The following is a 57,671-nucleotide window of genomic DNA, read 5'->3' as shown; positions in this document are numbered from 1 at the left end:
TGAACCCGCAGGCCTGAACCCGCAGGACTGAACCCGCAGGCCGTGCGACGGCACCGGGATCCGGCGGTGTGGGAAATCAGCCGGCTTCGACGTCCTGAGCGCCGCGCGAGGGCGCCCCGGGCATGAACTCCACCAGCACGTCGTGGATCTGCCGCACGAGCGGTCGCAGCACCCGGAAGCGGGAGAGCGCGATCGCCCGGGCGGCGATGGGCGCGGTGCGCTCGACGAGACGGCGGCTGCGTTCCGTGCCCTCGGACCGGTCGTAGACCCAGAACAGCACCAGGCCCATCTGCATCAGCCACATCAACTGCGGGAGCAATCGGGCCAGTTCGGGGTCGGCCTTGGTCGAGGAGCCCGACAGGCAGCGTTCGTGCACCGAGATGACCGCCTCGCGGGCCGTGGCCGAATCCTGCGAGAAGGGGGAGAGCGGGCTGTCCGGGTCCGCGGCGTTCCTGAAGAACTGCGCGGCGAAGCGGTGGTACTGCCCGGCCACGTCCAGCCAGCTCAGCAGCACTCCCCGGATGCGCACGGCGAGGTCCTTGTCCCCGGCCAGTACGGGCTGCACAGCCACCCCGTGCTCGGCGGCGAGCCGGTCGTAGAAGCCCTGGACCAGGTGCTCCTTCGACGAGAAGTAGTAGTACGCGTTCCCGACGGAGACCCCTGCTTCCTGGGCGATGGCCCGCATCGTCGTCCGGTCGTAGCCGCGCTCCTCGAAGAGCCGGAGCGCGGTCTCCAGGATCAGGGTTCGGGTCTGCTCGCTCTTCGGCGCCTTCGCCGGCTTCTCTTCCTTGGCCACGCTCCCAGGCTAGCCGGGAGCCTCGCCCGCCGGATCCTTGGAGACCATGGCCTCGACGAAGCCCGCACGCAGCCCGTCAGGGGGCGGCCAGCGTCGCGTTCCACCACGCGGCCGCCTCAGGCGTGCGCGGTCGCAGAGCCACCCGGCCCGTGACATCGGCCGACGTCAGCCGCTGTTCCAAGGCGATTGCGGTCGAGCGGCGCCACTCCCGTATCCGTACGGTCGTCGTCACCGGCGGGGCGGGGTCGGAGGTGACCGTGTACCGAGCTCCGGCGCGCAGGTGACGGCCTCTCACCAGCTTCCCACCCGGCACCTTCTCCCCGGCCTCCGGCAGGGCACCCCCAAGTCCGTCCGGGTGGACTCGGCGACGTCCGGCATGAGCGCGGCGCACTTCTCGAATCAGGCGCGGTCCAGGGCCGTGACTGTGACGGTGTGGTGGAAGCGAGCCATGCGGCCCGGTCTCAGGCGCTCAGCGAACGCGCGGTGTTGACCTGGGACATGACCCACTGGAAGGTTTCGGGCCCCGTCGCCGGGATCATCGTCGCGTGGTGCCGTCCACCGCTGGTGACGGTGATCTGCACGAAGCCGGTCGTGCGCTTCTCCTTCATCAGGAGGAAGAGCAGGCCGATGAGGCAGAACAGCGCGAAGACGATCGCCAGCACGATACCCACGGTGGGGATCTTCTCCTCCGTGCGCGACATGTCGGTCGCCGTCCACACCGCGCCCTTGAGCGGCAGGGTGCCGGACGGTGTCACGACGCTGTCGTTCATCACCGTGATGTCACCGAGCGAGAGCATGGGCACTCCACCGCCGCTCTGCTGCGCCGGCAGATTGAAACCGGGCTCCGTCGGCTGCCCGGGACTCGGATAGCCGTAACCGGGGCCGGGCTGCGCCGCGGAATCGGGGAGCGGCTGCGGATAGCCGTACGCCGGAGTGGCGCCCTGAGCCGGGTATCCGTAGCCCTGGCCGTCCGGCATCGTGGGCGAGTGGCCCGGCGGCTGGGGCGGGCCCCACTTGTATGAGTCGTCCGCGTACGGATTCGGATCGCTCATGACGTTCCCCGTTCTCCATCAAGCCATCTGCTCCCGTGCGATGCTGCTCCGGGAGAGGTGAGCCGGTCACCGGCTCCGCACGACCGTACCGTCCCGGCCCGCACGATGCACCAAAAGGCCCCGCCTCCCGCACGGTCCGTGTGCGGAACGGGGCCTCTCGGAGCAACGCGTCGGTCAGAAGCGACGGGTGATGAGCGCGCGCTTCACTTCCTGGATCGCCTTGGTGACCTCGATGCCACGCGGGCAGGCGTCCGTGCAGTTGAACGTCGTGCGGCAACGCCACACACCGTCACGGTCGTTGAGGATCTCCAGCCGCTGCTCTCCGGCCTCGTCACGCGAGTCGAAGATGAAGCGGTGCGCGTTGACGATGGCCGCCGGGCCGAAGTACTGGCCGTCGTTCCAGAACACCGGGCATGAGGACGTGCACGCGGCGCACAGGATGCACTTGGTGGTGTCGTCGAAGCGCTCACGGTCCTCGGCGGACTGCAGGCGCTCACGGGTCGGCTCGTTCCCCTTGGTGACGAGGAAGGGCATGACGTCGCGGTAGGCCTGGAAGAACGGATCCATGTCGACCACGAGGTCCTTGAGGACCGTGAGGCCCTTGATGGCCTCGACCGTGATCGGCTTCTCCGGGTTGATGTCCTTGATCAGCGTCTTGCAGGCGAGCCTGTTCTTGCCGTTGATCCGCATCGCGTCGGAGCCGCAGATGCCGTGCGCGCAGGAACGGCGGAAGGTCAGGGTGCCGTCCTGCTCCCACTTGATCTTGTGAAGGGCGTCGAGCACACGCTCCTTCGGGTCGATCGAGATCTGGAAGTCCTGCCACTGGACCTCGTCGGAGACCTCCGGGTTGAAGCGGCGGATCCGGAACGTGGCCGTGATGTACGGGGTGTCGGCGAAGCCGGCCTCGGCCTTGTCGGTCTTTTCCAGGGTCGGGGTAGCCATCAGTACTTTCGCTCCATCGGCTGGTAGCGGGTCGTCACGACCGGCTTGTAGTCGAGCCGGATCGACTCGGTGCCGTCGTCCGCGACCTCGCGGTACGCCATGGTGTGGCGCATGAAGTTGACGTCGTCGCGGTTCGGGAAGTCCTCGCGGTAGTGACCGCCGCGGGACTCCTTGCGGGCAAGCGCGGAGGTCGCCATGACCTCGGCCAGGTCGAGCAGGTTGCCCAGCTCGACGGCCTCCAGCAGGTCGGTGTTGAACCGCTTGCCCTTGTCCTGGATGGACACGTCGAGGTAACGCGCCCGCAGTTCGGCGATCTTGTCGACGGCCGTCTTGATCGTCTGCTCGGTGCGGAACACCATCACGTTGGCGTCCATGCACTCCTGCAGCTCCAGGCGCAGCTCGGAGACGCGCTCGGTGCCGGTGGAGGTGCGCAGCCGCTCGACCTGGTCGACGACCAGCTGCGCCGGGTTCTCGGGAAGCTCGACGAAGTCGTTCTTCGCGGAGTACTCGGCGGCGGCGATGCCCGAGCGGCGTCCGAAGACGTTGATGTCGAGCAGCGAGTTGGTGCCCAGGCGGTTGGCGCCGTGCACGGAGACACAGGCGACCTCGCCGGCGGCGTACAGGCCCGGGACGACGGTGGTGTTGTCGGCCAGCACCTCGCCCTCGACGTTGGTCGGGATGCCGCCCATGGCGTAGTGCGCCGTCGGCTGGATCGGAATCGGGTCCGTGTAGGGCTCGATACCGAGGTACGTACGCGCGAACTCGGTGATGTCCGGGAGCTTCGCGTCCAGCTGCTCCGGCGGGAGGTGCGTGAGGTCGAGGTAGACGTGGTCGCCCTCGGGACCGCAGCCGCGGCCCTCACGGATCTCCGTGTAGATGGAGCGGGACACGACGTCACGGGACGCGAGGTCCTTCATGACCGGCGCGTACTTCTCCATGAAGCGCTCGCCGTCCTTGTTGCGGAGGATGCCGCCCTCACCACGGGCGCCCTCCGTCAGCAGGATGCCCATGCGCCAGATGCCCGTCGGGTGGAACTGGAAGAACTCCATGTCCTCCAGCGGAAGTCCGCGGCGGTACGCGGCGGCCTGGCCGTCACCGGTCAGGGTGTGGGCGTTGGACGTCACCTTGAAGAACTTGCCGGTGCCGCCGGAGGCGAAGATGACCGACTTCGCCTGGAAGACGTGGATCTCACCGGTCGCCAGCTCGTAGGCGACGACGCCCGCGGACTTCTTGACCCCGTCCACGTCCTGGAGCAGGAGGTCGAGGACGTAGAACTCGTTGAAGAACTCCACGCCCTCCTTGACGCAGTTCTGGTACAGCGTCTGGAGGATCATGTGGCCGGTGCGGTCCGACGCGTAGCAGGACCGGCGGACCGGGGCCTCGCCGTGGCTACGGGTGTGACCACCGAAGCGGCGCTGGTCGATGCGGCCCTCGGGCGTGCGGTTGAACGGCAGGCCCATCTTCTCCAGGTCGAGGACGGCGTCGATGGCCTCCTTCGCGAGGATCTCGGCGGCGTCCTGGTCGACCAGGTAGTCGCCGCCCTTGATCGTGTCGAAGGTGTGCCACTCCCAGTTGTCCTCCTCCACGTTGGCGAGCGCGGCGGCCATGCCGCCCTGCGCCGCGCCCGTGTGGGAGCGGGTGGGGTAGAGCTTCGTCAGCACGGCGGTGCGGCTGCGCTTGGTCGACTCGATGGCCGCGCGCATGCCGGCGCCGCCGGCGCCGACGATGACGGTGTCGTACTTGTGGATCTGCATGGTTTCCTCTGGTCCCTCTGTCCCGGCGCCTAGCGGATGTTCGGGTCGAAGGTGAAGATCACCAGCGTGCCCAGCAGGACGGTGAACACCGTGGCGGTGTACAGGAGCATCTTCAGCCAGAAGCGGGTGTTGTCCCGTTCGGCGTAGTCGTTGATGACCGTACGGAGGCCGTTGGCGCCGTGCAGCATGGCGAGCCACAGCATCGTCAGGTCCCAGGCCTGCCAGAACGGCGAGGCCCAGCGGCCGGCCACGAAGGCGAAGCCGATCTTGGACACGCCGCCGTCCAGCACCAGCTGGATCAGCAGGTGGCCGATGACGAGGACGACCAGCACGATGCCCGACAGGCGCATGAAGAGCCAGGCGTACATCTCGAAGTTGGTGCGCGAACCCTTGGGGGTCTTGCCCGTGCGCTTACGCGGGGGCTCGATCACCGGGGCCGGGTTGTCGACGTCGAACAGGCTTACGCCCTCGACGTCACCGATCGCGGAAGAAGGTGTCTCGGTGGACATCGGCCTCAGCTCCCGAAAACTTCACGTACGGCGTGTCCGAGGACGGGGTACAGGGCCCCGACCATCAGCACGATCCAGATACCCAGAACGGTCCAGAGCATCTGCTTCTGGTAGCGCGGGCCCTTGGCCCAGAAGTCCACGGCGACGATCCGGAGACCGTTCAGCGCGTGGAAGAGAATTGCGGCCACCAGGCCGTATTCGAGCAGCGCGACGAGCGGGGTCTTGTAGGTGGCCACGACGTCGTCGTACGCCTCGGGGGAGACACGCACGAGAGCGGTGTCCAGGACGTGTACGAACAGGAAGAAGAAAATGAGGACACCGGTGACTCGATGAGCCACCCAGGACCACATGCCTTCCCGGCCGCGGTACAGCGTTCCAGCCGGCACGGAAGAACCCTCCGGGAGCGGGGATTGGGGTCGGCCGGCTTGACTGTCGGTCTGACCCGGCCGGGTACGGTCCACCGGCCCTGGCCATCGTAGCGACGCTTTGTCGGTTCCATGGCGGCGGGGCCTCTGGTGTGATCAAAGCGGCAGGCAAACAGGCACGGACGGGCTACCGGGGGTCATATGCCGCCGGGGGGGACGAGGCGGGCGCCAGGCCCGCCTCCGTCACCAGCTCGATGATGCGGCCCCGGGCGAGTCGTCGCATCTCCTCCGCGGCCAGGGAGTCCTCCTCGTCCGGTTCGTGCGCCAGTCGGGTGCGGATGGCGGCCAGCACCTGGTCGACGTGCTGGGAGGGGTGCAGGCCGTCGAGGCAGATCACGAAGGCATGGCCGAACCGGCTCTCGTACGCGGCGTGCGCGGCGCGCAGCGCCAGATGGGCGGCGCGTGGTGCGTCGTGGTGCAGGCAGGGGGCGCTCTCCGAGGCGAGTGCCTCGGAGAGATCGGGGGGCGCCAGGTCGTACCCTGCCTCGTCGGAGGCGGCGAGCAGGGTGTTCAGGTCCGGATAGGGGCGGTGCGCGGCCATACGCTGCGCCCAGCGGCTGCTGCCGAAGCACTCCAGCAGGGCCGCTTCGGTCAGTTCCCGGGGCCAGTCGTTGAAGCGCGCGAGCCCACTCGAGTGGGCATGTGGGCGGGTACTCACGGACACTGGTTCCGGAACGGGGGCTTCCACCGGGGCCTCCCGAAGGGCCGGGGCAGGGCCCCGGTTCTGGACGGGAACGGCCGTCCGTCCGGCCTGCTGCGGTGGTTTCGGCAGGTCGGCGTGGGACTCGCTGGACCTGGACAGCGGGACTCCTCGGATGAAAGACATCTGTGACCCCGGAGAGGGGCCGGAGAGCGACGAGGTTGCACGGAATGGGAGTGAAGACTGGGGCCTGTGACCTGTCACGTTAACGAGACCGAGCGACACACGACCGACGGACGCGAGAAATTCACCTGGACGGGAGAGTTTCGAAACGCCTGATGGACGAAACAGCGGGGGAAATGCCCGACTTTCTCATCTTCTTTGCTTTGTTTATCCCCCGATCTGGAGGTTCCTGACCGATGTCGCCCTCACGTGCACCCCTGGTGGCCGGTGCCGCCGTCGCGGTGGCAGCCGCCGTCACCCTGACCGTCGTCGTCTGGCCGGAGGGCTCCGGGCCCGGCGCGTCGGCGTCGTCCCGCACCTCCGCCGCACCGTCGCCCACCCGGAGCTACCCGCTCTCCACGACCCCGCGGACGGTACCCGCGGTCCGGGAACACACCGCAGCGCGCGGGCCCGGCTGGAAACCGGCGAAGGACAGCACGGTCGTCGCGGCCGACCCCGAGCTCGCCGACGAGGCGAAGCTGCTCGCCGAGGAGCTGAAGATCGGCTACCGGGGCGAGAAGCCCGCCCGGTCCGGCGACGTCGAGCTGGCGCTCGCCTCCTCGGGCAAGGGCGACCCGGAGTCGTACACCCTGAAGACCGAGGACAACCGCGTCACGATCAGCGGTCCCGGCCAGGCGGGCGTCTTCTACGGGACCCGCACCCTCAAGCAGTCGCTGAACACCGACAGCACCGTGCCCGAGGGCGTGGTGCGCGACACCCCCGACCGGCCGCAGCGCGGGCTCAACCTCGACATCGCGCGCAAGCACTACACCGCGGACTGGATCGAGGAACGGCTGCGCGAGATGGCCGACCTCAAGCTCAACCAGCTCGGCCTCCACTTCTCCGACGACCAGGCCTTCCGGATCGAGTCCGATTCGCACCCCGAGGTGGTCTCCGAGGAGCACCTCACCAAGGCCGAGGTCCGCCGGATCCTGAAGCTGGCCCAGAGCCTCCACATCACGGTCGTCGGCGAGATCGACTCCCCGGGACACCTGGGTGCCGTCCTGCGCGCCCACCCCGACCTCCAGCTGCGCAGCACTCAGGGTGTCGCCCGGCAGGGTGCCATCGACATCTCCAAGTCCGGCTCGGCGGAGATCGTGGACGACCTGCTGAAGGAGTACGCCGAGCTCTTCCCCGGCGACTGGTTCCATGTCGGCGCGGACGAGTACCAGGCCCTCACCGTGAGCGACCCGGCCGTCTCCTATCCGCAGCTCGCCACGGCCGCGCGGGAGAAGTACGGCGCCGGTGCCACCGTCCAGGACTATGCGGAGGGCTGGCTGAACGACCGCGCGGAGGTCATCCGCGCAGCCGGGAAGATCCCCAAGGCGTGGAACGACGGCTTCTTCAGCGGCGGCACGGTCACCGCCCACAAGGGCATCGAGGTCGAGTACTGGACGGGCAAGGAGATCGGCGCCCGGCTCCCCCAGGACTATCTCGCCGAGGGCCGCGACGTGGTCAACCTCAACGACGAGTTCCTCTACTACGTGCTGGGCGAGCCCAACGACTTCACGTACCCGACGGGCGAGCGGATCTACGAGCAGTGGACCCCGTTGGTCCTGCGCGGTACGGAGCCGGTGCCCGAGCGCTACTCGAAGCAGATCCTGGGCGGCCGGTTCGCGGTCTGGGGCGACTTCCCGAACGCGCAGACGCAGGCGCAGGTGGCGGAAGGGATCCGGATGCCGCTGAACGCGGTGTCCCAGAAGCTGTGGGACCCGCGGAAGCCGAAGCTGACCTGGGCGCAGTTCGAAGAACTCGCGGACGAGACCCGCTGAGGTCCAGGACTCTCCGGGCTCCATGTGCCGCACGCCCTGGGGAGGGGCGTGCGGCACATGGAGCCCTGCCCGCACCGTCCGGCGCCCGAGAACCGAAATCCCGGGGGCTCACCATGCTCTGTGGGGCGGCGATCGCCCTGCTGGCCGCCTTGATCGTCCGGACTCCTGTCCGTGGCCGCCGGGCTCCAGCTCCGCGACGGCCGGCGTGGTCCCGGCGGCCGTCGCGTTCGACATCGTGCCGCCCTCGGCCTGACCCCGCGCTCCGACCCGCCGCCGGGCGGCCCGGCTTCCGGATGAGTTGACCCGTTTTCGCGCTTCCCCGTGGCGCCGGCCGGGAAGAATGACAGCCCGGACCGCGGGGGGAGCACGATGTGGGTTTCTGGGGCTGCTATCTGGTGGGCCGCAGCGGTGAGCCGCTCATCGGCCACCCGGCGCTGCGGGACGCGCGCGAGCGGCTGACGCTGCGGGAGTACCGCGCGGACGGCTGGCAGGTCTGGTCCCACCCCACGGAGCCCTCGCTGGGCAGCATGACCGCGCTGGCCGACGCCGCACGGGCACCGGTCCTCCTCGGTTTCGTCATGGACGGTGTCAGCGTGGCCGTCGAGGCGTCGGCGCCGCACAGCGGGTCCTGGTACGCCTGCCTCGGCAGGGCTCCGATGGCCGCGTTCCTGGGCCGGGACGGCACGACACTCGAGGACCTCTTCCTGCCACCCGAGGACGCGGCGGCCCGGGCCGTCGGGTGGGCGGCCGAATCCGGCCAGGGCGTCCTCGAAGGGCCCCTGCTCGAACTGCTGCGCATCGAGCGGCCCGAGCGGTCCGCAGAGGAACTCTTCTTCGCTTTTCTGGACCGTCTGGGCGTCGAGAGCCTGTCCGGCTGACGTCCTGCTGTGATCCCCCGTGTCCGGTCTCGTCCGGAAGGGGAAGCGGCGATCGCCGCGCGCACTCTGCCGGCCCTGGCCGTGCGACTCGTGGAGCGGAACCACCGGACAGTCGATCGGGCCGGTCATGCAGAAGCCGGCGCCCTGGGTATCGCCCGCCCGGAGCGGGGAGAGGAACGACGACCGGGGCCGCCACCCCCCACAGGAGAGGCCCCGGCCGTCTTCCACAGGGCCGCAGTGCGACCCCGTACTCATCTCAGCGCCACGCGTGCGTTTTCTGTCACACCGCACTGAGCCAGGAGACCGTTGCGAGTTGTACAAGTCATGGACGGGGAACCGTCCGACCACGTAGCGTGCTGAGTCGCGCCGGGTGGCGCAGTAGGGGTGACCAGCTACGATTCGGATCGGCAAGGCGGGTTGAGGGAGTGCTGGGGGACGACGCGGAGCTGACCGCCGCGGTGCTCGCGGCACAGGACGGGGACGAGGACGCCTTCCGGACTGTGTACCGCGCCGTGCACCCGAGGCTCTTGGGCTACATACGGACGCTGGTCGGTGAACCGGACGCCGAGGACGTGGCGTCCGAGACCTGGCTGCAGATAGCGCGTGACCTCGGCCGGTTCAGCGGAGACGCCGACCGGTTCCGCGGCTGGGCCGCGCGGATAGCACGCAACCGCTCGCTCGATCACATACGGATGCGGGGCAGGCGCCCCGCTGTCGGCGGCGACGAGAGCGAGCTGGCAGGCGAGGCCGCCGAGTCCGACACCGCGAACGAGGCGCTGGAGTCCCTGGCCACCGGACGTGCCATGTCCCTCATCGCACAGCTGCCTCAGGACCAGGCCGAGGCGGTCGTGCTCCGTGTGGTGATCGGTCTCGACGCGAAGAGCGCGGCCCGGACGCTGGGCAAGCGCCCCGGCGCGGTGCGCACCGCCGCGCACCGCGGACTGAAGCGGCTCGCGGAGCTGGTCGGCGCCGACCACGGCCCGGAGGACGACATTTCGGCAGCGGGTGCGGAACTCGGCGCCGTACCCGCACAACGCCCCGGTCGCCAGGGTGCGGTGGCGCCCGCCGGTGTGACGCATTCGCGTCCGTGGACGCAGAAGGACATGTGATGGCCGACGAGCAGCAGGAGTGGCTTGACGCGGACGCGGCGGAGATGTTGCTCCGCGGCGAGTCCGTCGAGCCCGTCGACGATCATGCGAGAACCGAGGCCCGGCAGCTGGAGGCCGCGCTGCTCGCTCTGCGGACCCCGGGCCCGGCCGGCGAGGAACTGCCCGGCGAGGCCGCCGTACTGGCCGCCTTCCGTGAGGCGTCCCGGGGCGGGAATCGGGCCGGCGCGGTGCGTCCCGCCGGATTCGGGGGGCAGCGGGACACGCCGCACACCGAACGGACCGGGAAGGCACCCGAGGCCACGCTCCGGCGCCCGCGCTGGACCCGTCCCGTGCGCTACGGCCTCGCCGTCTCGCTCGCCGGGTTCGCGCTCGGCGGTGTGGCGGTCGCCGGGGGTACGGGCATGCTTCCGGCACCGTTCGGCGGCCAGGGCTCGCCGCCGGTTCCGGCGACGTCCGTCTCGGCGGCCGCGTCCCCCGAGGAGCTGGGTGTGGAGGTGCCCGATGCCGCTGAACCCTCGCCCCTGCCCTCCGTCACGTCCGGTGCGTCCGATCCGGCGGCCTCGGACGAGCCGGACGCCGGGACGGACGGGAGCGACGGGCGAACCGGGCAGGACGGCGGCGCGACGGAACGCGGGGACGGCGACCGGGACAGCGCCACCGGCGACACCGGTGGTACCCAGGACGGTACGGGCGGGCGCGAGGAGCCAGGAGGCCCCCCGGCCGGGGTGTACGCGAAGTCGGTCAAGGCCTGCCGCGACTACCGGGCGGACGGCCTGAGCCATAAGGACGAGCAGCGGCTCCTCGAACTGGCAGACGGAGAAGCCGATCTGGAGAGCTTCTGCGACCGGCTCCTGGACAAGGACGACCGTGAGGGCGGGAGCGCGGAGGACGGCCAGGGCGAGGACGAGGGCAAGGGCAGCGGCGGGAACGGCGGCGGGAACGGCGGCGCGGACAAGGGCGGGGACGGCGAGAGCTCTCTTCCCTCGGCCTCCTTCCGCACGCCGTCCGTGCTCTCCCCGACACCGCGCTGACCTGCATGAACGTGTCAGCTGTAACGTTCTCCGACGATCCGACGCAGTAGTGAGTGCCGACTGGTCATCGGCAGCGCGAAAGAGCCGGGGTTCCCCCCGTACCTTCGGCTCAGCGCATCCGGCGCGGGCGGGACACGTTCCCCCGGTCCCGTCCGCGCCCCTGACCCGGTCGGACGTCCAGGACGTCTACCAGTAGATGACGACCTTGTCGCCGTTGCGTACCTGGCCGTAGAGCGACGCGATCTTCCCCTCGTCCCGCACGTTCACGCAGCCGTGCGAGGCGCCGCTGTAGCCGCGGGCCGCGAAGTCCGACGAGTAGTGCACCGCCTGGCCGCCGCTGAAGAACATGGCGTACGGCATGGGGGAGTCGTAGAGCGTCGAGACGTGGTGGCGGGATTTCCAGTACACCGAGAAGGTGCCTTCACGGGTGGGCGTGTACTCCGAGCCGAATCGCACATCCATCGACGAGACGACCTTGCCGTCGATCATCCAGGACAGCGTGCGGCTGTTCTTGCTGATGCACAGGACCCGGCCTGTCATGCAGCGGGTGTCGGGCTTCGCCACGGGCTCGGTGGTCGGCGGTTCGAGTTCCCTCGCCGTCGGCTTCCGCGTCATCGCGAGCAGTCGTTCCCAGGTCACCGTGTCGGTCCTCCCCGTGCGGGACAGGCCCCGCTTGCCCTGGAAGGACTGCACCGACGCGACGGTCGTGGTGCCGTAGTACCCGGTGGGGCTGCGGTCGAAGTGGCCGATCTGGCGCAGACGGGCCTGGAGCTCCCGTACCCGCTTGCTCCGGTCGCCGACGGACATCAGGGTGCTGGGCTGCGGAGAGGGCCGCACGCTCGGGGCCCGTGAGGGGGTGGCCGAGGGGCTCGCCGGGTCGCTGCCGTTGTTGGCGTCGTTCACGGGAGGCGGGGACGTGGGAGGCGGAGACGTGGGGGGTGGTGACGTGGGGGGTGGTGACGTGGGGACTGGAGACGCCTCCGGCGGGAGGGCGGTGGACTCCGCCGCCCCCACCTTCTCGACCTTGCAGCCCGCCGTCAGCGTGGCCAGCGCGAGCACGCCGACAGCTGCCGCCGCCCCCGTGCGCACGGTGCGCGTGTACCTGTTCGTCCGTACGCGTCTCATACTCTGCCCCCTGGCTCGCTCGTCGCGGCCCCGGCCGCGCGTGACCTGTTGCGCATGACCCGTCGCGCGGCGCGGATATCTCATGAGACGGATTCCCGTCCTGCCCGGTTGCCGAATCCTGCGCATGATGGGAAGTGCGCGTCCAGACCTCGGGGCAGTGCTGTGAGGAAGGTCCCAGCAGAGGGCTCCCCGCAGGCCGTGGCGTCGCCTTCAGAGTCCGTCGCGAGTCGTGTTACCGATGAGTAGCTCGAGTGGGAGGCAACAGATGACGCGTGAGTCCGAGTCGGGACTGCCCATCGAGCCGGTGTACGGGCCGGAGGCGCTCGACGGCTGGCGGGCCGAGGAGAAGCTGGGCGCCCCGGGTACGTTCCCCTTCACGCGTGGTGTCCACCCCACCATGTACACGGGCCGGCCGTGGACGATGCGCCAGTACGCGGGATTCGGTACGGCCACCGAGTCCAACGCCCGCTACAAGCAGCTGATCGCCGACGGCACGACGGGCCTGTCCGTCGCGTTCGACCTGCCGACCCAGATGGGACACGACTCGGACGCCCCGATCGCCTCCGGCGAGGTCGGCAAGGTCGGCGTGGCGATCGACTCGATCGACGACATGCGCGTTCTCTTCGGCGGGATCCCGCTGGACGAGGTCTCCACCTCGATGACCATCAACGCACCCGCCGCGCTGCTGCTCCTCCTCTACCAGCTGGTCGCCGAGGAGCAGGGTGTGCCGGCCGGCCGGCTGACGGGCACGATCCAGAACGACGTGCTGAAGGAGTACATCGCCCGGGGTACGTACATCTTCCCGCCGAAGCCCTCGCTGCGGCTGATCGCCGACATCTTCAAGTACTGCGGGACCGAGATCCCGAAGTGGAACACGATCTCGATCTCCGGCTACCACATGGCGGAGGCGGGGGCCTCACCCGCGCAGGAGATCGCCTTCACCCTCGCGGACGGCATCGAGTACGTCCGCACCGCCGTCGCGGCCGGCATGGACGTGGACGACTTCGCGCCGCGGCTCTCCTTCTTCTTCGTCGCCCGTACGACGATCCTCGAGGAGGTCGCCAAATTCCGTGCCGCGCGCCGGATCTGGGCATGGGTGATGCGGGAGGAGTTCGGCGCGACGGAACCCAAGTCCCTGATGCTGCGTTTCCACACCCAGACCGCCGGTGTGCAGCTCACCGCCCAGCAGCCGGAGGTCAACCTCGTCCGGGTCGCCGTACAGGGCTTGGGCGCGGTCCTCGGCGGCACACAGTCGCTGCACACCAACTCCTACGACGAGGCGATCGCCCTCCCGACGGACAAGTCGGCCCGTCTCGCCCTGCGCACCCAGCAGGTCCTGGCATACGAAACCGACGTGACGGCGACGGTGGACCCCTTCGCCGGGTCTTACGTCGTGGAGAAGATGACCGACGACGTGGAAGCGGCGGCGCTGGAACTGATGCGTAGGGTCGAGGAGATGGGCGGCGCGGTCGGCGCCATCGAACGCGGCTTCCAGAAGAGCGAGATCGAGCGCAGCGCCTACCGCATCGCGCAGGAGACGGACAGTGGCGAGCGCGTCGTCGTCGGAGTGAACCGCTACCGCCTCGACGAGGAGGAGCCGTACGAGCCGCTCCGCGTCGACCCGGCGATCGAAACCGAGCAGGCGGCCCGCCTGGCGAAGCTCCGCGCCGAACGCGACCAGGAGGCGGTGGACGCGGCCCTCGCGGAGCTGAGGAAAGCGGCCGGGAGCGACGCGGGCACAGCCAACGTGCTCTACCCGATGAAGGACGCGCTGAGGGCGCGGGCGACGGTGGGGGAGGTCTGCGACGCGCTGCGGGAGGTATGGGGGGCGTACGTCCCGACGGACGCGTTCTGAGCGGCCGGGCCACCGCCACGGGTGTTCTCCTCCAGGGCTCACCGTGGCACCACCGGCCGACAAATCGGATGCGGCGGCACCGTCCTGGCTCGGCGGGTGATCCGGTGCCGGAGCGCGCGAGGTGGAGAAGGAGTTCTCCGTGGACCGACTGCTGGACGGAGACAGGGACTGATCGGCCGCATTCTGCACCGTCCGGACGGAGTGTCGTACCCGCGTGCGACACTCCGCTACATGCTGGGTATCACCGATCTTCCGACCTATCTCGCCGGCCTGGTGCTGATCATTCTGCTGCCGGGGCCGAACTCGCTGTATGTGCTCTCCGTCGCCGCCAGGCGTGGGGTGCGCACCGGTTATGTGGCCGCTGCCGGAGTGTGGACCGGGGACACGATCCTGATGACGTTGTCCGCGTTGGGTGCCGCCTCCCTGCTGCAGACGACGCCCCTGCTCTTCAGCATCGTCAAGTTCGCCGGCGCGGGCTATCTGACCTGGCTGGCGATCGGGATGCTGCGGACGGCCGTGTCGATGTGGCGCGAGCGGCACGAGCGGACGACCGATCCGGCGGACGAGGCCGGGGCACCCGCGACAGAGGCGGAGCACCCCTACCGTCGTGCGCTCGTGGTCAGCCTGTTCAATCCCAAGCTGATCCTGTTTCTCATCTCCTTCTTCGTGCAGTTCGTCGATCCCGGCTACGCCTATCCGGCGCTGTCCTTCCTGCTCCTGGGCACGCTGCTGCAGATCGGCAGCTTCCTCTACCTCTCGGCGCTCATATTCGGCGGCACCCGCCTGGCCGCCGCCTTCCGCCGCCGCAAGCGGCTGTCGGCGGGGGCCACTTCGGCGGCGGGTGCGCTGTTCCTCGGGTTCGCGGCGAAGCTGTCGTTCAGCAGCGTGTGAGCACGGCGACGAATTTCTCGTCGGGGCTCGCGGTGTGGATCTCCGCGCTCGCCCTGCCGACCCGTTCCACCGCCTGCCGCGCAGCGCGCAAGCCGGCGGTCAGCCGCAGACGGGCGGCGGGGTGCCGGGCTCCGTGGAACCTGGCACCCCACCCGGCGTCACATGCGTGCGTAACCTGTCGCCGTCACCGTCTCGAAGGGGAGCCGCGCCACCGTCGCCGTTCCCGGGTCGGCGTTGCTCGTGCGGAGTGCCGTCAGCTCCTGTGCCGTCAGGGCCCGGCGCACCATCGCGAACTCGTCCAGAGAGCCCTTCAGATGCTCGGCGCCGTTAGGTCGGGCCCCCAGACGGATGCCGGACACCTCGAACGCATCACCGTAGGTCACCGCACCGGGCGGGGTGCTCGCCTCGTCGAGGACGGTGCCGTCCACCGACAGGGTCAGCCGGTCACCGGACCGCTGGAGTACGACGTGGTGCCACACGGCGTCCCCGAAGGCGGCGGCCGTGGTGGGGTCGACCGCGTGCAACTCGGTCGTGGCGCTGTCCGTCTGGAAGTGGGCCGTCAGCCGGTCCTGTGCGGGCTTGGCGCGCAGCCACAGCTGGCGTTCCGCGCCTCCCGTGCCGTAGGCCCAGAGCAGCACCTGATCGCCGGTGGCCGAGGTGGCGGAGTACTTCCACCACAGCGCGACGGTGAAGTCGCCGGCTCCCAGCGCCTCGTCGGCGCCGTAGGGGAGTTCGACGCCGTCGTCCGTGCCGTCGAGCGTCAGAGCGGAGCCGAATCTGCCGCTTCCCGTGGTCGCGGAACCCCGTACGTAGGCGTGGTTGCAGCGGGCGGAGGAGTCCGGCGTCGCAGGGCCGGTGGCGGAGCGCTGGACCTGGTGGACCTCGGTGTTGCCCGGCTCCATCGACCACCAGACCCGAGGCGGATCCGCCGGGTAGCCGCCGGTACCGCCGACCGTGGAGGCCGAGACGCTGGTCAGCTCGGCAGGTGTCAGCGCCCGGTCGAACAGACGGACGTCGTCCAGCTTGCCGTTCAGCACGTCGGTGCGGTCCGGCTTGGAACCGACGCGCAGTCCGTCGGCCCCGGCACCGGTCAGTGAGCCGGTGAGGCCGGAGGCCTCCACGGCCGGCCCGCCGTCGACGCTCAGCCGCAGGGTGCCTCCGGTGCGGCTCAGGGCCAGCAGATGCCAGTCCCCGTCCCCGTAGGCCGCGGACGTGCCGGGGTCCGGCAGAGTGAGCTCGACACGTCCCTCGGGTGTCTGGGCCCAGGCCAGCAGGCGGTCCTGGGCCGGCTGGGTTCGTACCCACAGGGAGGGCTTGCCGGACGTCGAGCCGTAGGCCCACAGCAGTGCCGCGTTGGGCGTCGAGGCCGAGGCCGAGTGGGCGAACCACAGGGTGTACGTGAAGTCCGAGGAGCCCACGTCCAGGGCGGGCACGTACGGGGTCTCGACACCCGGCCGGGTGGCCGACACGCCGATCGCACCCCTGCCCACGCGTCCCGTCGTCTCTGCCGGCAGCCCGTCGAGGAGGGTGCCGTCGGCGCAGTGGCCGGAGACGTCGTCCTGGATGCCGACGGAGACCATGGCCGGGGCATCGGCGCGGTCGATCACCTGGAACGGGAGATGCGCCGACAGCGTGTCCTCGGTGCCGGGAGCGCCGTCCGCGGTGCGCAGTGCCGTGAGCTGGGCGGAGGTGAGGGCGGCGCGATGGACCCGGAATCCGTCGAGCGCGCCCGCGTAGGAGTCGCTGGCGGTCGCGTCGGCCTTGGCGCCGAGCCGGATTCCGTCGACTTGCCGGTCGAGGGTGTCCGTGAGGGATCCGGTGACCCCGGTCGCCACGGCGGAAGGCCCGCCGTCCACCGACAGGGCCAGCTGCCCCGCGGTGCGTACCAGGGCCAGCTGGTGCCAGGCCCCGTCTCCGAAAGCGGTGGACGCCGCCGTGTCCGGCAGCGCCAGCCCGGTGGTGCCCGAGGCGGTCTGGGCCCAGACGAAGAGCCGGTCCTGCGCCGGCTGCGCCCTGATCCACACCTGCGGTTCGGCCGAGCCCGTGCCGTACGCCCACATCAGGGCCTGCTGCGGGCTCGTGGCCGAGGCCGTGTGGCGGAAGAAGAACGAGTAGGTGACGTCTCCGGCGCCCGGGTCGAGGGACGGCGCGTACGGCAGTTCGGCGTGGTCGCCCGCTCCGTCCAGGACGAGGGCCTGCTGGAAGCGGCCCTGGCCCAGTGTGGCGTCCCCCGCCAGGTAGGCGTCGTTGGCGTCCGGGCCGGTGTCCGGGGTGGTCCGGCCGGCCGGAGGCGTGGGCTGGGGATGGACCGGACCGGTGGTCGTGCCGGGTACGCCCACGGAGGAGGGCGTGAATCGGTTGAAGTAGAGATGGGCGGCGGAGAAGTCCGCACCGCCTTCGTAGAGGAGCCCGATCTGGCCGTCCACGAGCTCGGCGAGGTCGGAGTATCCGGCCCGGTTGTCGCTTATCCCGCTCCGGGAGGACTGCTGCCAGGTCACACCCCGGTCCGTCGACCACCGCAGGCCCATCTCCTGGCGGTCGGTGGGGTGGGTGGGGGCCGCGAACACGAGTGTGTCACCCGGGGTGCTGCGGTACGTCTGCCGCAGGGCGAGCAGCGAGCCCTGCACCTGAGGTGTCGTCAGGCCGGTCGCCGGCCGCTGAGCGGGCACGGTCGTCCCCCCGTCCGTGCTCACGGCGCGGGTGCGGTGGACGGGATCGGTGTTGTTCCGCGCGTTGACGTACAGGCTCCCGTCGTCGAGCTCGGCGACGGCCGGCTCACCCGGCTTGACGGTGTCCTTCACATGGGAGTTCGGGGTGGTGGACGCCTGCCAGTTCTCTCCGCCGTCGTCGCTGTACAGCACGCCGATGTACGCGGTCGAGGAATCGGGTTCCTCGTACGCCCCCACGACCAGCCGGCCCCGGTGCGCGCCCTCGGTGAGCTGGATGCCGTGACCGGGGCCGGTGCCGTACCAGCCCTTGTCGGTGCCCGCGAACCTCGGGAGCGGACGGGCCGCGCCGAAGGTCAGCCCGTCGTCGGTGGAGCGCTGGACACGCGGTGTCCGCTTGCCGCCCGGCCGCACCGGCTCGGAGGTGGAGAGCAGCAGGACGTCACCGGTGACGAGGTCGGCGACCGGCGCGGGATTGCTCTGGGTGTAGGGCGCGTGCGGGTCGTCCGGGCTTCCGGTCGTCACCACACGGACCGGGCCCCAGGTGCGGCCGTCGTTGGTGGAGCGCCGGACCACGAGGTCGATGGGACCGCGGTCGGCGCATGAGGGCGAGCGGCGGGCCTCGGCGAAGGCGAGCAGCGCGTTCGTCTTGGTGCGGACCAGGGCGGGGATGCGGAAGCAGCCGTAACCGCCGGTCCCTGACCGGAAGAGGATCTGCTCGGTTCCGGTCAGGGCGTCGGCGGACGGTGCGGCGCCGGAGGCCTGGGCGGTCGGCGCGGCGAACGCGGGTACGGCGAGACACGAGAGGAGCAGGCCCAGGCCCGCCAGTACCGCTCTCGTCCTGGTGCTGACAACGGGCAAGGGAGGTTGCCTCTCTCTCGGCGGCACCGCAGCCGTCCCGGAAGGAGACGGCTGCGGTGGATGGGGGTGTCGCGGCCGGTGGTGCGGGGTCAGCCGGCCGGCGGGGCGGTCAGCTCGGTGCCCGTGAACCGGGGCGACGTGCCGGTGGTGCGGGCGGCGAAGGCGCTGAAATTGGCGTTGAGCTCGTAGATCCAGGTGGCGTTGGAGGCGGAGCGGAAGGTGAAGCCCCAGCGCGGGCCGTTGGCGTTGGTGTAGGTGAACGCGGTGGGCTCGGCCGCCGCGCCCTCGGCCACCCGGTCCCAGGTGCGCCAGACTCCGCTGCCCTGCGTGGTCTCACCCGTGTTGTGGACGCCGCCGTCGGCGTCGCGCACCATGACTTCGGTGAGGCCCGAAGCCGGGGAGATCACGGCGGTCGGCGATCCTTCGGCCACCACACCCGCGAGGGTGCTCCACGCGCTGTAGGCTCCGCCCTCGGCGTCCTGCGTGGTGGTGATGACATTGCCCTGGCCGTCGTTGGCGAAGACGCGGTAGCGGTATCCCGGGTAGACGACGACGGCCGGAGTACCGGTGACGGTCTGGGCGCCGAGTCCGGTCCAGGACGTGAGGGTGCCGGCCTCGTCGAACCGGGCGGTGACCAGCGATCCGGCCGCGTTCTTGCCGAAGAGCTGGATACCGTCGCGAGCCGGGACGGCGGTCAGCGGGCCGGAGAGGCCGAGGCCGTTCAGCGGCATCCAGGCCATGAACGAGACGTTGGGACGCTGCTGGATCCGGTACCAGGGCCGTCCGTCCGCGTCGGCGGTGAACTGCACCAGCCGGCCGGTGGCCGTCTTCGTGGTCACGGGGTGCTGGGCCATGGCGCCGCCGAGGGAGAGCCAGGGCTCCCAGTCCGCGGAGGTCTTGGCCTTCTGGTTGAGCTGCCAGACGTCACCCGAGAGGTTGTGCCCGGTGACGACGACCCGGCCGTCCTCGTGCTCCGCGAGAGTCGGACGTCCCGAGAAGGCCTCGTTACCCGAGACCGTCGCCCACTTCGCCGAGTTGATGTCCGACGGGTCGGAGATCCTGCCGTGCACGAGGTGCCCGACGTTGTCCGAGTAGGCGATCTCGAGCGAGCCCGAGGAGGACTGTGTGATGGCCGCCGGGCTGTACTTCTCCAACGAGGCCGGCGTCGACGCCGGGGTGTGGGTGTTGACGATCCGGCACGCGTCGGGCGCACCCGCGACGCTGGTGTAGGCGGCCCAGCCCGAGGCGCCGACCGTTTTCTTGTAGACGGGGAAGTCCCGGATGTTCTCGTCGAAACGGTAGTAGTGCGCGGCTCCGGCCGCGGTGATGCCCATGAGCGTGTCGCCGCCGACGGAGGTGATCCCCTTGGTGTACACGTTCCAGTCGGCCAGGCTCTCGACGACGTGTCGCTCCAGCCAGCGCTGGCTCGCGAAGTCGTAGCGTGAGCGGTACAGACGGCCGTCCGTCGCCGAACGCCCGTACACCACACCCTTGTCGGCCGCCACGATCAGGTTGTAGCGCTCCCACCCCTGGTCGAGGATCTTGCCGCTGTCCGCGGACCAGGTCTCGTCCGCCGAGTCGTACGAGAACGTCCGCAGGGCACCCTCGTTGTCCAGCACCCAGATCCGGTCGTCCCGGTCGATGGTGACCTGGTTGCGGTCCTCCGCCTTGGCCAGCCAGCCGAAGTTGTCGCTGATCTTCTTGTGGTGGATGTCCCAGGTGCCCGAGGACCGGTGGCTCAGGTAGAGCCCGTCGGACTTGATCCCGTAGAAGCGTGCCGACTGCCCGGCCAGCATCCGGCCGTACACGTTCCAGCCCGTGTCGATGCTGCCGGCGGCCGGGAGCGTTCCGCCGGTGAGCGGGGTGGGCATGTCGGCGCGCAGCAGTTTGCCCGCCGAGTCGACGGCGTAGGTGGGACCTGTCGTGGTGCAGGCGGCGGCCTCGGCCGCGTGCGCCGTTCCGGGCAGGGCGACGAGCAGGGGGAGCGCGGCGGCCACGGCGGTGGCCGCCGCGATCCACCTCGGAGCGGGACGGGACGTGTCTGAGGTCATGGTGCTGGACGTTAGGCGGACGCGGGTGAACGGTGCGGTAGCGAAAAGATGAAGAAGGAATGCCCCAACATGGCGTGTGCATGAACAATGTGTGCCCGTCTCGACACACGGAGATCAGTGGCCACAGCATCAACAGGTCCGTGGCGTCCGGCACTTGGGGGATCCGTGCTGTCGTACCAAAAAATCGTGCGCGGGTTCCTGATGCCCCGTCTGCTGCGTGGGTGGTGGGGCAGGAGCGTCGCCCTGGCCCTGCTCGTGACGTTCGCGGTGGGCGCCGTGGCCGTGGCGGGAGCGGGTTTCCCGCTCTTTCCCGAGCCGCTCCCCGCGGCCGAGGGGCCGGACCAGCGCTGGGGCAGCGCGGAAGGGCGCGGTCACACGGCCGACGGAGGGGCCAACACCGGCGCGCCGCGCACGCTGCGCGCCAAGTACCCGGTCGCCCCGCCGCCGGCGGCACGGCCCTCAGCCCGCCCCAACGCCGTGAAGGTCACCACGGCGCCCGCGCCGAGCGTGGAAGGCTTCGACCCGGACACCAGCGAGGAGATCGTCGCCGAACGCGACGCGCACAGCCGCACGTTCGCCAACGAGGACGGCACCCTCACCAGCGAGGTGTCCAGCGCGCCCGTCAACTTCCGTCGCCAGGACGGATCGTGGCAGCCCATCCGGACCGACCTCGCCGAACAGGAAGGCGGCTGGTCCAACACCGCCGACGCCGTCGGCCTCGACCTCGCGGACCGCGCGGATGCCGGGCGACTCGCCACTCTCACCTTCGCCTCAGGGGAACGTTTCGGTTACGCACTCGACGGCGCCGCAGCCGCCCCGGGGAAGGCGAAGGGCAGCCGGGTCACCTACCAGCAGGTGCTGCCGGACACCGACCTGTGGCTCGACTCCCAGGCGGGCGGAGTCAAGGAAACGATTCTCCTGCGGTCGGCCGAGGCCCCCACGCAGTTCGACTTCCCCCTCACCCTCCAGGGCCTGACGGCCCGTAACGAGGCCGGCTCGGTCGTCCTGGCGGACGCGGACGGCCGTACGAAGGCTGTCATCCCGGCCGGCTTCATGGAGGACGCCGCGGGCGCGACCTCCCGGGCCGTGCGGTACGAGCTGCGGGAGGAAGGCGGCCGGCAGACGCTCCGGGTGAGCGCGGACGCCGCCTGGCTCGCCGAACCCGACCGTGCCTACCCGGTCCGGCTCGACCCCTCCGTCGAGGCCACCTCCGCCTCGACCTCCATGTACGTACGGGACGGCGGGCCGTCCGTCGTCGGGGCGAGCGAGCTCCAGGTCGGAAGGAGTACGACCGGTGCCACATACTCCTTCCTGGGCTTTCCCGGACTCGACGAGGAGCTGAGCCACCACCGCATCTTCGGCGCCCAGCTCCAGGTCGTGAACTACGACTCGGGATCCTGCAAACCGCGCGCCGTCTCCGTCCACCCGGTCACCGGCTCTTGGGCGCAGGGCACCGGAACGGCCTACCCGGGGCCTTCGGTGGCCCGCGCGCTCACCTCCAAGTCGTTCGCCTACGGGCACGTCGGCTTCGGAGCGTCCAGCTCGGCCTGCCCCACCGCCGGTGCACTCTTCGACCTCGGCAAGGGCGGCCGCGACCTGGTCCAGCGCTGGGTCGACGGGACGCAGCCGAACTACGGCCTCTCCCTGCGCGCCTCTCCCTCCGACACCCTGGCGTTCAAGAGGTTCACCGGCCACGGCACCGCCAACCCGCCGAAGCTGTTCGTCACGCACTCCCCGTACAGCGCCTCCTACTCCTTCCCCAGCCCCGTCCCCGACCCGCCGGTGCTCCAGAACCAGGCCGGCAAGGTCAAGGTCAAGGTCACCAACAAGGGCGCGGAGACCTGGACCCCGAGCACCTACTACCTCGCGTACCGGGCCTACGACGCCAAGGGCCACCTGGTCACCCAGCAGCGCACCGCCAACCTGAGCGGCAACGTGCCGCGCGGGTCCTCGGCCACGGTGGAAGCGACGGTCAAGGCCCTGCCACCGGGCGCGTACCTGCTGGACTTCACCATGGTCCGTACCGGCGGCAAGGTCTTCACGGACGAACAGGTGCCGCCCGGGAGGCTGACCCTCCAGGTCTTCGACATCGCCCCCGTCGTCAAGGAACAGTTCCCGCCCAACGGATACCAGGCGCAGACCCTGACCCCCCAGCTGTGGGCGAGCGGTGTCGACATCGACGCGCCGGCCGGGTCGTCCCTCCAGTACAAGTACGAGATCTGTGAGGCGGACAAGGACGGCAAGCCCGTCGCGTGCACCACCTCCGCCTACCAGACGGCCTCGGCCTACCCCGTACCGGCCGGCCGGCTGAAATGGGGCACGACCTATCTGTGGCGGGGGTTCGTCAAGGACGCCTCCAACGAAGTGCCCACCGCCCAGGTCGCCCTGGTCGCGGCGGTCCCGCAGCCGGAGATCACCTCGCGGCTGTCCCAGGCGCAGGGCCAGGAGTTCGATCCGAACGTCGGGAACTTCACCTCCTCCGCCGTCGACGCCTCGATCAGCGCCGTCGGCCCCGACCTCACACTCGTGCGTACGTACAACAGCCTCGATCCCCGGCGCGACCTCGCGTTCGGCGCGGGCTGGACGACCCGGTACGACATGCGGATCACCCCTGACAGCGACGGCAGCGGCAACGTCGTGCTCCGCTACCCCGACGGCCAGGACGTCAGGTTCGGCAGGAACCCCGACGGCACCTTCGCCTCGCCGCCCGGCCGGTACGCCAAGCTGACGTACGACGCCACCGCCAACACCTACGCCTTCCAGGACAAGTCGGGGACCACCTACGACTTCTCGACCGGCGGTCTGCTCATCAGGATCACGGACGCGTCCTCGAACGTCGTCAACTACACCTGGTCGTCGGGCAAGCTGCAGAGCGCCCGCCACGCCCGCAGCGGCCGGACCATGACCTTCACCTGGACCGGTTCCCACGTCACCCGGGTCTCCACCACCCCCGTCGGCGGGGCGGCCCAGGCCTGGACGTACGGCTACACCGGCGATGTGCTCGACAGTGTCTGCGATCCGCTCGGCGGATGCACCCGGTACGCCTACGGGAAGGGCAGCCACTACGCCACCGGGGTGCTCGACGCCCGTCCCGAGTCGTACTGGCGGCTCGGCGAGGACGAGGGCAGCGCCGCCGCGAGCGCCAAGGAGACGAACCTCGGCAAGGACCGGGGCACCTACAAGGACGTGACGCTCGCCCAGGGCGGCGCCCTGAGCGGGGACGTGTCCACGGCGGCGAAGTTCAACGGCACCACCTCCCGCGTGGACCTGCCGGCCGGCACCCTCAAACGGAGCCGGGACGCCGCGGTCGAAGTGTGGTTCAAGACCGTCGCGTCCGGGACCGGCGGCCCGCTGATCGGCTACCAGGACAAAGCCCTGGGAGCTGCCCCGGGAGTCGGCGTCCCCGCCCTGTACGTCGGCAACGACGGGAAGCTGCGCGGCCAGTTCTGGACGGGTTCGGTCTCCCCGATCACGGACATCACCAAGAACGTCAACGACGGCCAATGGCACCACGCCGTGCTCTCCCTGTACGGCTCCACCCAGTCCCTGTACCTCGACGGGAAGCTGTCCGGCACCCTCACCGGCAAGCAGCCGGTACCGGGCGAGCTCACCCACAACCAGATCGGCGCGGCCCACGCCTCGGCCCCGGCCTCCTGGCCCGGCTGGGGCACCACCGGAGCACGCTCCTTCAACGGCACCATCGACGAGGTGGCCGTCTACCACCATCCGCTGGGCGCGGAGGCGGCCGCCGGCCACTACCGCGAGGCCACCCGCACCGCGGACGTGCTGACCGGGACCACGCTGCCCTCCGGCCGTCAGGCCTCGGAGGTGTCGTACGACGTCTCCCGGGACCGCGTCGAGGAGTACACCGACCGCAACGGCGGGACCTGGAAGATCGGCCGGCCCGCCGTCTTCGGCAACGACGAGGACCTCCGCCGCACGGTCGAGGTCCACGACCCGGCGGACTCCCCCTACTTCTACGAGTACGACGGTCTGACCGGCCAGATGCTGCGCTACGGCACGCCTCTGGGACTGGGCGCCCCGGAGCCCGGGGAGTCCCCCGATCCGGAGGGGCCGCCGGAGCAGATCTGCACCGAGCCGGACCCCGGCGACCCGGCGTTCTGCACCAACCCGCCCGGCGACGGCGGCAGCGAACCGGACTTCATCCGGCACCCGGTCGAAGGTGTCGCGATCCAGACCTACGAGTACGACGACAAGGGCAACCAGACCGGCGTCATCAGCGAGACCGGTGACAAGGTCACCCTCGGCTACGACGACCGCTCCAACGTGATCAGCCGGACCACGTGCCGGGCCAAGGGCGACTGCCAGACCGCCTACACCACGTACCCCACCCCCTCCGGCGACCTGGACCTGCGGGCCGACCAGCCGTCCGAGACACGGGACGGCCGCTCCACCGGCCCCACGGACAACCGGTTCCGCACGCAGTACCGGTACGACACCCGCGGGCTGCTCACCCAGCAGATCTCTCCGGACAACGGCACCGTCAGGAACACCTACACGACGGGGGCCGAGCCCGCGGTCGGCGGCGGCAACACGCCCACCGGCCTGCCGCTGACGTCGACCGACCCGCGGAGCAAGGTCACCCGCTACCGGTACTTCAGCAGCGGTGACCTGGCGCAGATCACCGAGCCGTCCGGCCTGGTGACCTCGTTCACGTACGACGCGATCGGCCGCAAGCTGACCGAGACCACCGTCTCCGACGCCCGGCCCGCCGGCGAGACCGTGACCATCACCTACGACGCGCTGAACCGCACCGTCTCCACCACGGAACCGGCCACCACCAACGTGGTCACCCTCCAGAAGCACCAGCAGCGCACGACCACCGCCTACGACGCCGACGGCAACGTCGTCGGCACCGACGTCACCGATGTGCTCGGCGGTGACGAGCCGCGCTCCATGACGTTCGAGAACGACGAGCACGGGCGTCCCGTGACGGTGACCGACGCGGAGGGCAGCGAGACGGCCTACACCTACGACGCGCTCGGCAACCGCGCGTCGATGGTGGACGCCAACGGCAATCACTTCGACTACGTCTACACCGCACGCAGCTCGATGGCCGAGACCCGGCTGCGCGACTGGGAGGACGACGGCGGGGACGACGACTACACGGTCCTGCAGTCGTACGCGTACGACATGTCCGGCCGCGTCGCGCGGCACACCGACGCGATGGGCCGCACCATCGCCTACGAGTACTACGGCGACGACCTGGTCAGGTCGGTCACGCTCGAGGACTTCCACGACCCCGACGGCAGTACGCGGGACATCGTCGTGTCGGCGAACACCTACGACGGCGCGGGCAACCTGCTCGTGGAGAAGGGCAACAACGGCAAGCTCGTCACCGCGTACACCTACGACGCGGTCGGCCGCACCACGTCGGAGGTCACCGACCCCGACGGCCTGGCCCGCCGCACCACGTACACGTACGACCTCGCCGGAAACGTGCAGACCGTCGCCAACGGGGGCGCCCCTTCCAATGTGCCGTGGCCGGTCAACGCCACGCCGGAGACCGTTCGCTACACCTACGACGACGCCGGTAACGCCGAGCAGGAGACCGTCCAGGGCGCCACGGAGAGCCGGACCACCGCCTACGACTACGACCAGCGCGGCCTGGTGCAGTCCGTGACCGACCCGGGCGGCAACCGGACGGACTACGCCTACGACGAGGTCGGCCGGCCGCTGTCCACCACCGCGCCGGCCGTGCGGACGGAGACCGCCGGGTCCGAGGCGACCACGTCCCGCCCCACCACCTACACCGGGTACGACACCTTCGGCGCGGTGACCGAGTCCGTCGACGCGCTCGGCAACATCAACCGCACCACGTACGACCGGCTGGGCCGGACGCTCTCCGCCACCGCTCCGTCCTACCTGGCGCCCGGTGCCGCACAGGCCGTCACCCCCCGGGTCAGCTATGCCTACGACGCCCTGGGCAACACGGTGGAGTCCACCGACCCGCGCGGCGGCGTCACCAGCTACACCTACGACCGGCAGAACAGGCTCACCTCGAAGAAGGTGCCCGTCGGCCAGGGCGACGAGAGCGGCGAGTGGTCGTACACGTACACCCGCACCGGTCAGATCCTGTCGGTCACCGACCCGACCGGCGCGCGGGCGGAGACGACCTACGACGACCTGGACCGGCCGGTCACGAGCACGACGATCGAACGCAGGCCGCAACCAGGCGCGTTCACGACCCGCAACACCTACGACGACGCCGGCAACGTCGTCCGGCAGACCATGCCCGGCGGTGGTGACAGCACCTTCGTGTACGACGGGCTCGGGCAGCTGACCCGGGCTACCGACCCGAGCAACGTGGTCAGCCAGCTCGGCTACGACATGAGCGGACGCGAGGTCCGCACGACCGACGGCCAGGGCCGCACCTCGGCCAAGATGTACGACACCCTCGGCCGGCTCGTCGAGGACTCCGACCTCGACGCCACCAACAGCCCGATCCGCGAGGTCGTCTACGGATACGACGCCGGCGGCAACCTGACCTCGGCCAAGGACCCGTTGGGCGGTATCACCAGTTACGAGTACGACGCCCTGGGCCGGCTCACGAGCCAGCGCGAACCGGTGACCGACGAGAAGTCGATCACCACGTCCTTCGGCTACGACGCGCTCGGCAACCGCACCCGCTACACCGACGGGCGCGGCAACACGACGCTGTACACGCTCAACACCCTCGGCCGGACCGAGTCGGTCATCGAACCGGCCACGGAGCGGGACCCCGGCCTCGCGGACCGTACCTGGACCACCTCCTACGACGTGGAGGGCAGGCCGGAGAAGGTCGTGGCCCCGGGCGGAGTGGTCCGGGAGCGCACCTACGACCGGGCCGGGCTGCTCACGGGGGAGACCGGCAGCGGTGCCGAGTCCGAGACCGCGGCCAAGACGTTCCGGTACGACGCGGCCGGCCGTCTCACCCGGGCGTCCGCGCCCGGGGGCGACAACACGTACACGTACGACGACCGCGGTGCGCTGCTCGAGGCGGCGGGCCCCTCGGGTGACGCCACCTACGCGTACAACAGCGACGGCCTCCTCATCTCCCGCACGGACGCAGCCGGTACGGCGAGCTTCGGCTGGACCAGCCAGCAGCTGAGCTCCGCGACCGACCCGCTCACGGGCGCCACCCAGAACTACCGGTACGACAGCTCCGGGGCGGTCGAACGGATCGACTACGGTGCGGGCCAGTCACGGGAGTTCACCTACGACGAGCTGGGTCGCCTGGACACCGACACGGTGTCCACGTCCACCGGCTCCACCCTTGCCTCGACCGATTACGGCTACGACACCGACGACCACCTGACGAGCAAGAAGACCGCCGGCACGGCCGAAGCGGGTGAGAACACCTACGGGTACGACGACGCCGGCCGGCTGACCTCCTGGACCACCGAGGGAACCACCACCGAGTACGGCTGGGACGACAGCGGGAACCGGACGAGGAACGGTGAGAAGGCCGCCACCTTCGACGAGCGCAACCGGCTGCTGTCCGACGGGGACTACACCTACGACCACACGGCCCGCGGCACCCTGGCCTCCCGGACCAGTTCGGGCATGACCGAAGAGTTCGCCTTCGACGCCTTCGACCGGATGACCACGGCCGGTGAGTCGGGAACCGAGTACACCTACGACTCGCTGGACCGCGTCGCGTCCCGCAACGGAGCCCACTTCAGTTACGCCGGTCTCACGCCGGACCCGGTCAAGGACAACAACTCCACGTACGGGAGGGGAGCCTCGGAGGAGATCCTCTCCGTCCTGGAGGGCACCGGTGACGCGCAGCTGACCGTCACCGACAAGCACGGCGACGTCGTGGGAGACATGTCGGCGACCGACGGCACGGCCACCGGCTTCACGGCGTCCACGGCCTACGACCCCTTCGGCGAGACGACCGGTGACACCGCCGGCAACGCGGGCTACCAGGGCGACTGGACCGACCCCGACACCGACCAGGTGAACATGGGAGCCCGCTGGTACGACCCGGGGACCGGGGCGTTCGACTCCCGCGACTCCTACACCTACGCCTCCGGCAGCTCGATCCTGGCCAACCGGTACACCTACGGGGCCGGGTCGCCCATGGACTACACCGATCCAGACGGGCACTGGCCCAGCTGCGGGTTCTGTTCCAGCGTCGTCAAGAAGATCAAGAACAACAAGTACGTGAAGAAGGCGTACAAGACCGCCAAGAGGGTCAAGGACGCGGTCGTCTACGCGGTCCGGAACCCCCGGGCGGCCCTCAGCAAGGCCCTCGACTTCGCGGGGAGGGCGGTCAACTACCTCTACAAGAAGTCCGGCCTCAAGGCGATCGTCGACTACGGGAAGAAGATCTACCGGTCCGCCGAGAAACAGGCCCGCGAATGGGCGAGAGAGAAGATCACGCAGGCCAGGAAGGCGTACCACGCGGCGAAAGCCGCGGTCAGTAAGAAAGCCAGACAGTTCGCTGCCCAGGTGGCGAAACACAACCCGATACCGGCCATCACCGCCGCCATGAAACCGCTGATCACGATCGGCGTCGCGATCGTCACGGCCGATCCCAACCTGCCGGCGATGCTGGTCAGCGCCGCCGCCGACGTGATCCAGGACGTCGCGAAGGCGACCGAAGCGCTCCGTGACGCGGTGGCCCAGCAGGTCGGAGCGGTCGTCGAGACGGTCCGGGACGCCGCCGACTGGGGCGCGGTGTGGGAGGGCGTCAAGGACGTCGGCAACTTCGTCGGCGAGGTCACCGGCTTCAACGACATCAAGAACTGCGTCACCCAGGGCGACATGGAGGCATGCGCCTGGGCCGCGGCGACGGTCGGCGGACTGGTACTCGGAGGCGCGGGCGCGGGCCTGGTCCGGGCGGCGAAGGCCGGGCGGATGATGTCGAAGGCCGCGAAGTACTCGGACGACATCGCGAAGGCCGCCGACAGGGTCGAGACCACGGTCGACCGCGTCGAGACTGCCGTCTCGTGCACGTCCCTGGCCGCAGACGCCGTAGGCAACAGCTTCGTCGCCGGCACCGAGGTGGTGATGGCCGACGGCTCCCGTAGACCGATCGAGGAGGTCGAGGCGGGGGACGAGGTCCAGGCCACCGATCCGACGACCGGGAAGACGTCCGACGAGGAGGTCACGGCCACGATCCGGGGCGAGGGCCTCAAGCACCTGGTCCAGCTCACGGTCGACACGGACGGCGACAAGGGCGACGCCACCGAAGTCCTCACCGCCACGGCCGGCCACCCCTTCTGGGTGCCCTCCCTCGGTGAGTGGTCCACCGCCGGCGAACTGGAACCGGGCCAGTGGCTCCGGACGGGCGGCGGTACCTGGGTCCAGGTCACGAAGGTCGCCGACTCCACGCGCACGGAGCGGGTCTACAACCTCTCGGTGGACAGCGTCCATACGTACTATGTGGCGGCGGGCGCTGCGCCGGTCCTGGTCCACAACTGTGGGATCGAGGGTGAGTATTTCTATCGCGGCGTTGGGGCCGGACATCGGAAGCATGCCGATGCGCTTGCCGGCCGAGCGGTTCCGATCGGCGGTCCTTCCAGTCCGGCGGCGCATGTCGGGGGTAACCAGACAGACAGCCCGTTCACTTCCTGGAGCCACGCCGAGTGGAGAGCCCAAGAAGAGGTAGACGAGTGGGGGCAGGGTTCAGTAGTGATGCGGATCCGTCGCTCCGATCTGGAGGTGCCCGTGGGGCCCCGCAGGGATATGCAGATTCACGACACAGACCTCGAGGGCTTTTTTGAGGAGGAGCATCTGATCGCCGGCCCTGTCGACGCGACGGAGATCAGGATAGGCGATGGGCCATGGTTCAATCCGCGATCGCGATAGGAGGGTAAGTGGAGCGAGATGAGCTGAGGCAAGCGTTTGCTGTCGAATCCACTGTCAACTCGCAGGCTAAAGGAGCCCTTGCCGCCGGCGCGGCGTTCGAAATCTGGCCAGCGAGAATGCCTGCCGCGAGACTGCATCACACCTACGCCCGGCGGTTGCGCAGATTGCAGAAACTCGAGCGCCCATCATTGGGTTTCGAGGAGGCGGTGGCCAGCCTCGCGGAGATCGGTGATCAGGAACTTCTGGTCGGGTCCATCGATGACCGAAAGAGGGGAGGGTATCGATTTCTGGTGTTCCTCGGTACTGATCCTGTGCAGGTAATCGCATGCATTGGCCTGATAGTTCCCTCGCGAGATGTGTCCGATCCTGATGTGACGAAGGAATAGAGACGTGCATCAGGGAGCCCGGCATCGCCGAAGGGGCAGGCAGGCGAAGTCGACGGTGAGCTCAGGATTACCGCTCCGCACTGAATGAAACACTGTCGACCGTCGCACCTCACAGTGCGCAGCGGCCCCACCGGATTCGGTCTCCGGTGGATCCGCCGGGGTGTTTGACGGCAGTAGTTGACGGCAACGTCAGCGGACGCCCGTTGCGCCAGGCGGTGGGCCGGCACCGGCGTCTTTACCGGTGGTGGCTTCGGTGAACTGCGGTTCCGGGCAGCTGCGTTGCCTTGGACGTCAGATGCCCCGCCTGAGACGTCCGGGCGGGGCACCTGGGCTTTCGACGGCAACGTCAGCGGAAGTGACAAGGATGCTGGCGGCCTGTCATGGGACGCGGCACGGAGGGAGCCACCTTGGGACCGGCGAGGGCCGGAACCCCCACCGGCACCGCCCTCTCAGCCCACCCGCTCCCGCAGCGGAACCTTCGCCGCCTGGGCCGCCATCGCCCGCTTCAGCCGGGGGCCGAGCGGCTTCTCCACCAGGCGGTGCAGCAGGTAGGCCAGGACGAGCATGGACGCCACCGCGGCGACCACCGTCACCTGCGGAGGCAGGTGCAGCGCGCGGTTCATGATGCGGATCGCGAACCAGCCCAGATGCTCGTGCAGCAGGTAGAACGGGTAGGTGAGCGCGCCGGCGACCGTCAGCCAGCGCCAGTTCGCCCAGCCGAGCCAACCGAGCGCCACCGCGGCCACCGCGACGAACGACAGCGTCACGATCGCCTGGATGACGTAGGGGGAGCGTGCGAAGTCGCCCTCCATACCCGGGTGCCACAGCGCCGTGACCGAGTACCGCTGACCGAGGAGCCAGCTGGTGATCACGATGCCCCACAGCAGCAGGTCGCTGCCGTAGCGGTGGATCAGGTAGAGGGCCAGGCCGCCGATGAAGTACGGGGCGTGGTCCCGCATCACCAGGGCGTCGGTGAGCGGTGTCTGCGCGATCCGGGCGAAGACGGCCGCGAACGTCCAGCCGATGCAGAAGATGACCACCCGGCGGTACGTCACGCCCCGCCAGACCACGAACACGGCGAACAGCAGGTAGAACCGCATCTCCACCCAGAGGGTCCAGCACACCCCGAGTACCCGGTCCACTCCCATCGGCTGCTGGAGCATCGTGAGGTTGACCAGGAGTTCGTTCAGCGGCAGTGGCCGGACCACCACCGGCAGCAGCACCGCGGCAGCGGTGATGATGACGATCGCCGCCCAGTAGGCCGGGTACAGGCGGGCGACCCGGGAGCGGAAGAAGTCCCCCGGGCTCCGGCCCCAGCTGCTCATGCAGATCACGAAGCCGCTGATGATGAAGAACAGCTGCACCCCGAGGCTGCCGTACGTCGCGAACGACGACAGCGTGGGGAACTTCAGGCCCGGCGACTGTCCCCAGGCCTCGGCCACCGGACCGTTCTTGCCCGCGTAGTGGTACAGGCAGACCATCAGGGCGGCCAGGATGCGCAGCCCGTCCAGGGCACGCAGGCGGCCCCCGCCCCTGGGTGCGGGGCGGGGTTCCGGGAGGTGAACCGCCGCCTGGGCAGGCAGCGGTGGCGCGCTCGTCACTTCGGTGGTCCTTCCACGTCTTCCACGGTCTTCCCCCCGGGAAGACGGACGGTCATGCGTGACTTCAGCTGCCGTTGACCCGGCCCCCGCCCGGCATGCGGCGGCTCGCCGCCCGCTGCCAGGTCCTGGCCTGCCGCGCGAACCTGCGCACGGTGGGGTTCCGGGGGAGGAAGTCGAACTGGGAGGGCAGTGCTCCGGGCAGGGCGAGCGACGTCAGACGGCGGCGCCGGAAGTAGCGGTTCCGGCCGGCGGCGGGCTGCTGGGCCAAGAAGGCCTCGGCGGCGGGACGCAGGTCCGGGTAGATCTTCGGCTGCATCGCGAAGCCGACGGAGGTGACCAGCCCGGTGAGCTCCCGCTGGACGCCGCTCTCGTCCGGCAGGGACCACGCGGTGACCGCCTCCGGGTCCTCCAGGTCGGGCAGCAGGGCGTCGACGATCGTCAGCGGCACGCGGTTGCTGTTCTGGTAGGGGGTCAGCCCGTCGAGCAGCGTGTCCGTCCCGATGCGGGCGACGGGGACGCCGTAGAAGGCGGCGGCGGTGAGCAGAGCGGTGGAGAACGCCCCGACGACGAGCGCCGGGTTCAGCCGCTGGTAGACCACCTCCGCGATGACCGGGGCGTCCAGAACGGTCAGTTCGGCTCCCAGCCGCTCCGCCTCCTCCTCCAGGGCGCGGGACCAGCCAGCCGGGGCGGAGGGGTGTGGCTTGAATACGATGTGGCGGTGTCCGAGCCCGACGGCGCCGCGCACCATCCGCACATGGAGGTCCTCCTCCTCGGCGGGTGTGAGGACGTCGATCGCCGACAGGTACTGCCCGAGCAGCAGCGCCGGGGCGTCCGCGACCTGCCCGGCGGTGAACGCGGGTGCCGCGTCGGACAGTTCCGAGAGCACCTTGAGGAACTCGGCCGTCGGGACGACCTCGGGCGCGACGTCGAACTCGGACAGCAGCAGTGGCCGGAGGCCGGGCACCAGATCCAGGTGGAGGAGCCGCTGCACACGGGTGCCGATCAGCGGGTCGATCTTGCTCCGGGTCGGGCCGTAGCTCATCAGGCCGTCGGCGTAGACGTGGACGGGGCTCTCGCTGAAGATCTTCGCGACGGCGTTGGACGGGTTCGCCTGGATGGACTCGCAGGCGATCTCCACCGGCCCGTCACCGAGGTCCCAGGCCAGACGCAGATACCGCTCCCAGAGCAGGGTGTCCTGGTCGCGCGGGAACCAGCCCGCCGGGTGGAAGGGGCTGATGAAGTCGTTCCAGGAGATCACGGAGTCGAACTCGGGCCGCAGGCACTCGAATCCGTCCATCCGGTCGAGCGGAGTGCCCACTTCCGGGGCGTACGAGGTGTCGCTGACGACCAGCAGCCGACGGTGTTCGTCGCGAGGGCCGAACAAGCCCGCCCGGATCGCGGCGGTGACCGTGGCGGCTGCGTACTGCGAGCAGGCGAAGAAGAGCTGGGTGGAACGGCGGCCGGACATCAGGTGGAAGCTCCCTTGGTGACGGAAGGGGCAGTCCCCGCGGGGACCGGGCGGCGACGGAGCCGGCGGAGCCGCGCCGCCCGCTGGTCACCGAGCGAGTCCAGGGTGTCGCCGAGGAGGTCCTGCGGAAGTCGCTGGAGCGCCGCCGCGCTCATGGAGCGCAGCTTGCGGGCGACGGCCGGTTCGAACCTCTCGATGGAGTTCAGGTGGTGCGCCATGACGGCCGTGTAGGTGCGGACGGCCTTCGGCAGCAGCCTGTCCGCCTCGGGATCCCGCGCGGTCTCCTCGATGACCTGGTCGAACGCGCGGATGAAGTCGAGCTGCCGCACGTCGCCGATCTGGGTGAGGGAGGAGGCGACACCGCGCCGGTAGAACACGCCGAGCAGGCCGACCGCGGCGAAGCTCTCCGCCTCGCGGTGCAGCCGCCAGATCCACGGGCGGTCCTCGGCCGTCCGCAGCCCGTGCGTGAAGTGCAGCAGTCCGCGGTCGACGAGACGGCGGTGGTAGATGCCGGCCCAGGCGTACGGATAGTCCACCGACGTGGTGCGGTCGGGCGGAAGGATGGCGTCCCGCGGGCTGAAGGGAACGCCCCGCAGCCCGTGCGGCACCCGGTGCACGGTCCGCGCCCTGCCGGTGACCTGCACGTGGTCGGCCCGGACGAAGTCGCACCCCAGGCCCTCCGCGGCGGCGAGCAGCCGCTCGTAGTAACCGGGAGCGAGCCAGTCGTCGCCGTCCAGGAAGGTGAGGTACTCCCCTGTCGCGGCATCCAGACCGGTGTTGCGCGCGGTGGCGAGCCCGCCGTTCTGTTCGTGTCTGATCACGACCGCCCCGGGGATGTCGTCCCGCGCGCGGCGCAGGATGTCGGTCGTCCCGTCCGTGGAACAGTCGTCGACGAGGATGAACTCGAAGTCCTTACGCGCGTTCGCGCGCAGGCTTCTGAGAGTGTCGGGCGCGTATGTCTGCACGTTGTAGAACGGCACGATGACGGAGAGCTTAACCACGAGCTTCACGCTAGGCGCCGGCCTGTCATGCGGCTTGTCCCCGGAAAGGACAAGGGATGAACGGGCCGTGTCGGCTCCGTTAACCTGCCCGCCTCACCTGGGTGAAAAAGGCCTGTGCGGAGCCCGATCCCCAAGCGTCGGCGGGCTGTTAACCATCTGTTGCCCCCGCGTTGGGCCGCTCCTCGTAATGCCTTCCTAGCTTCTTGGACGTGCCCCCCCGTACCGATGACACGGCCGCTCCGGCCGACACCCCAGCAGCCGGCCGTGCGCCCCTCCGCATAGCCGTGCTCGCCGACTCCGACACCCGCTGGAAATGGGGTGCGCTCACCGCGCGCCGCCTCTCCGTGGCCCCGGAGGCCGGCGCGACGGAGCGCCCCGTCGAGATCAGCGGTCTGCTGCTGCGCGGCCGGGCCACCCCGACGCCCCGACAGCTCGCCGAAGTCGGTGAGGTCGGGATCGACACCGACCGGGTGCGCGAGGTGACCGCCGTCGAGTTCCTGCACACGGTGCGCAACGAGGGGTTCGACGTCGTGGTCCTCGCCCTTGTGGGCGGCGCGGTCCAGGCGATGCTGCACGGTCTGGCCGCACTGGACCTGCCCCGCAGGCCCGTCGTCGTCACGGGCTATGTCGGCGTCGTCTACGAGAAGCTCGCCGACGGGCTCCTGCTGCGGCACGGCGCGGACGTCGTCCTCGCCAACTCCCGCCACGACGGGGAGCGTTTCCGCGCGGTGTACGACGGGGTCGGCGCCGACGCGTCGTCCGTCACGGAGGCCGCCCTGCCGTTCCTCGGCGGGGAGCCGCACCGGGGGCAGGAGGGCCGCGACACCGTCGTGTTCGCCGCCCAGCCCTCCGTACCGGCATCCCGCGCCGACCGTACGTACCTGCTGCGCCGGCTCGTCGAGCACGCCCGGCTGCATCCCGGCCGTGAGGTGCTGCTGAAGCTGCGCTCCAAGCCGGGTGAGCACACCACGCACATCGAGGAGCTGCCCTACCAGAGGCTCGCCGAGCGGATCCCCGGCGGTCTGCCGCCCAACTTCAGCCTCGTGTACGGGCACATGGGTGAGGTCCTGGACCGCACCGACCTGCTGGTCACCGTGTCCTCGACCGCCGCGCTGGAGTCCCTGCACCGGCGGATCCCGACCGCGATCCTTTCCGACCTCGGTGTCCGTGAGGCGCTCGGCAACCACCACTTCATCGGCTCGGGACTGATCACGTCCTGGGACCACCTCGACGGCGGCCGCCGCCCGGAGCCCGACGAGGAATGGCTCGCCGGTCAGGGCGTCGCCGCCGACGGCACCTACGGGACGGCCTACGACACCGCCCGCGCCCGGGTCGCAGCCCTGCTCGACGCCGGGCCGCTTCCCCGCCTCGCCCCCTACTACACCCCCGCCACCGCGCCCGGATACCTCCCCGGAATCCTTGCCCGCTACCACCTGGGCCCCGACGGCCACCCGCTGCCGGGCGCCGTCACGCCCAAGGAGACGGGCCGGGTCCGGGGCGCGGTCCGCGAGACCGTACGCAACGCGGCACGCGGCGCCTACCGCCACGGCGTCCAGCGGGTCGCCCCCGTGATCCGGCGGATGGGCGAGCTGTGACCACCGACTCAGGAGCAACCATGACCCCGCCCCCCACCGTCCTCGCAGTGATCCCCGCCCGCGGCGGATCCAAGGGCGTGCCCGCGAAGAACCTCGCCCGTGTCGGCGGCGTACCGCTCGTCGCCCGCGCCGTCCGCGCCTGCCTCAGCTCGCCCGAGGTCACGGACGTCGTCGTCACCACCGACGACCCGGCCATAGCCGCCGCGGCCGAGGCCGCGGGGGAGGCGCTGGGGGAAGGGGCCCGGCTGCACTGCGTGCAGCGCCCCGCCGCCATCGCCGGTGACACGGCGACCAGCGAGGACGCGGTCCTGCACGCCCTGCACACCTACGAGACGACCTCGCACGGCCGCAAGGCCGACGTGGTGCTGCTGGTCCAGTGCACGAGCCCCTTCCTCACCCGCGAGGACATCGACGGCGTCGCCGCCGCGGTCACCCGCGAAGGTGCCGACACCGCGGTCACCGTGGCCCCCTTCCACGGCTTCGTGTGGCGCGACGGCAGCGCGGTCGAGGACGACACCTACGGCGTCAACCACGACAAGGCCGTACGCCCCCGTCGTCAGGACCGCCCCCAGGACTACCTGGAGACCGGTGCCGCGTACGCCATGGAGGTGGAGGGCTTCCGCACCCACCGCCACCGCTTCTTCGGCCACACCGCGCTCGTCCCCACCGACCCCGCCCGGGTCCTGGAGATCGACGACCCGCACGACCTGGCCCGCGCCCGGGCCCTCGCGCCGCTCCTGGACCCCTCCCCGCTGCCCACCCTGGCGGACATCGACGCCGTCGTCCTCGACTTCGACGGTACGCAGACCGACGACCGTGTCCTCATCGACTCCGACGGCCGCGAGACCGTCGCCGTGCACCGCGGCGACGGCCTCGGCATCGCGGCCCTGCGCCGGGCCGGCGTACCGATCCTGATCCTCTCCACGGAACAGAACCCGGTCGTCGCCGCCCGCGCCCGCAAGCTCCAGGTCCCCGTCCTGCACGGCATCGACCGCAAGGACCTGGCACTCAAGCAGTGGTGCGAGGAGCAGTCCATCGCTCCCGACCGCGTGCTCTACGTCGGCAACGACGTCAACGACCTGGCCTGCTTCGGCCTGGCGGGCTGGCCCGTCGCCGTAGCGAGCGCCCACGACTCGGTGCGCGCCGCCGCGCGCGCCGTGACCACAAACCCGGGCGGATCCGGCGCCATCCGCGAGATCGCGGCCTGGCTTCTCGGCCCCACCCTCTCCACCGAAACCCTCAACGCCCCCACCGAGTAACGTCCCCACCACGTAAGGAAGCACCACCATGAGCAGCACCTCCCGCCTGCGCACGTTCGGCACCCGTACCGCCGGCCCCGGCAACCCCGTCTACATCACCGGTGAGATCGGCATCAACCACAACGGTGACCTCGACAACGCCCTCGCGCTGATCGACGCGGCCGCCGATGCCGGCTGCGACGCGGTCAAGTTCCAGAAGCGCACCCCGGAGATCTGCACCCCCCGCGACCAGTGGGACATCGAGCGCGACACCCCCTGGGGCCGGATGACGTACATCGACTACCGCCACCGCGTCGAGTTCGGCGAGGCCGAGTACACCGCCATCTCCGAGCACTGCGCCAAGCGCGGCATCGACTGGTTCGCCTCCCCGTGGGACACCGAGGCCGTCGCCTTCCTCGAGAAGTTCGACGTCCCCGCGCACAAGGTCGCCTCCGCCTCGCTCACGGACGACGAGCTGCTCCGCTCGCTGCGCGCCACCGGCCGCACCGTCATCCTCTCCACCGGCATGTCGACGCCGAAGCAGATCCGGCACGCGGTCGAGGTCCTCGGCAGCGACAACATCCTGCTCTGCCACGCCACCTCGACGTACCCGGCGAAGGCCGAGGAGCTCAACCTGCGGGTCATCAACACCCTGCAGCAGGAGTACCCGAACGTCCCGATCGGTTACAGCGGCCACGAGACCGGCCTGCAGACGACCCTGGCCGCCGTCGCGCTGGGTGCCGCGTTCGTCGAGCGCCACATCACCCTGGACCGCGCCATGTGGGGCTCCGACCAGGCCGCCTCCGTCGAGCCGCAGGGCCTCACGCGCCTCGTCCGCGACATCCGCACCATCGAGGAGTCGCTCGGTGACGGCGTCAAGAAGGTGTACGAGTCGGAGCTCGGCCCGATGAAGAAGCTCCGCCGGGTCGCGGGCGTCGTCGCCGAGGGCGAGAACGCGCCGGCCGCCGAGCCGGTCGCGGTCTGACGGGCCGACCGGTGAACCTCGCCTTCGTCGAGAGCCCGGTCCAGCTCCTGAACGTCCTGGAGTGGACCCACACCCGGGGAGGACCCGACACCACGGTCGTCGTCCTCCCCCCGGTCGACCCGATGTCGCGCGGACAGCTGCGCAGGATGGCGGAGCTGGCCCGCGACGAGGGCATCACCGTCCGCTGGCAGGAGGCGCGCGGGGATACCGGCGCGCCTCTGAAGGCCCTGCGGGCGCTGACCGGCCTGATCCGCAAGGCCGACCGCATCGTCATCGGGGACCCGTTCTCCCGGTACGTGCAACTGCTCCTCAGCCTGGTCCGCACCCGCCGGATCACGGTCGTCGACGACGGCACCGCCACGATGGAGTTCGTCGCCCAGCTGGCCCGCGGCGAGCGCCTGGTGCGCTGGCACCGCCGGGGGAGCGGGGGCCCGCGCGAGCTGCTCCTGGCCCCGGTCAGCTCCGCGGCCCGCCGCAGCTTCACCCCGTCGGCGACCCGCACGGTCGAGGTGTTCACCGCGATGCCGGTGGAGGCCCCGGAAGGCGTCGACGTCACGGCGAACACGTTCGCCTGGACCCGGGAGCGCTTCGGCCCGCCCCTCATCACCAAGGGGGCCGACCTGGTCGGCACCTCCCTGGTGGAGACGGGCGTGGTCGACCCGGTTCCGTACGAGGAGGCGGTCGCCACCCTGGCACGCGCCCACGGCGCGACCCGCTACTTCGCCCACCGGCGCGAGTCCGCGGACAAGCTCCACGCCCTGGAATCCGCCACAGGCCTGGAGATCGTCCGCCCCGACCTGCCCCTGGAACTCATCGCCCGCAGAGGCCCCATCGGCCACACGGTGCTGAGCTTCCCGTCCACCGTGGTCCACACCCTCCCGCTGGCCCTGACGGGCACGGGTGTGAAGGTCGCGGTGTGCGACATAGCGCCGGAGTGGCTCCGCGACACGGCTTCGCCGCGCGCCCAGGGCTTCCTGCGCGGAGTCACCGAGACGGCCAAGGACGTGCAGCGGCTGACCCCGTGGCGGGCCACGGCGGTCGCGGAGGGCTGAGCCGGCGGGCGCGGGAGGTTTACCGAGGCATCCCCGACCACGGAAACCGCGAAAATCTCCGGGTGTAGACGGCCTCAACGGACTTGTCCGGCTTTACGGCAGGAAGGCGTCGGTGAACCAGGCGGGGACTGGTCATCACCCACAGCCCTTTCCCATCCAGGAGCAGGGTTCTGCTGGTACCTGCCGCCTCTATGGCCTTGACGACCCGCCACATCTGCGCTTCGGCGGATGCGGTCCGGATCAGGTCGCCCGGGAGTACGTCGCGCATGTCCACGGTCAGCTCCCGATACCCCGGGGGCACCTCGGTCCGGGAGAGCCCGGGACGCTGTCCGACGAAGCACCGCGCCCTTGGCGCCTGCCATGAGCCGGCGTCGTTCTCGAGGACGAGGAACACTTCACACCTGACGTTGATCGCCTTGCCCTCCTTCCCCGTGGACAAGTCGAAGACGTGATCGCCCTCCCTGAACCCGTTCAAGGCTGTGTCCCCTCCAGCAGCGCGGCGAGCCGCTGGCCTTGTGTGTGGTCGGGCGGATCGATTGCGTCCGGACGGCAGGCGTAGGCCACGGGTCACTCCTTGGGGGGATTCCCACTCTCTGTGCCCCAATGGTCGCCCTGCGTGCTTAGGTGTGAAGAGACTCGGTGCCCAACCTGAGCTCTGGTCGTAGGGGCATATGTCGACCCCGCTGACCTGCGCACTGAGGGTGTTGACAGGGCGTGACCGAACGTGTGGGCAGGGGAATGCATGAGTGATGGTCTCACCGGAGTCGACGGCGCTCCGCTCGGGCAGGCGGGCCGTGGACTCGTGGTGGCCGCTGACGCCGATACCCACGGCCTGCTGCTGTCGATGATCCGTGACCAGGGGCGGTCAGGGAACGGCTGAAGGGTGAAGGGTAGGGGGCGGATGAGGCATCTGTTCCGTTCGGGATGACGGGCGGACCGTGGCACGGGCTTGACCCTCACGTTGCGTGAGGCTGAAGAGTGGTGTGCATGAGCGACTACTACAACGCGTTCGAGACAAGCCCCGTGCCCGCCCCCGGCCCGGACGCCGTTCCGCCGGAGCTGTTCCGTGGCATCTACGGAATGCCCGCGTTCGTGACGATCCCCACGAACGATCTGGCGGCGTCGGTGGACTTCTGGGTCCGTGGGCTCGGGTTCTTCGAGCTGTTCAGCATCCCCGGCACACTTGTGCATCTGCGCCGGTGGGCGTTCCAGGACGTACTCCTCGTCCGGGCCGAGAGCGTTCCGGAGCAGGCACCGGCGATGAGCGTCAGCTTCTCGTGCGTGCTGAGCCAGGTCGACTCCCTCGTCGAGGCCTGCCGTGCCGTGCGCCCGGACTCGGTCGACGGTCCACGCGACACCCCCTGGAACACCCGCGACGTGGAAGTGATCACCCCCGAGAAGGCACGGGTCGTCCTCACTGCGGCGAAGCCCTTCGACCCGGCCAGCCAGGAGGCACGGAACCTCGAAGCCATCGGGATCACTCCACCGGACGACGTTCGCGGCGACAATGTGGAACATGCCTGATACCACCGACGCCGATGGCCTGACCGTCGGTCAGGCCTCGGCACACCTGGGCGTGACGGTCCGCGCGCTGCACCACTGGGACGAGATCGGCCTGGCGCGACCGTCGCTGCGCACGGCTGCCGGATACCGGCTCTACACCGCTGGTGATCTGGAACGCCTGCACCGCGTCGTCGTCTACCGGGAGCTCGGGCTCGGCCTGGACAAGATCCGGGCCGTCCTGGACGACTCGACCACGGACGTGCCCGGCGCACTGCGTGCGCAGCGCGCCCAGGTCGCCGAACGGATCGACCGCCTCCAGCGGCTCAGTACCGGACTGGACCGGATGATCGACGCCCACGAGCACGGCCTGCTGCTGACCGTCGAGCAGCAGGCCGCGATCTTCGGCCCTCGATGGGACCCGGACTGGCCCGCCCAGGCCCGTCAGCGCTACGGAGACACGGCGCAATGGCAGCAGTACGCCGAACGCGCGGCCTCTCGCGGTCCGGAGGAATGGCGGGCCGTCACCGATGCCATCACCGGCCTCGACCGCGCACTCGCGGAGGCGATGGACGCCGGCGTCACACCTGGCAGCCCGGAAGCGAACCGGCTCGTCGAGCGGCACCGCGAAGTCTTCGCTTCGCACTTCCCGCTCACCCGGCAGATGCAGGTCTGTCTCGCCCGCATGTACGAGGCCGATCCGGCATTCGCCGCCCACTACGACAGCATCCACACCGGCCTCGCCACGTGGTTCCGTCAGATCGTCGACGCCGACGCGCGCGCCCACGGCATCGACCCCGAGACCGCGACCTGGCCGTAGCGTCAGGAGGGGAGGGAGAAGCCCTCAGGCTGCGAGCCCTCGACGAACAGCATGCCCACCCGGGCCTTGCCTTCACGTATCTCCCGGGCCTGGCGGTATTCGGGGGAGTCGTACCACTCCCGGATCCGGTCCATGTCGGGAAACGCGATGACCATGAACCGGGAGGACGCCCAGGTGCCCTCGACGGGCTGGGGCGTGGGGCCGGCCACCAGGTACTGGCCGCCGTAGCCGAGGATGGACTTCTGGGCCACGGCCGCGTAGGCCAGGCCGGCCTCCTGGTCGAGCACGTCGACGTTGACGATGACGTAAGCGGGCATGGGATTCCCCGTTCCTCGTTCCGCGTCCCCCTGTTTCCCGGAGAGAGCCGCGGTAGACACACCGTCTGGCATACGAGCAGTTTGCCGCCGAACTCCTTGCTGAGGACGAACTTCTCTACGCAGAAGCGGCTTTGGGGCGCAACGACGGTTTCCTCGTGCGCAACGGCGGCCACACCGTCCGCCGCAGGAGCTGAAGGTTCTCGCACGCTCTCAGCGGGCGTGGAGGACCCGGAAGCGCTCGGGGTCCGCCGGGTCCCGCTCAACCACGTGGACCGGCGCCCAAGCCCACTGCCACACGCTGATGCCCGGTATGCGACAGAATCGGATCTGCCCGCGGGTGCCTTCGATCGCAACGCGCGACCAGGATTCGGCAGGGCGCGCCCTGCCCTCCGCGCCGTGGACACGCAGCACATCGGCGAGGACAGTGACCGTGTCGTAGCCCTCGAATGCGACGAAGGAGGGGGCTCCGTCCAGCCGCTCACGGAGGTCCGACTCGACGCGCGTGCCGAGGGGACCGAGGTGCTCGGGCCGGTAGCGCAGGAACGGTATCGCGGAGCCGTCGTCGCCCAGCAGGGCCGCCCATTCGGCGAACTCCGGCTGCCCGGCCGGAGCACCGATCAGGAACCGGGGGAGGCGCTCGTCGCGGCGGACGGACCTGACGATCGACACCGCCGGCTCCGGGAGGCCGACCAGAAGGAGGAGGGCCGTCGCCCGATTCTCGACGAGTGCGTCGCACACGCCCGTGGGGGTGAGCTCGCGCATGTCGAGTTCGATGACGGTGCCGCCACGTGGAGCGAGGTACTCCCGCAGAACGCGGGTCCCGGATGCCCAGTAGACACTCGGCGCGGCTGCTACGGCGATGCGGCTGTGGCCCGCGCCGAGGAGGAAGTCCGCGTAGATCTGCCAGCCGTGCGACTGAGTCGGTGCGAGGCGCGCGACCCATTCCGTGGGCTGGTCGGTGAGCGCGTCGAGAACCGCTGACGAGCAGAGGAACGGCAGCCCGAGGGCGTCGGCCCTGGCGGCAGCGGCGCGAGCGACGACGCTGTGATACTCCCCTGCCAGGGCAGCCACACCCAGGTCGGCGAGTTCGTCCACGGCCGCCGCGGCCCGCTGCGGGTCGGCGGCGGTGTCCCGGACCACCAGCTCAAGTGGCCGTCCGTCGATCCCGCCGGCGGCATTGACGTCACCGACGGCCAGTTCGAGGCCGGCGAGCAGGTGTTGACCTGCCTCGACCCAGCCGGGCCGGGTCAGCGGCACGAGAGCGCCGATCCGGACGGGAGTCCCTTCGGTTCGCTCTGCTCCCATGGACGATGGTGGCGTATTCATGCGGTGACGCCCTTCGTGTGACGGCGCGGCTGCACCCTGCCCGGATCGAGGAGAGGCAAGGCCGGAAGTACGAGTCATCCTGCCTCGTCAGTGACTTCACGCTCCACTGCGAGTGTTCACGCAGTACTGCCGCTGTTGCGAGCACGAGCAACGTAAAGATCGTCAACCGTTGAAGGCCGGTGCGAGCGAAGAAGTCGCTGTGCTGGATCCCGGGGACCGCGTACCAGTTGGCGGCGATATCGGTCGCCGCGATGACACAGGCCAGATCAACTCCTCTGTACCGGCCGCTGATCAGGAGCCCTGCGGCGAGCGGGTCGAGGATCGTCAGCGGCGGGTCGCGCCGCGCCTGGTGGGGTCGATGCGGACGCGCTCCGTGGCTGGCGCGGCCTCGATGTCGTGGAGCTGCGCGACGATGGTGCTGCGCAGTTCGTCGTAGTCCTCGAAGCGGTAGTCGTTGTACAGGGTGTAGCCCGTCCACATCAGGTTGGCGCACACCCGCGCCGGTACCCGGCCGGTACGGGCGCCCATGCCGACCAGTGCCACCGACTCGATGCTGCCCGGCGCCTTCTTGTTCTGCTGGTGGATCGCCTGGAAGGCGGCGGCGCAGGCCAGGGCCACATTCAGGGTCGCGCTGACGTTCTGCGAGGACCCCTCCATCGTCGGTGTCGGTATGAGGAACTTCGGGTTGGCCGCTCCGGACGGGACGCACACCGCGCTCCCCACGGGGAGGTTTCCTTCGAAGCCGTCGCGAATCGCCCGCTGCACGCGCAGCTGGACGCCGGCGCCGAGGTGCCGCTTGATGGCGGCGTCGGCGCCACCGTCCATACGACCGCGTGAGTTGGTCGGGTTGACCCAGGCGTCGGCCTTCTCGTCGAGGATCGACCCCTTGCGGATCTCGATCTCCGGGGTGTCGGCGAACGCGGCCCGCCACGCGTCCACGACGTCGGCGTTGAGGTCGGTCAGAACCACCCGGACAGGCGGCGACGGCAAGCGGTTCGCGGTCATCATGCGCTCCGATCAAGAGGTGCTCTCTCCACTGCTCAGGACGCTACCGGGCGCCACTGACAGCGCGTCGGACGGAAGTTGGTTGAGGACATCCGTTGTCAGTGGCCGGCGATATAACCGGTCCTGTGCAGGATCACGGTGCGTACGGCGCCGGACTGCGCCGACGACTTCGAACCCAGCCCGTACCGACCCCGCGGAGCGCCTCCACCATGAGCGATGCCACGACCTCGTCCCAGCCCGACCCGAACGATCCGCTGGCCCTCGCCGACCTGTTCAAGGGCGGCGGCGAACCGTGGCTTCCGCTGCTGAAGCCGGTCATCGAGTCGCACGCGGACGCCGCGGAGTTCATCGGCCCGGGCCGTGGGCCGGGAGTCGTGCCGGTGCGCGAGCTGACCTTCCAGGCGCTCAAGCCGAATCCGCCGCACAGGTGGAAGGTCGTCGTCTTCGGCCAGAACCCTTACCCGAGGCCGGAGAGCGCCACCGGCATCGCCATGTTCGACAACACCTTCCACGACTGGAAGGACAGTCAGTTCGGCCGGGTCGTCAGCATCCGCTGCATCATCAAGGCCGCGGCGATGTGGAAGTACGGCATACCGAAGAAGACCCCGATCGCCGACGTACGCGCGCTGTTGAAGGAAAAGGACACCGTCCAGCCGCCGGAGTGGTTCCAGGCGATGCTCACGCAGGGGGTGCTGCTGCTGAACGCCGCACTGACCGCCAGCAGTGACGGGGCGATGGCCACCGACCAGCACACCAGGTTCTGGCGCCCGGCGGTCGAGCGGATCGTCGAGGAGATCCTCGAAGCCAAGCAGAACGCCGAGGAGGAGGACCGTTATGTCGTCTTCGCCTGGTGGGGCGCTCACGCGCGCAGTCTGAAGAGCGTCGTCCTCCGTCTCCAGAAGAAGTATCCGGACGTCGAAGTCCGGCACATCGATCACCCCAACCCAGCCGCGCAGGGCGACATCTTCTGCGAGGGCGAGCACTTCGGGACGGTCAACGCCGCACTCGCCTCAGTGGGCGCCGATGGGATCGACTGGTTGCCGGGCAAGGGGTGGGACACGGTCGCGGAGGGGCCCGACGGGGCGGACGACGGTGTCGCGGAACGGATGGGAGCGTTCATCGCGTCGACCATGGAGCTCCATCAGCTGTATCTGGACCGGCTCGCGGGCGTCAAGGACGAGGGACTCGTCCTGCCTCCGATCACCGGTGTCTTCGACACCCCGCTCCTGGACTTCCCGGACGCCGTCGGTCCGGTCGCCTGCCTGCTGGCCGGCATCGGCCGGCACGTCGAGCAGTCGCACGAATTCGGGAAGAGGCGCGCCGACGAGGCGGCTGGTGAGCTGTCCGCCGACGCGATCGCCGCCCTCTACCTCTACACCTGCGAATCCGCGTTCTACCGGGAGATCAACGCGGTCCTGCGCTCCCCGGACCGGGCGAAGGTCGTCCCGTACCTCCCCTATCTGCGGCTGCTGTTCTCGGCGGTCTCACAGCTCCCCGCCCACACGCAGCCGTTGTGGCGCGGAGTGTCGCTGGACCTGCGTGCGCAGTACCCACTGGGCAAGACGGTGACCTGGTGGGGTGTGTCCTCGTGCACGTCCGAGGTCGGCGTGGCACGGTCGTTCCTCGGCAGCCGTGGCAAGCGGACACTCTTCGAGGTGACCCCGGCCCGGGCGGTGGGCATCCGCCGGTTCTCCGCTTTCACAGGCGAGGAGGAGTTCATCCTCTCGCCCGGCACGCAGCTGAAGGTGACGGCCGTGAAGGCCGAACGTGGCGGCCTGTGCACCGTGCGGCTGACCGAGCTGGAGGAGCAGACACTGGTGTCCTGAGGCAGGAGTCGTTCGGGGGTATGCGGAAGGGTGCGGGCCCGAAGCATGAGCTTCGCGATCCGGGGGTTCGGGGTTCGAGGGCCGGGGTCCGAGACGTGTAGTCATCCGGCAGGGAAAAGAAGGAAGGGTGGGTAAAGACCCCCCACCCTCTGGTGGGCCACGTTCCTCGACGCAGCCCCGGCTGCCCGCCGCCCCGTCCCGGCGCCGTGCATGCCGGAGCGCGGCCCCATGGTCGCGTGCACGGAGTGGGAGCACCCGGCCGCCCGGAGGCGCTCTCCGACGGCCTCTGCCGCTCCTGCCGCACGGAGCCGCTGGACGACGCACACCCCGAGACCGCCGCAGACGCTCCGCCCGTCGAGTGTGATGCCGCCGCCCGTGTCGGTGCTCTTCGCGAGTTGCTCAGGCTTTCTTGACGGTGGAAAACGGGCGAGTTTACCCACCCTGGGAGTCCGTCACACGCCGCAACACCATTTTTTGTTCCGCTGAGCGGCGGAACTTTTATTGATCTGTGGTCAGTTGTGGGTACCAGGGGCCTACCCTTGACTGGGTGAACCAGTTGAAGTCCCGTGCGCCCCACGCCGAGGCCGTTCTGCCCGGCACCCTGCCCGACGACCTGCGTGCCGAGCTCATCGCCTTCCGCCGTGATCTGCACATGCACCCCGAGCTCGGCAACCAGGAGTTCCGTACCACCGCTGCCATCAAGGCCAGGCTCGAGAAGGCCGGCCTTGAGCCGCGGGTGCTGCCCGGTGGCACAGGGCTCGTCTGTGACGTGGGGGAGTGGGACGGGGTGACGCCGATGCTGGCGTTGCGGGGCGACATCGACGCGCTTCCGATCCCGGACACCAAGGAGGGGGTCTCCTACCGGTCCACCGTGCCCGACCGGGCGCACGCCTGCGGGCACGACGTCCACACCGCGTGTGTCCTGGGCGCCGGGCTCGTACTCAGCGAGCTTGACCGGCAGGGACTGCTGCCGCGCCCGGTGCGGCTGCTGTTCCAGCCCGCCGAGGAGGTGCTGCCCGGCGGTGCCTCCGACGTGGTCGCGGCCGGGGTGCTGGAAGGAGTGGGGCGGATCATCGGGGTGCACTGCGACCCCAAGGTGGACGTGGGGAGTATCGGGCTCCGGATCGGGCCGATCACCTCGGCCTGTGATCGCGTGGAGATCTCTCTCGACGGCCCCGGCGGGCACACCGCCAGGCCGCACCTCACCACCGACCTGGTCACCGCCGCGGCCCGGGTGGCCACCGACGTGCCCGCGCTGCTCGCCCGGCGTGTCGACGCGCGGGCCGGCCTCGCACTCACCTGGGGGCGACTGCAGACCGGCCACGCGCCGAACGTCATCCCGCAGCACGCCGAGCTGTCCGGGACGGTCCGCTGCCTCGACCTGGAGAGCTGGCGGCAGGCACCGGACCTGGTGCACGAGGCGATCGACGAGGTGGCCGGAATGTACCGGGCCAAGACGGTGATCGACTACATCCGTGGCGTGCCGCCCGTAGTGAACGAGGCCGAGACGATCGGTCTCCTCGACGCCGCGATGACCATCCGCCGCGGATCGTATGCGATCGAGGACACCGAACAGAGCCTCGGAGGTGAGGACTTCTCCTGGTACCTGGAGAAGATCCCCGGCGCCATGGCGAGGCTCGGCGTACGGACGCCGGGCGACATGCGTGGTCTGGACCTGCACCGGGGCAACTTCGACGTGGACGAGGAGGCCATCACGGTGGGGGTCGAGCTCTTCACCGCCGCCGCGTTGCTAAACGCCTGACTGCGAGCGCCCCGCCGGGTTGCCGGGAGCGACCGGCCGGCGGGCCCCGATAGGCGAGGACGGCCACGGAAATACCGCACTGCCCGATATTTCCGTGGCCGTCGTGCATCCTCGGCATTTCGTGGACGTGGGTGTCCTGCCGCGGCAGGTGATGGCGCCCGCTGCGGAACCGGATGACGAATCCGCCACGTGTCGCGTTGCTGCTTCGGCACGTGCGGGCTGCGCGTCAGTCCGACCTGGTGGCGTCGTGTTCCCCGCTGGTAACGGCTCGTAACCGGGCAGGACACCTCCTGTTCGCGACGATCCGATAACGGCTTCCGTAGGGGTCCTTATCTGACATCTACGCGCGTTACGATCGCCGCGAAACCAGCGCCGGAAGAGGCGCTTCGGTCAGGTTGAAGGAGCCTTCCCTTGCGCCGCGTATCCAAGATCGCTGCTGTGTGTACCGTTTCCGCGGCTCTCGCCTTCACTGCCACCGCGTGCGGTGAATCGTCCACCGAGAGCACCGGTTCCGACAAGGGCCAGATGAAGATCGGCATGGCCTACGACGTCGGTGGCCGCGGCGACAACTCGTTCAACGACTCCGCCGCCCGTGGCCTGGACAAGGCCAAGGCCGAGTTCGACGCCGAGACCAAGGAGCTCACCGCCAAGAGCGGCGAGACCCCGGCCGACCGTGAGCAGCGCCTCGCGTCGCTCGCCGAGGGCGGTTTCAACCCGGTGATCGGCGTCGGTTTCGCTTACCAGGCCGCCATCGACAAGGTGGCCAAGTCTCACCCCGACACGACGTTCGGCCTGATCGACTCGGTTTCCGAAGCCAAGAACGTGGCGTCCATCGTCTTCACCGAGGAGCAGGGCTCCTACCTTGCCGGTGTCGCGGCTGCGCTGAAGGCCAAGGACGGCCAGGTCGGCTTCATCGGAGGCGTCGACCTTCCGCTGATCAAGAAGTTCGCGGCCGGCTTCCAGCAGGGCGTCACGGACACGAACCCGAAGGCCAAGGTCCAGATCCAGTACCTGTCCACCGGTTCCGACCTGTCCGGTTTCGGCAGCCCGGACAAGGGCAAGGCCGCTGCCAAGGGCATGCTGGACAAGGGCGCCGACGTGATCTTCGCCGCCGCGGGCGGCTCCGGTGCCGGTGCGATCGAGGCCGTGGCCGGCAAGAAGGGCGCCTGGTCCATCGGCGTCGACTCCGACCAGGCCAAGGACCCTGCCCTGTCGAAGTACGCCGACACGATCATGACGTCGGTAGTGAAGAACGTCGACGCGGGTGTCTACGACCTGGTGAAGTCCGTCAAGGACGGCAAGCCGGTCACCGGCACGCAGGCCTACTCGCTGGCCGAGGACGGTGTCAGCCTGACCACCACGGGTGACCACTTCAAGGACGTCCAGGCCAAGATCGAAGAGGCGAAGAAGAAGATCGTCGACGGCTCGATCAAGGTCAAGAGCACGATCTGACCCGCCCGCTGAACTCGGGGTCCGCAGGCGTGGTTTCCGCCGCGCCTGCGGACCCCGCTTCACGTGTACCTCCGGGCGACGGCCCCTCGGCGCGTGTCGGTATCGTGCCCTTGGTCCGCCACCCGTCGCCGGGTGGTCGACGAATCGGCGGAGCTACGCGCGTAGTGCCGCCGAGCGCGGTATTTTTCGCCACCGGTCCCCGCGCTGTGTCCGTACATCGCCCGCCCTCCGCTCCTGCCAAGGAGAGTGCGCCATCAAAGCGTCCAGCAGTCCTCATGCCGTAGAGCTCCGCGGCATCACCAAACGATTTCCCGGCGTCGTGGCCAACCACGACATCGACATCACGGTGAGCCGTGGCACCGTCCATGCCCTCGTCGGTGAGAACGGCGCCGGCAAGTCCACCCTGATGAAGATCCTTTACGGGATGCAGAAGCCGGACGAGGGCACCATCTCCGTGGACGGTGAACAGGTCTCGTTCAGCAGCCCGGGTGACGCCATCAACAGCGGTATCGGCATGGTGCACCAGCACTTCATGCTCGCCGACTACCTCACGGTCCTGGAGAACGTCGTTCTCGGCTCCGAGAAGCTGCACGGCATCGGGGACAAGGCGCGGGCGAAGATCAAGGAGATCTCCGACGCGTACGGCCTCGGTATCCGCCCCGACGCCGTCGTCGAGGACCTCGGGGTCGCCGACCGCCAGCGGGTGGAGATCCTCAAGGTCCTCTACCGCGGCGCCCGCACCCTGATCCTCGACGAGCCGACAGCGGTCCTCGTGCCGCAGGAGGTCGACGCCCTGTTCGACAACCTGCGTGAGCTGAAGGCGGAGGGCCTCACCGTCATCTTCATCTCCCACAAGCTGGGCGAGGTGCTGTCGGTCGCCGACGAGATCACCGTGATCCGCCGCGGTACGACGGTGGGCACAGCCGATCCGGAGCAGACCACCAGCAAGCAGCTCGCGGAGCTGATGGTGGGCAGTGAACTCCCCTCGCCCGAGACCCGGGAGTCGACCGTCACCGACATCCCGATGCTGGCTGTGGAAGACCTGCGACTGACGGCCACCGACCCCGACGGCGTGGTGCGCGCGGTGCTCGACGGCATCACCTTCACGATCCACAAGGGGGAAGTCCTCGGAATCGCGGGCGTGGAGGGCAACGGCCAGTCCGAACTCGTCGACGCCATCATGGGCATGCGCACCCTCGACACCGGGGCGCTCACCCTCGACGGCGCGGACATCTCCCGCGCGGCCACGCGCAAGCGCCGCGAGGACGGCATGGGCGTCATCCCCGAGGACCGGCACCGGCACGGCCTCCTCCTGGACGCGCCGCTCTGGGAGAACCGCATGCTGGGCCACGTCACCGAGAAGCCCAACAGCAAGGGCGCCTTCCTCGACCCCAAGGCGGCGCGCGCCGACACCGAGCGGATCGTGCGTGAGTACGACGTCCGCACCCCCGGCATCGAGGTCACCGCGGCCTCGCTCTCCGGTGGCAATCAGCAGAAGCTGATCGTCGGCCGCGAGATGAGCCACCACCCCAAACTGCTGATCGCCGCGCATCCCACCCGGGGCGTGGACGTCGGCGCGCAGGCGCAGATCTGGGACCAGATCCGCGAAGCACGCCATGAGGGCCTCGCGGTGCTGCTGATCTCCGCCGACCTCGACGAGCTGATCGGGCTCTCGGACACGCTGCGCGTCATGTACCGCGGCAAGCTCGTGGCCGACGCCGACCCGGCGACCGTCACCCCCGAGGAGCTCGGCTCGGCCATGACCGGGGCGGCCTCCGGCCACCTGGAAGCGCCGGGCGGCACGGGCAACGACTCCGGGGCCGACGGCTCCGAAACCGACCCCCGTGACGGGGGAGAGGACCGATGAAGAAGTTCGACAAGGAGCGGCTGCTCCTGGGGATCGCCGCCCCGCTGCTCGCCATCGTGGTCGCGTTCCTGGTCACCGCCCTGGTGCTCGCCGCCACCGGCAAGGAACCGTTCAGCGCCTTCGGTATCATGTTCGACTACGGACTGAAGTCGGACAGCCAGGTCTACATCCTCAACAAGGGGACGACCTACTACCTCGCAGGTCTCGCGGTCGCCGTCGGCTTCCGCATGAACCTCTTCAACATCGGCGTCGACGGTCAGTACCGCCTCGCCGCGTTCTTCGCCGCCGCACTCGGCGGGGCGCTGACCCTGCCGGGTGTCCTCCAGATCCCGCTGATCATCCTCACCGCGATGATCGTCGGCGCGATGTGGGCCGGTATCGCCGGTGTCCTGAAGGTCACCCGCGGAGTCAGCGAGGTCGTCTCGACGATCATGCTGAACTCCATCGCGACGGCGATCATCGGCTACCTCCTCCAGCAGGGCCGCCTGGGCCACCTCGACGAGGCGGGCACGAAGGTCTCCACCACCCCGATCCCGGAGTCTTCGCACTTCTTCGAGTTCCCGACCACGCCGACGCCCGTCTGGGGCTTCATCGTGATCGCGGTCGTCGCCGGCTTCGCGTACTGGTTCACGCTGGGCCGGACCCGGTTCGGCTTCGATCTCCGTACGGTCGGACAGTCCGGTTCGGCCGCCGAGGCCAGTGGTGTCGACGTCAAGAAGATGGTCGTCACGTCCATGTTGATCTCCGGTGGTATGGCAGGCCTGATCGGCATGCCGACCCTGCTGAACGACAGCTACGAGTACAGCGGCGACTTCCCGGTGGGCATCGGCTTCACCGGGATCGCCATCGCGCTCCTCGGCCGTAACCACCCCGTCGGCATCGCGCTCGGCGCGCTGCTCTGGGGCTTCCTGGAGCGCGGCACGGGCAAGCTCGAATTCGAGGGCTACGACAAGGAGATCGTCGGCGTCATCCAGGGCGTCATCGTCCTGTGCGTCGTCATCGCCTACGAAGTCGTCCGCCGATACGGCCTCAAGCGCCAGCAGAGCAAGGTCGGCGCGGAACTCGCCGCCAAGGCCGCACGTAACTCCGACCAGCAGGAGGTGTCGGCGTGAGCGCCACGGCGACTTCCACCCCGCCGCCCGCGGCCCCCGAGGTCTCCGGCGGCAAGGGCGGCCGCACCCGCTTCAGTTTTCCCGTCGTCCTGCTGATCATCGCGGGCGCCCTGCTCGCACTGTCCGCCGTACGGGCCGTCACCGGTGCCCAGGACGTCACCTCGGCCGGTCAGATCAGTGCGGCCCTCGCGATGGCCGTGCCGATCGGGCTCGCCGGTCTCGGCGGTCTGTGGTCCGAGCGGGCCGGTGTGGTCAACATCGGCCTCGAAGGCATGATGATCCTCGGCACCTTCTTCGGAGCCTGGGCCGGCTGGCAGACCGACCCCTGGATCGGTGTCCTGGCCGGTGTCGTGGGCGGCATGCTCGGCGGCCTGCTGCACGCGATCGCGACCGTCACCTTCGGTGTCGACCACATCATCTCCGGTATCGCCATCAACATCCTGGCCCTGGGATTCACGACGTACCTGGCCAAGCTCTGGTTCAACAGCGGTGACGCGGCGGAGAAGGGCGGCAGCCCCAAGCAATCGCCGCCGGCCGACAGCATCACGCAGGTCACCGTGCCAGGTGTCTCCGACTGGCTGCATTCGGTCGAGCAGCACCACTGGTTCTTCGTCTCCGACCTCGCGGGCATCCTCGGCGGACTCGTCACCAACGTGTCGCTGCTGACCCTGGTGGCCGTGGCGCTGTTCGCGGGTACGTTCTTCGTCCTGTGGAAGACCGCGTTCGGCCTGCGCCTGCGCTCCTGCGGCGAGAACCCGGTCGCCGCCGAGTCCCTGGGTGTGAACGTCTACCGCTACAAGTACATCGCCGTGATCATCTCGGGAGGCCTGGCCGGACTCGGCGGCGCCTTCCTGTCCCTGGTCACCTCGCACATCTACAACGAGGGCCAGACCGGCGGGCGCGGCTACATCGGTCTCGCGGCGATGATCTTCGGCAACTGGCGGCCCGGCGGTCTCGCCATGGGCGCCGGTCTGTTCGGTTTCGCCGACGCGCTCCAGCTGCGCAACGGCGGCGAGTCCGTCCACGCGCTGCTCCTGCTGCTCGTGGTGATGCTGGCCGTCCTCGCGGCCTGGAAGCTCTACCGCAAGCGATTCGTGCCCGGCGTCATCAGCGCGGTCATCGCCGCCGCGGTGCTCGTCTGGTACCTCGCCACCGACACGGTGCCCACCGAGTTCGTCAGCGCCACCCCGTACATCGTCACCCTGCTCGTGCTCTCGCTCTCCGCGCAGCGCCTGCGGATGCCGAAGGCGGACGGCATGCGCTACCGGAAGGGGCAGGGGAAGTGACGGACGGCGCGGCACCCGTCGACTGGGACGTGCTGCGCGAGGCCGCCCGGGACGCGATGTCCCGGGCGTACGCCCCGTATTCGGGCTATCCGGTCGGCGTGGCGGCCCTCGTCGACGACGGTCGCATGATCACCGGCTGCAACGTCGAGAACGCCTCCTACGGCATCAGTCTGTGCGCGGAATGCGGGCTGGTCTCGCAGCTGGCCGCCACGGGCGGCGGCCGGCTGACCCACTTCACCTGCGTGGACGGCACGGGCGCGACGCTCGTGCCGTGCGGGCGGTGCCGTCAGCTGCTGTACGAGTTCGGCGGGCCCGGCCTCGTGCTGGAGACGCCGGACGGCCTCCGTACGCTCGACGAGATGCTGCCGCAGGCCTTCGGGCCCCAGCATCTGGGGTAGCGCCCCTCCGCCGTTCCGCACCGTCTGTCCGGCGGGCCCGATCGGCCCGCCGGAGAGACCGTGCGGCGGAACGTTCCCTCTCTATGCGCGTAGAGTCAACGGGACTCTCGCCTACCCATCCGGCCGGAAGGACTCCCATCCCATGGACGCCATCTCCGTCATCCGCACCAAGCGGGACCGGGGCGAGCTCAGCCCCGAGCAGATCGACTGGGTCATCGACGCGTACACCCGCGGCGAGGTCGCCGACGAGCAGATGTCCGCACTGGCCATGGCGATCCTGCTGAACGGCATGAACCGCACCGAGATCGCCCGCTGGACCGCCGCGATGATCGCCTCCGGCGAGCGGATGGAATTCAGCGCGCTCTCCCGGCCCACCACCGACAAGCACTCCACGGGCGGAGTCGGCGACAAGATCACGTTGCCGCTCGCCCCGCTGGTCGCCGCCTGCGGCGCCGCCGTTCCGCAGCTCAGCGGCCGGGGCCTCGGCCACACCGGCGGGACCCTCGACAAACTGGAGTCCATCCCCGGCTGGCGCGCCCGCCTCTCCAACGCCGAGATGCTGGACGTCCTGGACACCACCGGCGCGGTGATCTGTGCGGCCGGCGACGGGCTCGCCCCCGCCGACAGGAAGCTGTACGCGCTGCGCGACGTCACCGGCACCGTCGAGGCGATCCCGTTGATCGCCAGCTCGATCATGTCCAAGAAGATCGCCGAGGGCACCGGGGCGCTCGTCCTGGACGTCAAGGTCGGGACCGGCGCCTTCATGAAGACGATCGAGGACGCCCGCGAACTGGCCTCCACCATGGTCGCGCTGGGCACGGACAGCGGCGTACGCACCGTCGCGCTCCTCACCGACATGGCGACCCCGCTCGGCCTGACCGCGGGCAATGCCCTGGAGGTCCGCGAGTCCGTCGAGGTCCTCGCCGGCGGCGGCCCCCAGGACGTGATCGACCTGACCCTCGCCCTCGCCCGCGAGATGCTCGACGCCGCCGGGCTCCAGGACGCCGACCCGGAGAAGGCCCTGGCGGACGGCTCCGCCATGGACGTCTGGCGCCGCATGATCTCCGCCCAGGGCGGCGACCCGGACGCCGAGCTGCCCGTAGCCCGGGAGCAGCACGTGATCAGCGCCCCGTCCTCGGGCGTGCTGACCCGTCTCGACGCGTACGACGTCGGCGTCGCCGCCTGGCGCCTCGGAGCGGGCCGCGCCCGCAAGGAGGACCCGGTGCAGGCGGGCGCGGGCGTTGAACTGCACGCCAAGCCGGGAGACGTGGTGACCGAGGGACAGCCGCTGCTGACCCTTCACACGGACACCCCGGAGAAGTTCCAGTACGCACTCAAGGCGCTGCCCGGCTCGTACGACATCGCGCCGGCCGGCACGCCCTTCTCCGCCACGCCGGTGGTGCGGGAACGTATTGCCTGACCTGCGACTTTCCCTTTCGGGTGCACGGGACCGGTGGGCCACCACCGGTCCCGTTCGGCATGCTGGGATCCCACATCCGGACACGGGGATCTTCCCGGTCGGCTGAGCCCGCCTCGCCGGGCAGCGATGAGTTTCGGGTATCCCGCCGGTCTCTGTGGTGTGGATGCCATGACACCGAACGCTCTCGTCGTCACCGGCCGGATCACCCGCGCCGAGGTGCCGGCGCTCTGCGCCGAACTGGAGGCGCTGCTCAGCGGCCCCTCAGCCCTCGCCGTGGTGGACTGCGACATGGGCGGTGTCGTGCAGCCGGATCTCGCCCTGGTCGAGGCGGTCGCCCGGCTGGGGCTCGTCGCACGCCGGGCCGGAGGCGTCGAGCTGCGGCTGCGCAACGTCCCGGCCGGATTCGGGGCGCTGCTCGATCTGGTCGGACTGGCCGACGTGCTGACTCACGTCCGGTGGGACCCGGAGTGAGCCACGCTCAGCGGGCCACGGCACCGTCGCGGACCACGGCGTTGAAGCAGACGACCTGATGCGCATGTTCCTCCGTGTAGTAGTCGTACGCCCCTTTCTCCGGAATCTGCGTGGCGCTCGCCGAGGGCGACGCTGTCGGTGGAGCCCCCCGCGTCTCGCACGAGCCCTCCGGCTGCGGTCCCGGTTCGGGATTGTCGGCCGGAACGCCGGCCGCAGGAGCGGGGCCCGGGCCGGCCGTGGCGGACGGCTCGCCCAGCCACAGCGTCGCCGCCCAGCCACCCGCTACCAGGAGGGCCCAGCCGACCACCACGGGGCGTCTCACGCTCATGAAGCGTCGTCGTCCAGGTGGTCGGGGAGCCCGAACAGCGGGAACCAGCGCGGGGTGTCCAGGAAGCAGTGCATCCCGGTGATGGCCCCGTCCGAGATGTCGATGACCTGCACCGCCCACGGCACGAAACCGGGCCCGTCCGGGTTCGGCTTGTAGTGGGCGAAGGCCGGGGTGCCGTTGGCCTCTGTCGCCACCAGCCGGGAACCGGCGCAGCTCGCCCCGATGCTGAGCATGAAGCCGGCGATGTCGTCGTGCCCCTGCAGCCAGAGGTCGAACGGCGGCATGGTCATCACGGCGTCCTCATGGAGCAGCGCCGTCAGCGCCGCCATGTCGTATCCCTCGAACGCCGCCACGTAGCGGTCCAGCAGCTTGCGTTGCTCCTCGTCCAGCGGATTCGCGGTGTCCGGCGCCGAGCTGTCCGTGTCCGACAGCGTGGCCCGGGCCCGCTGAAGGGCGCTGTTGACCGAGGCGACCGAGGTGTCGAGCAGCTCGGCGACCTCGCTCGCCTTCCATGCCAGGACCTCGCGCAGGATCAGCACCGCGCGCTGCTTGGGCGGCAGGTGCTGGAGCGCGGCGACGAACGCGAGGCGCACCGACTCACGTGCCACGGCGGCCTCCGCCGGGTCGGCCACAGAGGGCAGGATGCGTCCGTCGGGCATCGGCTCCAGCCAGGTGTTCTCCGGAAGGGGGTTCAACGCGGCCTGGGCCAGCGGAGTCGGGCCGGTCAGGTCCATCGGCCTGGCCCGCTTGCTGCCCGCGTTCAGCATGTCGAGGCAGACGTTCGTGGCGATGCGGTACAGCCAGGAGCGCAGCGAGGAGCGGCCCTCGAACTTGTCGAAGTTGCGCCACGCGCGCACCAGGGTGTCCTGGACCGCGTCCTCCGCCTCGAAGGCGGAGCCGAGCATCCGGTAGCAGTAACCGGTCAGCTCGACCCGGTGTCCCTCCAGCCGGCTGTCGAGGTCCGCCGTCGTTGTCTGATCACTCATCGCTCCACCCCTGTTGCGCCGTGACACCGCTCACTCAGCAATGTGGAAGCTACCGCAGGGCACTGACAACA

At 69.9% G+C, this 57,671-nt stretch carries 44 protein-coding genes and 1 pseudogene (1 of these 45 only partly in view); 25 read left to right on the top strand and 20 right to left on the bottom strand.

What is annotated here, in order from left to right:
* Nucleotides 1–3, top strand: the 3' portion of a protein-coding gene (locus tag ACWD04_RS02840; protein ID WP_451127361.1) for a metallophosphoesterase. It extends 1,401 nt beyond the left edge of the window; the window shows 3 of its 1,404 coding nt (coding positions 1,402–1,404); the start codon falls outside the window, past its left edge; it ends in the stop codon at nt 1–3.
* 73 nt (nt 4–76) lie between these two features.
* On the opposite strand, the gene ACWD04_RS02835 is transcribed toward ACWD04_RS02840, so the two are convergent.
* The 8 genes from ACWD04_RS02835 to ACWD04_RS02800 all read right to left on the bottom strand — a co-directional run bounded on the left by ACWD04_RS02835 (nt 77) and on the right by ACWD04_RS02800 (nt 6,166).
* Nucleotides 77–796 carry a TetR family transcriptional regulator gene (locus ACWD04_RS02835; RefSeq protein ID WP_451127359.1) on the bottom strand — a complete coding sequence of 240 codons (720 nt, stop codon included), beginning with the start codon at nt 794–796 and terminating at the stop codon, nt 77–79.
* A 76-nt stretch (nt 797–872) separates the two neighbouring features.
* Nucleotides 873–1,091 carry a hypothetical protein gene (locus ACWD04_RS02830; RefSeq protein WP_451127357.1) on the bottom strand — a complete coding sequence of 73 codons (219 nt, stop codon included), beginning with the start codon at nt 1,089–1,091 and terminating at the stop codon, nt 873–875.
* A gap of 166 nt (nt 1,092–1,257) precedes the next feature.
* Nucleotides 1,258–1,848 carry a hypothetical protein gene (locus ACWD04_RS02825; protein ID WP_451127355.1) on the bottom strand — a complete coding sequence of 197 codons (591 nt, stop codon included), beginning with the start codon at nt 1,846–1,848 and terminating at the stop codon, nt 1,258–1,260.
* Nucleotides 1,849–2,022: 174 nt separating this feature from the next.
* Entirely contained in the window at nt 2,023–2,790 is a 768-nt protein-coding gene (locus tag ACWD04_RS02820; RefSeq protein WP_451127353.1) for a succinate dehydrogenase iron-sulfur subunit, read from the bottom strand.
* Nucleotides 2,790–4,544: a succinate dehydrogenase flavoprotein subunit gene (sdhA, locus tag ACWD04_RS02815; protein WP_451127351.1), complete on the bottom strand. Its 1,755-nt coding sequence runs from the start codon at nt 4,542–4,544 to the stop codon at nt 2,790–2,792. The genes ACWD04_RS02820 and sdhA overlap by 1 nt, the downstream gene beginning before the upstream one ends.
* A 29-nt stretch (nt 4,545–4,573) precedes the next feature.
* On the bottom strand, nt 4,574–5,053 hold the full coding sequence (locus tag ACWD04_RS02810) for a succinate dehydrogenase hydrophobic membrane anchor subunit (RefSeq protein WP_451127349.1): 480 nt from the start codon (nt 5,051–5,053) through the stop codon (nt 4,574–4,576).
* A 5-nt stretch (nt 5,054–5,058) separates the two neighbouring features.
* Entirely contained in the window at nt 5,059–5,439 is a 381-nt protein-coding gene (sdhC, locus tag ACWD04_RS02805) for a succinate dehydrogenase, cytochrome b556 subunit (RefSeq protein ID WP_014154475.1), read from the bottom strand.
* Nucleotides 5,440–5,605: 166 nt separating this feature from the next.
* Entirely contained in the window at nt 5,606–6,166 is a 561-nt protein-coding gene (locus ACWD04_RS02800) for a 2-oxo-4-hydroxy-4-carboxy-5-ureidoimidazoline decarboxylase (RefSeq protein ID WP_451127457.1), read from the bottom strand.
* A gap of 371 nt (nt 6,167–6,537) precedes the next feature.
* Between ACWD04_RS02800 and ACWD04_RS02795 the strand changes: the two genes are divergently transcribed.
* The 4 genes from ACWD04_RS02795 (at nt 6,538) to ACWD04_RS02780 (ending at nt 11,130) form a co-directional block, all read left to right on the top strand.
* A complete protein-coding gene (locus ACWD04_RS02795; protein WP_451127347.1) occupies nt 6,538–8,112 on the top strand; it encodes a beta-N-acetylhexosaminidase in 1,575 nt (524 codons plus the stop codon).
* Nucleotides 8,113–8,483: 371 nt separating this feature from the next.
* Nucleotides 8,484–8,990 carry a hypothetical protein gene (locus ACWD04_RS02790; protein WP_451127345.1) on the top strand — a complete coding sequence of 169 codons (507 nt, stop codon included), beginning with the start codon at nt 8,484–8,486 and terminating at the stop codon, nt 8,988–8,990.
* A gap of 425 nt (nt 8,991–9,415) precedes the next feature.
* Nucleotides 9,416–10,099, top strand: a complete 684-nt coding sequence (locus ACWD04_RS02785; protein WP_451127343.1) for an RNA polymerase sigma factor — start codon at nt 9,416–9,418, stop codon at nt 10,097–10,099.
* Nucleotides 10,099–11,130 carry a hypothetical protein gene (locus ACWD04_RS02780; RefSeq protein WP_451127341.1) on the top strand — a complete coding sequence of 344 codons (1,032 nt, stop codon included), beginning with the start codon at nt 10,099–10,101 and terminating at the stop codon, nt 11,128–11,130. Before ACWD04_RS02785 ends, ACWD04_RS02780 begins: the two co-directional genes overlap by 1 nt.
* Nucleotides 11,131–11,316: 186 nt before the next feature.
* Here ACWD04_RS02780 and ACWD04_RS02775 read toward each other — a convergent pair whose 3' ends face one another.
* Nucleotides 11,317–12,255 carry a L,D-transpeptidase family protein gene (locus ACWD04_RS02775; RefSeq protein WP_451127339.1) on the bottom strand — a complete coding sequence of 313 codons (939 nt, stop codon included), beginning with the start codon at nt 12,253–12,255 and terminating at the stop codon, nt 11,317–11,319.
* Nucleotides 12,256–12,520: 265 nt separating this feature from the next.
* Here ACWD04_RS02775 and ACWD04_RS02770 point away from each other — a divergent pair, with 265 nt between their 5' ends.
* A complete protein-coding gene (locus ACWD04_RS02770; RefSeq protein WP_451127337.1) occupies nt 12,521–14,110 on the top strand; it encodes an acyl-CoA mutase large subunit family protein in 1,590 nt (529 codons plus the stop codon).
* A gap of 231 nt (nt 14,111–14,341) precedes the next feature.
* Nucleotides 14,342–15,001 carry a leucine efflux protein LeuE gene (leuE, locus tag ACWD04_RS02765; protein WP_451127335.1) on the top strand — a complete coding sequence of 220 codons (660 nt, stop codon included), beginning with the start codon at nt 14,342–14,344 and terminating at the stop codon, nt 14,999–15,001.
* Between the two features lie 158 nt (nt 15,002–15,159).
* On the opposite strand, the gene ACWD04_RS02760 is transcribed toward leuE, so the two are convergent.
* Nucleotides 15,160–18,528 (bottom strand): LamG-like jellyroll fold domain-containing protein, encoded by a 3,369-nt coding sequence (locus ACWD04_RS02760; RefSeq protein ID WP_451127333.1) that lies wholly within the window; start codon nt 18,526–18,528, stop codon nt 15,160–15,162.
* 89 nt (nt 18,529–18,617) lie between these two features.
* Complete coding sequence (locus tag ACWD04_RS02755) at nt 18,618–20,579, bottom strand: tachylectin-related carbohydrate-binding protein (RefSeq protein ID WP_451127331.1); 1,962 nt, start codon at nt 20,577–20,579, stop codon at nt 18,618–18,620.
* A 186-nt stretch (nt 20,580–20,765) separates the two neighbouring features.
* On the opposite strand from ACWD04_RS02755, the gene ACWD04_RS02750 reads away from it, so the two are divergent.
* The gene (locus ACWD04_RS02750; RefSeq protein ID WP_451127329.1) at nt 20,766–30,398 is read left to right on the top strand and encodes a LamG-like jellyroll fold domain-containing protein; all 9,633 of its coding nucleotides are present in this window, start codon (nt 20,766–20,768) and stop codon (nt 30,396–30,398) included.
* A gap of 8 nt (nt 30,399–30,406) precedes the next feature.
* Complete coding sequence (locus ACWD04_RS02745) at nt 30,407–30,784, top strand: hypothetical protein (RefSeq protein ID WP_451127327.1); 378 nt, start codon at nt 30,407–30,409, stop codon at nt 30,782–30,784.
* 449 nt (nt 30,785–31,233) lie between these two features.
* On the opposite strand, the gene ACWD04_RS02740 is transcribed toward ACWD04_RS02745, so the two are convergent.
* The 3 genes from ACWD04_RS02740 to ACWD04_RS02730 all read right to left on the bottom strand — a co-directional run bounded on the left by ACWD04_RS02740 (nt 31,234) and on the right by ACWD04_RS02730 (nt 34,854).
* The gene (locus tag ACWD04_RS02740) at nt 31,234–32,385 is read right to left on the bottom strand and encodes an acyltransferase family protein (protein WP_451127325.1); all 1,152 of its coding nucleotides are present in this window, start codon (nt 32,383–32,385) and stop codon (nt 31,234–31,236) included.
* Nucleotides 32,386–32,449: 64 nt separating this feature from the next.
* A complete protein-coding gene (locus ACWD04_RS02735; RefSeq protein ID WP_451127323.1) occupies nt 32,450–33,853 on the bottom strand; it encodes a polysialyltransferase family glycosyltransferase in 1,404 nt (467 codons plus the stop codon).
* Nucleotides 33,853–34,854: a glycosyltransferase family 2 protein gene (locus ACWD04_RS02730; RefSeq protein ID WP_451127321.1), complete on the bottom strand. Its 1,002-nt coding sequence runs from the start codon at nt 34,852–34,854 to the stop codon at nt 33,853–33,855. Before ACWD04_RS02730 ends, ACWD04_RS02735 begins: the two co-directional genes overlap by 1 nt.
* 209 nt (nt 34,855–35,063) lie before the next feature.
* Here ACWD04_RS02730 and ACWD04_RS02725 point away from each other — a divergent pair, with 209 nt between their 5' ends.
* Genes ACWD04_RS02725 through ACWD04_RS02710 form a run of 4 tightly spaced genes read left to right on the top strand, consistent with a single transcriptional unit; the run spans nt 35,064 to nt 39,724 of the window.
* On the top strand, nt 35,064–36,449 hold the full coding sequence (locus ACWD04_RS02725; RefSeq protein WP_451127319.1) for a DUF6716 putative glycosyltransferase: 1,386 nt from the start codon (nt 35,064–35,066) through the stop codon (nt 36,447–36,449).
* Between the two features lie 20 nt (nt 36,450–36,469).
* Nucleotides 36,470–37,708, top strand: coding sequence for a cytidylyltransferase domain-containing protein (locus ACWD04_RS02720; protein WP_451127317.1), 1,239 nt, complete (start codon nt 36,470–36,472; stop codon nt 37,706–37,708).
* A gap of 28 nt (nt 37,709–37,736) precedes the next feature.
* Entirely contained in the window at nt 37,737–38,672 is a 936-nt protein-coding gene (locus tag ACWD04_RS02715; RefSeq protein ID WP_451127315.1) for an N-acetylneuraminate synthase family protein, read from the top strand.
* Between the two features lie 11 nt (nt 38,673–38,683).
* A complete protein-coding gene (locus ACWD04_RS02710) occupies nt 38,684–39,724 on the top strand; it encodes a hypothetical protein (protein WP_451127313.1) in 1,041 nt (346 codons plus the stop codon).
* 19 nt (nt 39,725–39,743) lie between these two features.
* On the opposite strand, the gene ACWD04_RS02705 is transcribed toward ACWD04_RS02710, so the two are convergent.
* Nucleotides 39,744–40,199 carry a hypothetical protein gene (locus ACWD04_RS02705; RefSeq protein ID WP_451127311.1) on the bottom strand — a complete coding sequence of 152 codons (456 nt, stop codon included), beginning with the start codon at nt 40,197–40,199 and terminating at the stop codon, nt 39,744–39,746.
* A 279-nt stretch (nt 40,200–40,478) separates the two neighbouring features.
* Between ACWD04_RS02705 and ACWD04_RS02700 the strand changes: the two are divergent.
* From ACWD04_RS02700 to ACWD04_RS02690, 3 genes and pseudogenes are all read left to right on the top strand, one after another.
* Nucleotides 40,479–40,604, top strand: a pseudogene (locus ACWD04_RS02700) (inositol monophosphatase family protein); the annotation flags it as partial.
* A 107-nt stretch (nt 40,605–40,711) separates the two neighbouring features.
* The gene (locus ACWD04_RS02695) at nt 40,712–41,248 is read left to right on the top strand and encodes a VOC family protein (protein ID WP_451127309.1); all 537 of its coding nucleotides are present in this window, start codon (nt 40,712–40,714) and stop codon (nt 41,246–41,248) included.
* Nucleotides 41,241–42,044, top strand: coding sequence for a MerR family transcriptional regulator (locus ACWD04_RS02690; RefSeq protein ID WP_451127307.1), 804 nt, complete (start codon nt 41,241–41,243; stop codon nt 42,042–42,044). Before ACWD04_RS02695 ends, ACWD04_RS02690 begins: the two co-directional genes overlap by 8 nt.
* Nucleotides 42,045–42,046: 2 nt before the next feature.
* On the opposite strand, the gene ACWD04_RS02685 is transcribed toward ACWD04_RS02690, so the two are convergent.
* The 3 genes from ACWD04_RS02685 to ACWD04_RS02675 form a co-directional block, all read right to left on the bottom strand.
* Complete coding sequence (locus tag ACWD04_RS02685; protein WP_451127305.1) at nt 42,047–42,361, bottom strand: DUF1330 domain-containing protein; 315 nt, start codon at nt 42,359–42,361, stop codon at nt 42,047–42,049.
* 210 nt (nt 42,362–42,571) lie between these two features.
* Entirely contained in the window at nt 42,572–43,687 is a 1,116-nt protein-coding gene (locus tag ACWD04_RS02680; RefSeq protein WP_451127303.1) for an ABC transporter substrate-binding protein, read from the bottom strand.
* Nucleotides 43,688–44,011: 324 nt separating this feature from the next.
* Nucleotides 44,012–44,656: a macro domain-containing protein gene (locus ACWD04_RS02675; RefSeq protein ID WP_451127301.1), complete on the bottom strand. Its 645-nt coding sequence runs from the start codon at nt 44,654–44,656 to the stop codon at nt 44,012–44,014.
* A 245-nt stretch (nt 44,657–44,901) separates the two neighbouring features.
* On the opposite strand from ACWD04_RS02675, the gene ACWD04_RS02670 reads away from it, so the two are divergent.
* From ACWD04_RS02670 to ACWD04_RS02630, 9 genes are all read left to right on the top strand, one after another.
* Entirely contained in the window at nt 44,902–46,518 is a 1,617-nt protein-coding gene (locus ACWD04_RS02670; RefSeq protein ID WP_451127299.1) for an ADP-ribosyltransferase domain-containing protein, read from the top strand.
* Between the two features lie 547 nt (nt 46,519–47,065).
* A complete protein-coding gene (locus ACWD04_RS02665; RefSeq protein WP_451127297.1) occupies nt 47,066–48,280 on the top strand; it encodes an amidohydrolase in 1,215 nt (404 codons plus the stop codon).
* A gap of 411 nt (nt 48,281–48,691) precedes the next feature.
* Nucleotides 48,692–49,732 (top strand): BMP family lipoprotein, encoded by a 1,041-nt coding sequence (locus ACWD04_RS02660; RefSeq protein ID WP_451127295.1) that lies wholly within the window; start codon nt 48,692–48,694, stop codon nt 49,730–49,732.
* A 253-nt stretch (nt 49,733–49,985) separates the two neighbouring features.
* A complete protein-coding gene (locus ACWD04_RS02655) occupies nt 49,986–51,599 on the top strand; it encodes an ABC transporter ATP-binding protein (RefSeq protein ID WP_451127455.1) in 1,614 nt (537 codons plus the stop codon).
* Nucleotides 51,596–52,711 (top strand): ABC transporter permease, encoded by a 1,116-nt coding sequence (locus tag ACWD04_RS02650; RefSeq protein WP_451127293.1) that lies wholly within the window; start codon nt 51,596–51,598, stop codon nt 52,709–52,711. The genes ACWD04_RS02655 and ACWD04_RS02650 overlap by 4 nt, the downstream gene beginning before the upstream one ends.
* Entirely contained in the window at nt 52,708–53,997 is a 1,290-nt protein-coding gene (locus ACWD04_RS02645; RefSeq protein ID WP_451127291.1) for an ABC transporter permease, read from the top strand. The genes ACWD04_RS02650 and ACWD04_RS02645 overlap by 4 nt, the downstream gene beginning before the upstream one ends.
* On the top strand, nt 53,994–54,395 hold the full coding sequence (locus ACWD04_RS02640; RefSeq protein ID WP_451127289.1) for a cytidine deaminase: 402 nt from the start codon (nt 53,994–53,996) through the stop codon (nt 54,393–54,395). The genes ACWD04_RS02645 and ACWD04_RS02640 overlap by 4 nt, the downstream gene beginning before the upstream one ends.
* A gap of 142 nt (nt 54,396–54,537) precedes the next feature.
* Entirely contained in the window at nt 54,538–55,815 is a 1,278-nt protein-coding gene (locus ACWD04_RS02635) for a thymidine phosphorylase (protein ID WP_451127287.1), read from the top strand.
* A 168-nt stretch (nt 55,816–55,983) separates the two neighbouring features.
* A complete protein-coding gene (locus tag ACWD04_RS02630; RefSeq protein WP_451127285.1) occupies nt 55,984–56,286 on the top strand; it encodes an STAS domain-containing protein in 303 nt (100 codons plus the stop codon).
* A gap of 7 nt (nt 56,287–56,293) precedes the next feature.
* Here the strand turns inward: ACWD04_RS02630 and ACWD04_RS02625 are convergent, their stop codons facing one another.
* Together ACWD04_RS02625 and ACWD04_RS02620 are read right to left on the bottom strand one after the other, a co-directional pair.
* A complete protein-coding gene (locus ACWD04_RS02625) occupies nt 56,294–56,614 on the bottom strand; it encodes a hypothetical protein (protein WP_451127283.1) in 321 nt (106 codons plus the stop codon).
* A complete protein-coding gene (locus ACWD04_RS02620; RefSeq protein ID WP_451127281.1) occupies nt 56,611–57,600 on the bottom strand; it encodes a sigma-70 family RNA polymerase sigma factor in 990 nt (329 codons plus the stop codon). Before ACWD04_RS02620 ends, ACWD04_RS02625 begins: the two co-directional genes overlap by 4 nt.
* Nucleotides 57,601–57,671: the final 71 nt, after the last annotated feature.

Source organism: Streptomyces sp. NPDC002911 (genome assembly GCF_053591835.1).
This window is presented reverse-complemented; position numbering and strand designations above follow the sequence as displayed.

Coding starts and splice junctions, on each gene's coding strand:
- ACWD04_RS02825 (WP_451127355.1), bottom strand. CDS start 1,848: ATGAGCGATCCGAATCCGTACGCGGACGACTCATACAAGTGGGGCCCG.
- ACWD04_RS02820 (WP_451127353.1), bottom strand. CDS start 2,790: ATGGCTACCCCGACCCTGGAAAAGACCGACAAGGCCGAGGCCGGCTTC.
- sdhA (WP_451127351.1), bottom strand. CDS start 4,544: ATGCAGATCCACAAGTACGACACCGTCATCGTCGGCGCCGGCGGCGCC.
- ACWD04_RS02810 (WP_451127349.1), bottom strand. CDS start 5,053: ATGTCCACCGAGACACCTTCTTCCGCGATCGGTGACGTCGAGGGCGTA.
- ACWD04_RS02795 (WP_451127347.1), top strand. CDS start 6,538: ATGTCGCCCTCACGTGCACCCCTGGTGGCCGGTGCCGCCGTCGCGGTG.
- ACWD04_RS02780 (WP_451127341.1), top strand. CDS start 10,099: ATGGCCGACGAGCAGCAGGAGTGGCTTGACGCGGACGCGGCGGAGATG.
- ACWD04_RS02775 (WP_451127339.1), bottom strand. CDS start 12,255: ATGAGACGCGTACGGACGAACAGGTACACGCGCACCGTGCGCACGGGG.
- ACWD04_RS02770 (WP_451127337.1), top strand. CDS start 12,521: ATGACGCGTGAGTCCGAGTCGGGACTGCCCATCGAGCCGGTGTACGGG.
- leuE (WP_451127335.1), top strand. CDS start 14,342: ATGCTGGGTATCACCGATCTTCCGACCTATCTCGCCGGCCTGGTGCTG.
- ACWD04_RS02755 (WP_451127331.1), bottom strand. CDS start 20,579: ATGACCTCAGACACGTCCCGTCCCGCTCCGAGGTGGATCGCGGCGGCC.
- ACWD04_RS02735 (WP_451127323.1), bottom strand. CDS start 33,853: ATGTCCGGCCGCCGTTCCACCCAGCTCTTCTTCGCCTGCTCGCAGTAC.
- ACWD04_RS02720 (WP_451127317.1), top strand. CDS start 36,470: ATGACCCCGCCCCCCACCGTCCTCGCAGTGATCCCCGCCCGCGGCGGA.
- ACWD04_RS02715 (WP_451127315.1), top strand. CDS start 37,737: ATGAGCAGCACCTCCCGCCTGCGCACGTTCGGCACCCGTACCGCCGGC.
- ACWD04_RS02695 (WP_451127309.1), top strand. CDS start 40,712: ATGAGCGACTACTACAACGCGTTCGAGACAAGCCCCGTGCCCGCCCCC.
- ACWD04_RS02690 (WP_451127307.1), top strand. CDS start 41,241: ATGCCTGATACCACCGACGCCGATGGCCTGACCGTCGGTCAGGCCTCG.
- ACWD04_RS02685 (WP_451127305.1), bottom strand. CDS start 42,361: ATGCCCGCTTACGTCATCGTCAACGTCGACGTGCTCGACCAGGAGGCC.
- ACWD04_RS02680 (WP_451127303.1), bottom strand. CDS start 43,687: ATGAATACGCCACCATCGTCCATGGGAGCAGAGCGAACCGAAGGGACT.
- ACWD04_RS02670 (WP_451127299.1), top strand. CDS start 44,902: ATGAGCGATGCCACGACCTCGTCCCAGCCCGACCCGAACGATCCGCTG.
- ACWD04_RS02650 (WP_451127293.1), top strand. CDS start 51,596: ATGAAGAAGTTCGACAAGGAGCGGCTGCTCCTGGGGATCGCCGCCCCG.
- ACWD04_RS02635 (WP_451127287.1), top strand. CDS start 54,538: ATGGACGCCATCTCCGTCATCCGCACCAAGCGGGACCGGGGCGAGCTC.
- ACWD04_RS02630 (WP_451127285.1), top strand. CDS start 55,984: ATGACACCGAACGCTCTCGTCGTCACCGGCCGGATCACCCGCGCCGAG.
- ACWD04_RS02625 (WP_451127283.1), bottom strand. CDS start 56,614: ATGAGCGTGAGACGCCCCGTGGTGGTCGGCTGGGCCCTCCTGGTAGCG.
- ACWD04_RS02620 (WP_451127281.1), bottom strand. CDS start 57,600: ATGAGTGATCAGACAACGACGGCGGACCTCGACAGCCGGCTGGAGGGA.